The organism is Listeria grayi DSM 20601 (assembly GCF_000148995.1).
Classification (GTDB): Bacteria; Bacillota; Bacilli; order Lactobacillales; family Listeriaceae; genus Listeria; species Listeria grayi.
In genome coordinates this window covers 1190849-1248001 of sequence record NZ_GL538352.1, presented here as the reverse complement: position 1 = coordinate 1248001, position 57153 = coordinate 1190849, and the positions used below count along the sequence as shown (strand labels likewise).

The 57153-nt window shown below is 41.2% G+C and carries 59 protein-coding genes and 2 pseudogenes (1 of these 61 running past the window's edge); 34 read left to right on the top strand and 27 right to left on the bottom strand.

The genetic code is table 11. The features are described 5' to 3' along the window. Positions 1–66 precede the first annotated feature (66 nt). The 6 genes and pseudogenes from arsC to istA form a co-directional block, all read right to left on the bottom strand. Positions 67–462 carry an arsenate reductase (thioredoxin) gene (gene arsC / locus HMPREF0556_RS06260; RefSeq protein ID WP_003756625.1) on the bottom strand — a complete coding sequence of 132 codons (396 nt, stop codon included), beginning with the start codon at positions 460–462 and terminating at the stop codon, positions 67–69. Between the two features lie 17 nt (positions 463–479). Then, entirely contained in the window at positions 480–1769 is a 1290-nt protein-coding gene (gene arsB, locus HMPREF0556_RS06255) for an arsenite efflux transporter membrane subunit ArsB (RefSeq protein ID WP_000153629.1), read from the bottom strand. Further along, the gene (arsR, locus tag HMPREF0556_RS06250; RefSeq protein ID WP_000120603.1) at positions 1769–2083 is read right to left on the bottom strand and encodes an As(III)-sensing metalloregulatory transcriptional repressor ArsR; all 315 of its coding nucleotides are present in this window, start codon (positions 2081–2083) and stop codon (positions 1769–1771) included. Before arsR ends, arsB begins: the two co-directional genes overlap by 1 nt. Before the next feature lie 60 nt (positions 2084–2143). Then, complete coding sequence (locus HMPREF0556_RS06245; RefSeq protein ID WP_031588332.1) at positions 2144–2743, bottom strand: recombinase family protein; 600 nt, start codon at positions 2741–2743, stop codon at positions 2144–2146. A 104-nt stretch (positions 2744–2847) separates the two neighbouring features. Further along, positions 2848–3603, bottom strand: coding sequence for an IS21-like element helper ATPase IstB (istB, locus tag HMPREF0556_RS06240; RefSeq protein ID WP_013315180.1), 756 nt, complete (start codon positions 3601–3603; stop codon positions 2848–2850). A 10-nt stretch (positions 3604–3613) separates the two neighbouring features. Further along, positions 3614–4839 (bottom strand): annotated as a pseudogene (gene istA / locus HMPREF0556_RS06235) (IS21 family transposase). A gap of 100 nt (positions 4840–4939) precedes the next feature. Between istA and HMPREF0556_RS06230 the strand changes: the two are divergent. Together HMPREF0556_RS06230 and HMPREF0556_RS13830 are read left to right on the top strand one after the other, a co-directional pair. Then, a pseudogene (locus tag HMPREF0556_RS06230) lies at positions 4940–5779 on the top strand (MucBP domain-containing protein); the annotation flags it as partial. A 117-nt stretch (positions 5780–5896) separates the two neighbouring features. Beyond that, positions 5897–6010 (top strand): LPXTG cell wall anchor domain-containing protein, encoded by a 114-nt coding sequence (locus HMPREF0556_RS13830; protein WP_440589913.1) that lies wholly within the window; start codon positions 5897–5899, stop codon positions 6008–6010. A 47-nt stretch (positions 6011–6057) separates the two neighbouring features. Here HMPREF0556_RS13830 and HMPREF0556_RS06225 read toward each other — a convergent pair whose 3' ends face one another. Together HMPREF0556_RS06225 and HMPREF0556_RS06220 are read right to left on the bottom strand one after the other, a co-directional pair. Further along, positions 6058–6420, bottom strand: a complete 363-nt coding sequence (locus HMPREF0556_RS06225) for a DUF1634 domain-containing protein (RefSeq protein ID WP_003756584.1) — start codon at positions 6418–6420, stop codon at positions 6058–6060. Then, on the bottom strand, positions 6420–7259 hold the full coding sequence (locus HMPREF0556_RS06220) for a sulfite exporter TauE/SafE family protein (protein WP_003756581.1): 840 nt from the start codon (positions 7257–7259) through the stop codon (positions 6420–6422). The genes HMPREF0556_RS06225 and HMPREF0556_RS06220 overlap by 1 nt, the downstream gene beginning before the upstream one ends. Positions 7260–7384: 125 nt before the next feature. On the opposite strand from HMPREF0556_RS06220, the gene HMPREF0556_RS06215 reads away from it, so the two are divergent. The 4 genes from HMPREF0556_RS06215 to HMPREF0556_RS06200 all read left to right on the top strand — a co-directional run bounded on the left by HMPREF0556_RS06215 (position 7385) and on the right by HMPREF0556_RS06200 (position 10823). Beyond that, complete coding sequence (locus tag HMPREF0556_RS06215; RefSeq protein WP_003756579.1) at positions 7385–8245, top strand: LysR family transcriptional regulator; 861 nt, start codon at positions 7385–7387, stop codon at positions 8243–8245. Between the two features lie 161 nt (positions 8246–8406). Continuing rightward, entirely contained in the window at positions 8407–9327 is a 921-nt protein-coding gene (locus HMPREF0556_RS06210) for a metal ABC transporter substrate-binding protein (protein ID WP_003756578.1), read from the top strand. 15 nt (positions 9328–9342) lie between these two features. Next, positions 9343–10047: a metal ABC transporter ATP-binding protein gene (locus tag HMPREF0556_RS06205; protein ID WP_003756576.1), complete on the top strand. Its 705-nt coding sequence runs from the start codon at positions 9343–9345 to the stop codon at positions 10045–10047. Further along, positions 9996–10823: a metal ABC transporter permease gene (locus tag HMPREF0556_RS06200; RefSeq protein WP_003756574.1), complete on the top strand. Its 828-nt coding sequence runs from the start codon at positions 9996–9998 to the stop codon at positions 10821–10823. The genes HMPREF0556_RS06205 and HMPREF0556_RS06200 overlap by 52 nt, the downstream gene beginning before the upstream one ends. Before the next feature lie 61 nt (positions 10824–10884). On the opposite strand, the gene HMPREF0556_RS06195 is transcribed toward HMPREF0556_RS06200, so the two are convergent. Then, on the bottom strand, positions 10885–11421 hold the full coding sequence (locus HMPREF0556_RS06195; protein ID WP_003756571.1) for a hypothetical protein: 537 nt from the start codon (positions 11419–11421) through the stop codon (positions 10885–10887). 195 nt (positions 11422–11616) lie between these two features. Between HMPREF0556_RS06195 and HMPREF0556_RS06190 the strand changes: the two genes are divergently transcribed. From HMPREF0556_RS06190 to HMPREF0556_RS06160, 7 genes are all read left to right on the top strand, one after another. After that, positions 11617–12435: a Cof-type HAD-IIB family hydrolase gene (locus HMPREF0556_RS06190; RefSeq protein ID WP_003756569.1), complete on the top strand. Its 819-nt coding sequence runs from the start codon at positions 11617–11619 to the stop codon at positions 12433–12435. Positions 12436–12505: 70 nt separating this feature from the next. Next, positions 12506–13387, top strand: a complete 882-nt coding sequence (locus HMPREF0556_RS06185) for a C40 family peptidase (protein WP_126320253.1) — start codon at positions 12506–12508, stop codon at positions 13385–13387. Between the two features lie 12 nt (positions 13388–13399). Beyond that, positions 13400–14164: a serine hydrolase gene (locus HMPREF0556_RS06180; RefSeq protein ID WP_003756566.1), complete on the top strand. Its 765-nt coding sequence runs from the start codon at positions 13400–13402 to the stop codon at positions 14162–14164. 18 nt (positions 14165–14182) lie between these two features. After that, the gene (locus HMPREF0556_RS06175; RefSeq protein WP_003756564.1) at positions 14183–15826 is read left to right on the top strand and encodes a peptide ABC transporter substrate-binding protein; all 1644 of its coding nucleotides are present in this window, start codon (positions 14183–14185) and stop codon (positions 15824–15826) included. Between the two features lie 13 nt (positions 15827–15839). Beyond that, positions 15840–16661, top strand: a complete 822-nt coding sequence (locus HMPREF0556_RS06170; RefSeq protein WP_040486524.1) for a M55 family metallopeptidase — start codon at positions 15840–15842, stop codon at positions 16659–16661. Positions 16662–16782: 121 nt separating this feature from the next. Continuing rightward, positions 16783–17142 carry a MerR family transcriptional regulator gene (locus tag HMPREF0556_RS06165; protein ID WP_003756560.1) on the top strand — a complete coding sequence of 120 codons (360 nt, stop codon included), beginning with the start codon at positions 16783–16785 and terminating at the stop codon, positions 17140–17142. Further along, entirely contained in the window at positions 17142–17876 is a 735-nt protein-coding gene (locus HMPREF0556_RS06160) for an SDR family NAD(P)-dependent oxidoreductase (RefSeq protein WP_003756557.1), read from the top strand. Before HMPREF0556_RS06165 ends, HMPREF0556_RS06160 begins: the two co-directional genes overlap by 1 nt. A 997-nt stretch (positions 17877–18873) precedes the next feature. Here HMPREF0556_RS06160 and HMPREF0556_RS06155 read toward each other — a convergent pair. Both HMPREF0556_RS06155 and HMPREF0556_RS06150 read right to left on the bottom strand, forming a co-directional pair. Then, complete coding sequence (locus HMPREF0556_RS06155; protein WP_003756554.1) at positions 18874–19122, bottom strand: hypothetical protein; 249 nt, start codon at positions 19120–19122, stop codon at positions 18874–18876. Between the two features lie 14 nt (positions 19123–19136). After that, a complete protein-coding gene (locus HMPREF0556_RS06150) occupies positions 19137–20321 on the bottom strand; it encodes an MFS transporter (RefSeq protein WP_003756552.1) in 1185 nt (394 codons plus the stop codon). A gap of 271 nt (positions 20322–20592) precedes the next feature. On the opposite strand from HMPREF0556_RS06150, the gene HMPREF0556_RS06145 reads away from it, so the two are divergent. Next, complete coding sequence (locus HMPREF0556_RS06145) at positions 20593–21252, top strand: Crp/Fnr family transcriptional regulator (protein WP_003756551.1); 660 nt, start codon at positions 20593–20595, stop codon at positions 21250–21252. A gap of 64 nt (positions 21253–21316) precedes the next feature. Here HMPREF0556_RS06145 and HMPREF0556_RS06140 read toward each other — a convergent pair whose 3' ends face one another. Both HMPREF0556_RS06140 and HMPREF0556_RS06135 read right to left on the bottom strand, forming a co-directional pair. Further along, the gene (locus tag HMPREF0556_RS06140) at positions 21317–21808 is read right to left on the bottom strand and encodes a hypothetical protein (protein WP_003756549.1); all 492 of its coding nucleotides are present in this window, start codon (positions 21806–21808) and stop codon (positions 21317–21319) included. Positions 21809–21947: 139 nt separating this feature from the next. After that, complete coding sequence (locus HMPREF0556_RS06135; protein ID WP_040486523.1) at positions 21948–22778, bottom strand: STAS domain-containing protein; 831 nt, start codon at positions 22776–22778, stop codon at positions 21948–21950. A gap of 185 nt (positions 22779–22963) precedes the next feature. Between HMPREF0556_RS06135 and holB the strand changes: the two genes are divergently transcribed. From holB to HMPREF0556_RS06095, 8 genes are all read left to right on the top strand, one after another. Then, a complete protein-coding gene (holB, locus tag HMPREF0556_RS06130; protein WP_003756545.1) occupies positions 22964–23956 on the top strand; it encodes a DNA polymerase III subunit delta' in 993 nt (330 codons plus the stop codon). A 5-nt stretch (positions 23957–23961) separates the two neighbouring features. Then, positions 23962–24795 (top strand): PSP1 domain-containing protein, encoded by an 834-nt coding sequence (locus tag HMPREF0556_RS06125; protein WP_003756543.1) that lies wholly within the window; start codon positions 23962–23964, stop codon positions 24793–24795. 10 nt (positions 24796–24805) lie between these two features. Next, a complete protein-coding gene (gene yabA / locus HMPREF0556_RS06120) occupies positions 24806–25180 on the top strand; it encodes a DNA replication initiation control protein YabA (protein WP_036106825.1) in 375 nt (124 codons plus the stop codon). A gap of 60 nt (positions 25181–25240) precedes the next feature. Further along, on the top strand, positions 25241–25990 hold the full coding sequence (locus HMPREF0556_RS06115) for a tRNA1(Val) (adenine(37)-N6)-methyltransferase (RefSeq protein WP_036106823.1): 750 nt from the start codon (positions 25241–25243) through the stop codon (positions 25988–25990). After that, positions 25974–26252: a GIY-YIG nuclease family protein gene (locus HMPREF0556_RS06110; protein WP_003756537.1), complete on the top strand. Its 279-nt coding sequence runs from the start codon at positions 25974–25976 to the stop codon at positions 26250–26252. Before HMPREF0556_RS06115 ends, HMPREF0556_RS06110 begins: the two co-directional genes overlap by 17 nt. Next, on the top strand, positions 26249–27133 hold the full coding sequence (gene rsmI / locus HMPREF0556_RS06105) for a 16S rRNA (cytidine(1402)-2'-O)-methyltransferase (protein ID WP_003756534.1): 885 nt from the start codon (positions 26249–26251) through the stop codon (positions 27131–27133). Before HMPREF0556_RS06110 ends, rsmI begins: the two co-directional genes overlap by 4 nt. Positions 27134–27215: 82 nt before the next feature. Further along, positions 27216–27803: a TetR/AcrR family transcriptional regulator gene (locus HMPREF0556_RS06100; RefSeq protein WP_036106819.1), complete on the top strand. Its 588-nt coding sequence runs from the start codon at positions 27216–27218 to the stop codon at positions 27801–27803. 89 nt (positions 27804–27892) lie between these two features. After that, positions 27893–28636: an SDR family NAD(P)-dependent oxidoreductase gene (locus tag HMPREF0556_RS06095; protein WP_003756530.1), complete on the top strand. Its 744-nt coding sequence runs from the start codon at positions 27893–27895 to the stop codon at positions 28634–28636. Positions 28637–28707: 71 nt separating this feature from the next. Here the strand turns inward: HMPREF0556_RS06095 and HMPREF0556_RS06090 are convergent, their stop codons facing one another. The 10 genes from HMPREF0556_RS06090 to HMPREF0556_RS06045 form a co-directional block, all read right to left on the bottom strand. After that, positions 28708–29772, bottom strand: coding sequence for a chitinase (locus HMPREF0556_RS06090; RefSeq protein WP_003756528.1), 1065 nt, complete (start codon positions 29770–29772; stop codon positions 28708–28710). A gap of 249 nt (positions 29773–30021) precedes the next feature. Next, positions 30022–30294: a YiaA/YiaB family inner membrane protein gene (locus HMPREF0556_RS06085; protein WP_003756524.1), complete on the bottom strand. Its 273-nt coding sequence runs from the start codon at positions 30292–30294 to the stop codon at positions 30022–30024. Between the two features lie 70 nt (positions 30295–30364). Further along, the gene (locus HMPREF0556_RS06080) at positions 30365–31540 is read right to left on the bottom strand and encodes a MalY/PatB family protein (RefSeq protein WP_003756522.1); all 1176 of its coding nucleotides are present in this window, start codon (positions 31538–31540) and stop codon (positions 30365–30367) included. Further along, entirely contained in the window at positions 31537–32598 is a 1062-nt protein-coding gene (locus HMPREF0556_RS06075) for a M42 family metallopeptidase (protein ID WP_040486522.1), read from the bottom strand. Before HMPREF0556_RS06075 ends, HMPREF0556_RS06080 begins: the two co-directional genes overlap by 4 nt. Further along, positions 32598–33668: a M24 family metallopeptidase gene (locus tag HMPREF0556_RS06070; RefSeq protein ID WP_003756519.1), complete on the bottom strand. Its 1071-nt coding sequence runs from the start codon at positions 33666–33668 to the stop codon at positions 32598–32600. Before HMPREF0556_RS06070 ends, HMPREF0556_RS06075 begins: the two co-directional genes overlap by 1 nt. Positions 33669–33689: 21 nt before the next feature. Continuing rightward, entirely contained in the window at positions 33690–35030 is a 1341-nt protein-coding gene (locus HMPREF0556_RS06065) for a PTS sugar transporter subunit IIC (RefSeq protein WP_003756518.1), read from the bottom strand. A gap of 35 nt (positions 35031–35065) precedes the next feature. After that, positions 35066–35392 (bottom strand): PTS sugar transporter subunit IIB, encoded by a 327-nt coding sequence (locus HMPREF0556_RS06060; protein WP_003756516.1) that lies wholly within the window; start codon positions 35390–35392, stop codon positions 35066–35068. Next, complete coding sequence (locus tag HMPREF0556_RS06055) at positions 35389–35718, bottom strand: PTS lactose/cellobiose transporter subunit IIA (RefSeq protein ID WP_003756514.1); 330 nt, start codon at positions 35716–35718, stop codon at positions 35389–35391. Before HMPREF0556_RS06055 ends, HMPREF0556_RS06060 begins: the two co-directional genes overlap by 4 nt. Positions 35719–35730: 12 nt before the next feature. Further along, positions 35731–37638 (bottom strand): BglG family transcription antiterminator, encoded by a 1908-nt coding sequence (locus HMPREF0556_RS06050; protein ID WP_003756512.1) that lies wholly within the window; start codon positions 37636–37638, stop codon positions 35731–35733. Positions 37639–37786: 148 nt separating this feature from the next. After that, positions 37787–38074, bottom strand: a complete 288-nt coding sequence (locus HMPREF0556_RS06045) for an AbrB/MazE/SpoVT family DNA-binding domain-containing protein (protein WP_003756511.1) — start codon at positions 38072–38074, stop codon at positions 37787–37789. Positions 38075–38198: 124 nt separating this feature from the next. On the opposite strand from HMPREF0556_RS06045, the gene HMPREF0556_RS06040 reads away from it, so the two are divergent. After that, positions 38199–39053, top strand: a complete 855-nt coding sequence (locus tag HMPREF0556_RS06040; protein WP_003756510.1) for a GRP family sugar transporter — start codon at positions 38199–38201, stop codon at positions 39051–39053. 29 nt (positions 39054–39082) lie between these two features. Here HMPREF0556_RS06040 and HMPREF0556_RS13010 read toward each other — a convergent pair whose 3' ends face one another. The 4 genes from HMPREF0556_RS13010 to HMPREF0556_RS06020 form a co-directional block, all read right to left on the bottom strand. Beyond that, on the bottom strand, positions 39083–39370 hold the full coding sequence (locus HMPREF0556_RS13010; RefSeq protein WP_003756508.1) for a DUF2087 domain-containing protein: 288 nt from the start codon (positions 39368–39370) through the stop codon (positions 39083–39085). Positions 39371–39389: 19 nt separating this feature from the next. Next, the gene (gene fghA / locus HMPREF0556_RS06030; protein ID WP_040486521.1) at positions 39390–40226 is read right to left on the bottom strand and encodes an S-formylglutathione hydrolase; all 837 of its coding nucleotides are present in this window, start codon (positions 40224–40226) and stop codon (positions 39390–39392) included. A 4-nt stretch (positions 40227–40230) separates the two neighbouring features. Next, positions 40231–41346, bottom strand: coding sequence for an S-(hydroxymethyl)glutathione dehydrogenase/class III alcohol dehydrogenase (locus HMPREF0556_RS06025; protein ID WP_040486520.1), 1116 nt, complete (start codon positions 41344–41346; stop codon positions 40231–40233). Between the two features lie 181 nt (positions 41347–41527). Beyond that, positions 41528–41956 (bottom strand): DUF805 domain-containing protein, encoded by a 429-nt coding sequence (locus tag HMPREF0556_RS06020; protein ID WP_003756502.1) that lies wholly within the window; start codon positions 41954–41956, stop codon positions 41528–41530. Between the two features lie 124 nt (positions 41957–42080). On the opposite strand from HMPREF0556_RS06020, the gene HMPREF0556_RS06015 reads away from it, so the two are divergent. The 11 genes from HMPREF0556_RS06015 to HMPREF0556_RS05965 form a co-directional block, all read left to right on the top strand. Next, positions 42081–42935, top strand: coding sequence for a GRP family sugar transporter (locus HMPREF0556_RS06015; protein ID WP_077904790.1), 855 nt, complete (start codon positions 42081–42083; stop codon positions 42933–42935). A gap of 108 nt (positions 42936–43043) precedes the next feature. Then, positions 43044–45035, top strand: coding sequence for a methionine--tRNA ligase (gene metG, locus HMPREF0556_RS06010; RefSeq protein ID WP_003756497.1), 1992 nt, complete (start codon positions 43044–43046; stop codon positions 45033–45035). 17 nt (positions 45036–45052) lie between these two features. Further along, a complete protein-coding gene (locus tag HMPREF0556_RS06005) occupies positions 45053–45301 on the top strand; it encodes a hypothetical protein (protein ID WP_139028054.1) in 249 nt (82 codons plus the stop codon). 166 nt (positions 45302–45467) lie between these two features. Then, positions 45468–45764 (top strand): WXG100 family type VII secretion target, encoded by a 297-nt coding sequence (locus HMPREF0556_RS06000; protein ID WP_003756494.1) that lies wholly within the window; start codon positions 45468–45470, stop codon positions 45762–45764. Positions 45765–45873: 109 nt separating this feature from the next. Further along, the gene (esaA, locus tag HMPREF0556_RS05995; RefSeq protein WP_003756492.1) at positions 45874–49194 is read left to right on the top strand and encodes a type VII secretion protein EsaA; all 3321 of its coding nucleotides are present in this window, start codon (positions 45874–45876) and stop codon (positions 49192–49194) included. Beyond that, entirely contained in the window at positions 49184–49678 is a 495-nt protein-coding gene (gene essA, locus HMPREF0556_RS05990; RefSeq protein ID WP_040486518.1) for a type VII secretion protein EssA, read from the top strand. The genes esaA and essA overlap by 11 nt, the downstream gene beginning before the upstream one ends. A gap of 17 nt (positions 49679–49695) precedes the next feature. After that, positions 49696–49947, top strand: coding sequence for an EsaB/YukD family protein (locus HMPREF0556_RS05985; protein ID WP_003756488.1), 252 nt, complete (start codon positions 49696–49698; stop codon positions 49945–49947). A gap of 16 nt (positions 49948–49963) precedes the next feature. Then, positions 49964–51133, top strand: a complete 1170-nt coding sequence (gene essB, locus HMPREF0556_RS05980; RefSeq protein WP_003756486.1) for a type VII secretion protein EssB — start codon at positions 49964–49966, stop codon at positions 51131–51133. A gap of 14 nt (positions 51134–51147) precedes the next feature. Further along, positions 51148–55638, top strand: coding sequence for a type VII secretion protein EssC (gene essC, locus HMPREF0556_RS05975; protein ID WP_003756484.1), 4491 nt, complete (start codon positions 51148–51150; stop codon positions 55636–55638). Positions 55639–55732: 94 nt separating this feature from the next. Then, a complete protein-coding gene (locus HMPREF0556_RS05970) occupies positions 55733–56548 on the top strand; it encodes a DUF1672 family protein (RefSeq protein ID WP_050776994.1) in 816 nt (271 codons plus the stop codon). A 71-nt stretch (positions 56549–56619) separates the two neighbouring features. Further along, positions 56620–57153: the beginning of an SA1320 family protein gene (locus HMPREF0556_RS05965; protein WP_003756480.1), read on the top strand. Its footprint extends 1449 nt past the window's final position; the window shows 534 of its 1983 coding nt (coding positions 1–534); the start codon lies at positions 56620–56622; the stop codon falls past the right edge of the window.

The following is a 57153-nucleotide window of genomic DNA, read 5'->3' as shown; positions in this document are numbered from 1 at the left end:
ATGGCACAAATTTTGTTCTTTAAATGGCAAAACACCTCTTATTAACTAAATAAGAGGTGTTTATGATTATCTCAATTTAAACTTTTCTATAGCTAATTTAATCTCGTCTCTAACACGTTGGAATTCTGACCATTCTTTACCTGCTGGATCATCAAAACCCCAATGCTCTTTTTTAACGTTTGGTGGTAAAATAGGACAATTATCGTCTGCATCACTACATAACGTTACGACCAAATCTGATTGTTTTAAAATATCATTATCAATCAAGTCTGACGTATGGTTTGATATATCAATATCTACTTCTTTCATAGCTTCTATTGCTTTAGGATTAACACCATGTGTTTCAATACCAGCAGAATAGACATTCCAACCTTCACCCAATATTTCCTTTCCCCAACCTTCAGCCATTTGGCTACGACAAGAGTTTCCTGTACATATAAAATAAATTGTTTTCTTATCCATAATTAAAGCCCCTTTTCTTAAAATATGATTAGTGTAAGGTATAAACCTAAGAGTGTTACAAATAGGACTGGAATAGTGATGATAATTCCAGTTTTAAAGTATGTTCCCCACGAAATCTTCACACCTTTTTGTGTTAAGACATGTAGCCACAATAATGTTGCTAAAGAACCAATTGGCGTAATTTTAGGTCCTAAATCAGAACCTATGACATTCGCATAAACCATGCCTTCTTTTAATATTCCTGTAGCACTGGATTGGCCAATCGCTATTGCATCTATTAAAACAGTTGGCATGTTGTTCATAATCGAAGATAAGAAAGCAGCTATAAAGCCCATACCCATGATGCTGCTAAATAACCCATAATTTGAAATGTTTGTTAAAACATCCCCAAGGATCGTTGTAATACCTACATTTTTTAGTCCAAACACAACAAGATACATACCAATAGAGAATACAACGATATTCCATGGTGCACCTTTAATCACTTGTTTTGTATGAACTGCTTTAGATTTACGAGCTAATATTACAAAGATAAAAGCAATAATACCAGCAATAATTGATACAGGAATTTGGATAAACTCGCTAACAAGATATCCAACGAGTAGTACTGCTAATACTATCCATGAAAGCTTAAATAACTTAGAATCTTTAATTGCACTTTTAGGATCTGATAGATTTTCTGTATCGAACGTTTTAGGTATGGATTTTCTGAAATATAACCATAAAACGAGAATACTAGCAATCAGAGAGAATATATTAGGAATGATCATTCGGCTAAAATATTCAATAAATCCAATATCGAAGTAATCTGCAGAAACGATATTAACTAAGTTACTTACAATTAAGGGAAGTGATGTAGTATCAGCAATAAAACCACTGGCAATAATAAAGGGGAAAATCACTTTTTGATTAAATCCTAGATTCCTTACCATCGCTAATACAATAGGCGTTAAGATTAAAGCTGCACCATCATTTGCGAAAAATGCTGCTACAATTGCCCCAAGTAACATAATAAAAACAAACATTTTTAAGCCATTACCGTTTGAAGCCTTGACCATATGTATCGCAGACCATTCAAAAAAACCAATTTCATCTAATATTAATGAAATAAGAATAACAGCCACAAAAGTTAAAGTTGCATTCCAAACAATACCTGTTACTTCTAATACATCAGAAAGACTTACGACTCCTGTAATGATAGCAACAACAGCTCCAATTAAAGCTGTAATACCAATATCTAAACCTTTTGGTTGCCAAATCACAAAGGTTAAAGTTAAAAGAAAAATTACAATTGCTAAAATAGTCATCAACAGTCACCTGATTTCACATTTTTACATACACATCTTTGATTAGATGTATTAATGATGTTCAAGTTTTGGATAATATCATCTAAAATAGCATGATTAAGTTGATACCAATGTTTATTGCCGTCTTTTCGTGTTGTAACTAATTCATTATCTACTAATGACTTCATATGATGACTTAGTGTAGGTTGTGAGAATTGAAAGTGTTCTAATAAGTCACAAGCGCATAGCTCACCACAAGAAAGTAAATCTAATATTTCTAACCTACTTGGATCTGATAAAATTTTTAATATTGTTGATAGTTCTTTATAAGACATGAATAAACCTCCTAGACATTAAATAGATTAACATCTATATAGATTGTTGTCTATGTTATTTTATTTACTATTTTTTATTCTATATATAGTTTGACGTGTAATACCAACTTCTTTAGCTATAGTACTTATAGATTTACCCTGTTCAAGTAATTCAACAACTCGGTAATAAACTAAACGCTTTTGTGGGTCTTTAGCATTGGGAGAATACAGAACAGGTCTCCCTTTATATATACCTTTTTCTTTGGCGACTTGAATCCCTTGAGCTTGTCGACGTTTACTTTCATTTCTTTCTTGTTCTGAAATCATTGCTAAAATTTGAATAATTAAATCTTTCATAAATTTATCTAGTAGTGGATTTCCAATGACTTCATTCATCATAGGTAAACTCGTTATCATGAGCTGAACTTCTTTATCTTTTAAGTAATTAACTGTTTGAATTATTTCCTCGTAATTTCTTCCTAGTCTATCAATAGATTCAACAATTAAACGATCTCCCATTCTTAAAAAATTTAATACTTCTTGAAAAACAGGTCTGTTTTCTATAGATTTACCTGATTGTTTTTCTGTGAAAATTTTCTCAGCACCAAAAGATTGCAAATTTTCAATTTGCCTATCTAAATTTTGATCAATGGTCGAAACTCTTGCATAACCAACTATCATTTTTAGCACCCCTTTTTCATACACCCTAATAATACTGTCAAGGGCCATATTAAAATGTTGGTTTTAGGCCACTGAAAATGTAGGTGAAAATCGTTTAAACGTTTTTACGATTTCACCTCTTTGTTTTCGCTATAACTCTTCATTCTATAAGAGGGCCCCGTAATTTGGATCAATTTAGAGTGATGGACCAACCGGTCCAGTAGCGCGTTGGTAAGCTTCTTGTTTCCAAATATTTCGGACCACTGGGATAGTGGGATATTGGTTGTAACAATCGTAGATTTTCTTTCATACCGCATATTAATCAGCTGAAAAAGTAAGTTGGAACCTTCTTTGGAGAAAGGTAAATAGCCGACTTCGTCGATAATCAACACCGAATAACCCGAATATTTTTTTAGCATCGTTTCGCTAGTTCCGCGCTTGTGAGCGCGGATCAAACGATTCACTAATTCAGTGCTCGTAATGAACAAACAACTTAAACCACGATCGATACATTCTAATCCAATTGAAACGGCTAAATGGGTCTTTCCAACACCACTATTTCCAATAAAGAGAATATTGTCATATGTGTCTAAAAAGCGTAATGTTAATAAATCCTGCATTTCCTTCTTTTTTATCCTTGGTTGAAAATCAAAATTGAAATCATGGAGTCGTTTGTGGTAGGGGAACATTGCACGCTTTAATACCTTTTTTTGACTTTCTTTTTTACGATAACTAATTTCTTGTTGGGTGAGCTCGAATAAAGAGTCTACAAGCGATTTATCACTTTTGGCAACCTCATCTAAATGGGCAGGTAGATTTTCTTTCATGCAAGATAAATTCAATTCGTTTAGTTGATTTAACAATTGATGGTAATGGGACATCATTTCCTCCTTATAGATCGTCATATGCATGTAAATTATCATCGACAAATCGCTCTAATTCTTCATCTTCTAAATATTTAAATACATCGGAACGCAAAATTTCAAGCGAGTCTTCGCGTTGATAATTAAGCGCTTTTTCACTTATAGGATGGGTTCGAATACATTTATCCCCATACCAAACAAATAGATTGTCCCTACGAATATCTAACGTCACTTCTTTCCCAATATATTTAACAGGAACAGAATATTTAGCATTTTGATATTGAACCATGGACTCCATCGATACCTTTCTCAGTAGACGTTTATTTCTAGAAACATAGCTGAGCAATTCTAAACGATGGATGGGAGCTAGTATGGGAAGCTCTTCCTTTAGTAAAACCGTCGGTTTGTTGTGGATGGCTTGTGAGACGGAGCCATTCAGATCTGCATCAATTCATATATGATCTGTTTTAACTCTTGTACATCTGTAAATTCATAATTAAAGACCATTAAACGCTCAACTGTTCGGGCTAATGCTTCCACTTTCCCTTTTGTTTGGGGTCTAAAAGGACGACAAGCAATCGGATGGAATCCAGCATCTTTCGCAAATTGCCGGAATTTTTCATTGAAAACAGTTTGTGTGAATTGACTCTTACTACGGTCGACAACGGTTTTCATATTGTCAAACCAAATTTCTTGAGGAATACCGTTTCCGCAATATTCAAAGGCATTGACTAAACACTGAAAAACCGTCGGTTGTGTTCGATCAAAAGTGAGCTCTAAGTACTTCATTCTTGAGTAACCAAGAATATAGAGAAAAATATTGAAATAAAACACTTCACCGTCTCGGCTAACCATTTTAACGTTTTCTTTCCAATCTACTTGAGCAGAAAGACCGGGTGTGGTCTCAATACGAATCGTTGCTTTTTGTACTTTTTCTTCCCGGTATTTACGACAATAACGTTTAATCGTTGTATAACTCCCTTTATAACCTTTTTTACCTAAGAAATAAAAGATAGAAGCTGCCGAACAATTTAATTCTAATTTATCACGAATAATTTCTTCAAAACCATGAAGCAAAGGAGGGACCGAAGGTTTTCTCTCTCTAAGCTTATCTAAATCCCCCGTCAATCCAGCTTCATAATAGCGTTTAACCGTTCGATAATCACAATTATATTGTTTGGCAAGGGCTGCGAAATTAGGATGAATTTCATTCATAATGTGTAGTAACACTCCTTCTAAGACATCTTTTCTCATGATTCACTCTCCTTGGATAGTTTCATGAAAAAGAATATCAGATTTGTCATGTACCTACATTTTCGATGGCCCTTTTCCTACATTTTAATATGGCCCTTTACAAAAAGCAGACGGAGCGTCAGTAACAGTGAAATATGAAGACGAAAAAGGTAATGAGCTAGCACCGAGTGAGAAACTGAGCGGAAAACTAGACGCTCCATACGAAACAACAGCGAAAAACATTGCCGGTTGGACAGTGAAAACGACTCCAAACAATGCACAAGGTACTTTCACGGATAAAGAACAGACTGTGACATACGTTTACGAAAAAGCAGATGGCGCGTCAGTAACAGTGAAATACGAAGACGACAAAGGTAACGAGCTGGCACCGAGCGAAAAACGGAGCGGAAAACTAGATGCTCCATACGAAACAACGGCGAAAAATATCGCCGGTTGGACAGTGAAAACGACTCCAAACAATGCACAAGGTGTTTTCACGGATAAAGAACAGACCGTAACGTATGTTTACGAAAAAGCAGACGGCGCGTCAGTAACAGTGAAATACGAAGACGACAAAGGTAACGAGCTGGCACCGAACGAAAAATTGAGCGGAAAATTAGATGCTCCATATGAAACAACGGCGAAAAACATCGTCGGTTGGACGGTGAAAACGACTCCAAGCAATGCGCAAGGTACTTTCACGGATAAAGAACAGACCGTGACATACGTTTACGAAAAAGCAAACGGAGCGGCAGTAACAGTAAAATATGAAGACGAAAAAGGTAACGAGTTAGCACCAAGCAAAAAATTAAGCGGAAAATTAGACACTCCATATGAAACAACGGCGAAAAACATTGCTGGTTGGAAACTTGTGGCTGCTCCAAGCAATGCCGAAGGGAAATTCACTGCAAAAGAACAAACTGTCGTTTATGTATATAAGAAAGCAAGTGATAAGAATAAACCTTCTGTACCTAAGAAACCAGATAAACAAGGGGATAAGAAGGCAAAGCCAACCAAGAAAACGCCAAAGAAAAATTATAAAAATACGCCTAAGAATCAAAAAAATGATCCGGAAAAAATCCATTTACCTTCCACAGGAGATGTATGGATGGATTCAGCCATCTATATACTGGCAGGTCTAAGCGCACTGATTGCAGGTGCGGTTCTGATCCGAAGAAGAAAACATGTATAAAATAAAGAAAAGCACTTTGTCGAAATAATGACAAAGTGCTTTTCTTATCAGTGATGACCGATAAAGAAACTAATGATCAAAATAATCAGTACGATAACGGTAATAATCACATATAGCCAGTCTTTTTCTTTATAAAACGAATAAATCGACACGACAACACGCAAGACAGGCGTCAAAATCAAGACGAACAAACCAAGCATGATGATCGCAAAAGCTTTTCCGGCAAAAATACCGCTGAAAATAGTCTGGAAAGTAACCGGATAATGACCGGCAGCATAGCCGGATTCGCCTGTGATCAGATAGAGGAGCAAGCCGAGCAAGATGATCACAGCTGCTGTCACAACCCCAATACGAAGGACTTTCCCGATAACGAGTTCGATTTTCTTTAATTCATCGTCAAGCGCAGTCATTAGAATTTCACCCCAAATCCGTTTAGAATCATTTGGATACCAATGTAGAATAGAATCGGAATGAAGATCATACGAATCCATTTAGCTGGCAAAATCTGCATGATGCGAGAGCCGAGCGTTGCACCGATCAAGACTCCTAATGCCACTGGTGCAGCTATTTCCGGACGAATCGAGCCGTTGAAAAAATAAACGGTCGCGCTGGCTGCTGCTGTGACACCCATCATCAAGTTGCTGGTCGCGCTAGAAGGTTTGAGCGGCATTTTCATAAAAGTATCTAATGCCATCACTTTAAAAGCGCCACTGCCGATTCCAAGTAGCCCGCTAGCAAGGCCGGCTCCGAACATCACGCTGAATCCGGAGGGCACGTGTTCGACGCGATAATCGACGTCTTTGCGAAGTGCTTTATCATAATAAGTGCTGTCGAGCTTTAGTTTTTCTGCGATCTTATCTGGCTCCTTATTGAGTTGCTCGGTTTTTTTGGAACGCAGTTTGATAATCATGTTGGTTGCGGAATAAACAAGTAAAAGTCCAAATAAAATATACATAAAAGTAGCGTTCAGCACGCCTGTCAAAACGGCACCGAGAATCGCACCAATTGTTGTCGCGATCTCTAGAAACATTGCGACGCGCAAATTGAGCATTCGATCTCGCAAATAAGCAATCGTCGAGCCAGAGCTGGTGGCGATAACTGAAATGATGCTGGCGCCGATCGCATATTTGATGTCTAGCCCGAAAACAAGCGTCAATACAGGAGTCAAGATGATCCCGCCGCCTAATCCCAATATGGAGCCCAAAATACCCGCAAGAATACTGAACCCGAATATCCCTAGTGTAACCATGTTTACATTTCCCCATTTCTGCTTCTTGTAGCTTTATTTTAGCATAATCGTTATAATATAAAAAATACATATTTCAATGAGCTTTCATATTTTTTTCGTATGGCAATTTATAAGGGGGAAGCAGAATGAACCTCAAACAGCTGGAATATTTTTTAGCAATCGTGGAAGAAGGACAAATCACTGCGGCAGCGCAAAAACTTCATATCAGTCAGCCACCGCTCAGTTATCAGATTCATTTGTTAGAAAAAGAACTAGGTGCTAAAGTCTTTGTTCGTGGCAGCAAGGGAATCACGCTGACGGAATCAGGCAAACAATTGAAGCAACGGGCCGAGCAGATCTTATCTTTAGCAGAATTGACAAAAAACGAGATCGGAAAATATCAGCAGGGGAAATCAGGGACGTTGCGGATCGGGACAGTTTCTACTTCGGCAGGATTGCTGCCAAATAAAGAAATGCAGCAGTTGACCGCGGATTATCCGCATATCCATTTCGAGATATATGAGGATAATACATTCAATATCTTGGACAAGCTTAAAAACGGCATGATCGAACTGGGCGTGGTAAGAACGCCATTTAACAATCAAAATATCGAGGGCAAGTATTTCAATACTGAACCAATGATCGCCGTCTTTAGCGAGCTTCCGCAATCATGGTCCAAAAAAGAAACGGTTGCTCTAGCAGATTTGAGCGAACAGCCATTAGTTATCTATAGACGATTTGAACAGTTGATCCATGCTACATTTGCTGATCAACAGCTCCATACCTTTATAAGCTGTACTTGTGATGATGGCCGTACAGCGATCACATGGGCAAAGTCAGGCATGGGAATTGCGATCGTGCCGGCGTCGATCGGTAAAATGATGAAAGTCGATAAAGCGAATTATAAAACCATTGATTATCCCGAATGGTGGACAAAGCTAGCGATCATCTGGTTGGCAGAAGCGGAACTTTCCCCACTTGCAAAGCGTCTGACCGAACTTTTTTAAAATAATGCTTGACCAGCTTTTTAACGCGTGGTAAACTTTAAATCGAAATGATTACGATTTGAGCGGTTAATAAATATAACAAAGGATTTCGCTTATACATAAAGTTATATCTTCTTTTTTGCTCCTTAAATCGTAATAATTCCGAATAAGGAGTGTGGAAAATGAAAAAATTAAGTCTTATTATCAGTGTTTTAACCATTCTGCTCGTTTTAGCAGCGTGCGGCAATTCTGGGTCAAGTTCGAGCAAAAAACTGCAAGTAGTGACGACTTTTTATCCGATGTATGATTTTACAAAGAATATAACAGGCAATAACGCCGACATCCATATGTTGATCGAAGCCGGTACAGAACCGCATGATTATGAACCAAGTGCGAAAGACATCGCGAAAATTGAAGAAGCGGACGTCTTCGTATATAATAGTAATGATATGGAGACTTGGGTTCCGAAAGTGCTGAAAAATATCGATAGAAAGAAAACAACGGTCATCGAGGCAAGTAAAGGAATCAAACTTTTGGAAGGTGTGGAAGAAGAGGAAGAGCATGGCGACGACCACGGTCATGCACATGATCCACATGTTTGGTTGAGTCCTGCATTAGCGCAAAAAGAAGTTGCCACTATCGAAGCGGGCCTTAAAAAAGCAGATAAAAAACGTACTAGCACATATGAAAAAAATGCAAAAACGTACACAGCGAAATTGGAAAAACTGGATAATGACTTCAAAGACGGTTTGAAAGGCGCAAAAAACCGTGATTTTGTAACTCAGCACGCTGCCTTCCAATATTTAGCAAAAGAATATGATCTACACCAAATTGCGATCGCAGGTCTATCACCTGACCAAGAGCCTAGTCCGAAACGTTTAGCTGAATTGCAAAAGTTCGTGAAAAAGCATGACACTAAGATCATTTATTTTGAAGAAGTAGCATCACCGAAGATCGCGCAGACACTTGCAGATGAAACAGGTGCGAAAATGGAAGTACTGAGCCCGATCGAGGGAATCACTGCAAAAGAACAAAAACAAGGAATCGATTATATTTCTTATATGGAAGATAATTTAAAAGCATTACAAAAAACCATCAAATAAAAGGATCGAGCGAATTTGAATTATATTGAAGTAGACGACGTGACATTCAAATACGAAGAAGAACCTGTGCTAGAGAACATTTCCTTTCAAGTGAAGGCAGGCGAATTTGTTATCCTGACAGGCGAAAATGGAGCAGCGAAAACGACGTTGCTCCGTCTTGTTTTGGGATTGTTGAAGCCAGATAACGGCGCGGTAAAACTAGCTAAAAAAAATACAGAAGGAGGCAGACTGCTTACCGGATATGTTCCGCAGCAGATCGCTTCTTTCAATGTGGGTTTTCCCAGCACGGTCTTGGAATTGGTAACATCAGGCAGATATCCAAACGGAAAGTGGTTCAAGCGGTTACGAGAAGAGGATAAAATGCATGTTGAAAAGGCGTTAAAGTCTGTCAACATGTGGGATTATCGTCATAAGCGGATCGGAGAGCTATCTGGCGGACAAAAGCAGCGAATCTGCTTAGCACGAATGTTTGCGACGGACCCGGATCTGCTTCTGCTTGACGAGCCGTCGACGGCTATGGATAAAGAAAGTAAGGCGAGGTTTTATGATCTCTTGAAGCACGAATCTTCTAAGCATGGCAAGTCGATCTTGATGATCACCCACGACAGCGACGATATGATCGATTATGCAGACCGGCATATTCGCTTGGTTCGAAAGGAGGATGTCCCTTGGAGATGTTTCTCTATGGATTCATGCAGCGCGCATTCCAAGCCTCAATGATCATTGCGATCATTGCACCGCTGCTTGGAGTGTTCTTGATCTTGCGTAGACAATCTTTGCTGGCGGATACGTTATCCCATGTCTCGCTGGCAGGGGTAGCACTCGGATTGATCATCAATGTAAATCCGACATTCACGACGTTGCTCGTTGTCGTGATCGCAGCACTTGGAATCGAATATCTGCGAATGATCTACCAAAGCTATTCCGAGATCTCTATTGCGATCTTAATGGCAGGAGGTCTTGCTGTCGCGCTTGTTTTGATGAGCCTGAACGAAGGAGGCATAACAACGAGTGTCCAGCAATATTTGTTTGGATCGATCGTCACGATCACCGCGCAGCAGGTAAAGATCCTCGCTGTCTTAGGGATCGCGATCGTCATCTTATTCCTTGTTTTCCGTAGGATCATGTACGTCTTGACGTTCAACGAAGACATTGCGCAGGCAGACGGATTGCCTGTTAAACTGATCTCCCTGTTATTCAGTGTCATCACCGGGATTTCGATCTCTGTTATCATGCCGATTGCAGGAGCACTGCTTGTTTCAGCGCTGATGGTACTTCCGGCAGCGATCGGGATGCGGCTATCACGAAGCTTTATCTTCTGTGTCATCAGTGCGATCATTGTTGGTGTGATCGGGATGTTCACTGGATTGGTATCCTCATATGAATTGGGAACACCGCCGGGAGCTTCTATAACGCTGATGTTTATTGTATTATTTATATTGATCGCGATTTGGAAGCGAGTATCGCTATTTATTCGGAAAAGGAAAAATAATTAAACATTAAAAAAGCCCGTATGTAGACCATTTTGAATGGGTTCTGCTTCGGGTCTTTTTTTCGTCAAAGAAGCCGGACGAATCGGCGATGCAGATAATAACTCACACCTAAACAAGCCAGCTCCGTGAGTAGCAGTATGTAGATCAAGCTTTGCCAAGAAGTTTGAATGATCTCATGCTGGTCATTTACTTTCTGAAGTAAAGCGACTTTGATGCTTACCATCTTACCGTTTGCTTGCTTATAGGGCGTATTGATGAGCGTACCGCGAAAAAAATCTTTGCCTACTCGGATCGTTGAAGGATGATTCAACTTCAAAGAACCCTCAGAAAGAGTAGCGAAATTCGTTTTTGTATCATCTGCCAGTTCGATCTTTTTGCTGCTGTCAGTGAAGTAGATCTTCGTGATCCGATCTTGTTTCTGCTCATGCAAAAAATTCGTTTTCTTTAAACGCAATGTCAAACTGTTTTTGCTGAATTCAAGATGGTTATCGATTTTACTATAAACGACATGCTTTATTTGAAAGGCCAAGACAGTTCCGAGGATGAGAAAGATAAAAGTGATGCTTATTAGAAAAAGAATAGATAATTTCCATTTTTTCATGAATGAACGCCTACTTCCGTATTTGATTCTGTTTTTTTAGTATACCTAATTACGGGGGATTTAAAAAGAATCAAACCTTTTATGGGCCGGGAAATGACAGTTTCGTTGTGAGAATGAAAATAGATACGACCCGCTAAATTTTGATGAACATGTTATATTAGATAGTGAGAAGAAACAACAGAAGGAGAGAGATACATGTATAAACTGGTAGCAATCGATATTGATGGAACGTTATTAAATGGAGCGCACGAGTTGGTAGAAGAAGTCAAACAGGCGATCATAGAGGCTGGACGCATGGGTGTGAAGATCGTTTTGTGTACGGGCAGACCGCTTTCAGGGATCAGACGCTATCTGGGAGAACTGGATCTACTGCATGTAGGTGATTACGCAGTGACTTTTAATGGCGGTATGGTACTGGAAACGGAGACGGAGAAAGTACTGAAGTCATTTGCACTGGAACTTCCAGAAGTGAAAGAGATCTTTGACTTCTGCTTAGCGAATGATGCGAATATCACGTATTTCGATGCTAATCATATGTATACCCCACATCGCCATATTGCACCGATTACTTGCGAGGATGCATTACTGCTGCAAACGCCGCTATACTATCAGCCTGCAGAGGAAATAACTGCGGAGATGGATATCGCGAAAATCATGGTATTGAATGATCCGATTCAGATCAATCAATTGATTGCTTCTTTAACAGATGAACTCAAGGAAAAATATTATATCGTCAACAGCGTACCCTACAATTTGGAATTTCTGAAAAAAGGTGTCAATAAGGGGACGGCTTTACAAGCGCTCGCGGAATCATTAGGAATCGAACGCAGCGAAGTAATGGCGATCGGGGATGCTGTCAATGACCTTGAGATGCTGCGCTATGCGGGGCTGGGCGTTGTGATGGGAAATGCTTCAGCAGACATCAAAGCAGTAGCTGACTTTGAGACAAAAACCAATAACGAAGCTGGTGTTGCTTATGCGATCCGTCATTTCATCGAGGGAATCGCCAAGTAAGAAGGACTTGGTTTGCAACCGCTATTTCTATCGCCTATAATAAAAGTAAGCGTTACAAAGGGGGATGCACATGGAAAAAAGAGTTATTATCAAAAGCAAAGCGTTCTTATGGTCCACTAACAAAGAGAATGAGATCGCAAAGCGTATCACCATGGAAAATCCGCTTTTGCTTGGACACATTACGAAACAAGAAGCAATGGAGCTTTACGAAAATCGCTTGGTTGTTTCCGAACTACTTTATGGCGATGTCGTGGAAGTGATCAGCACAGATAAGAAATTTGCGAAAGTAGTGGTGCCGGAGCAAAAATCTTTCCAAGATGAAAAAGGCTATCCCGGTTATATCGCTTTGGCAGATCTTGGACCGATCCCAGAAAACTATCCGGAAACTCGCAAAGCAGGGGTTATTTCCAAGACAGCTGAGTTAGCATTTGAAGCTGGTATCAGCCAAGAGATCTCGTTCGGAACGATATTGCGTGTGGGTAAAGAGAATCCGTATACATATACCGTATTCACACCGCATGGCAAAGCCGAGATCCCGAAAATATCGGTAATGCTACATGAAGAAGTAAGTAGAGAAGCAATCGTGCGAAATGTGATCCATTCAGCACGGAAGTTTTTGGAACTGCCTTATGTCTGGGCAGGCACGAGCGCGGCGGGATTTGACTGTTCCGGCTTTGTATATGCCTTATTTCGGACATATGGGATCTGGATCAGCCGTGATGCAGAAGAACAATCCCATGAAGGGAAACATGTCGATTATGCGGATGCAAAACCAGGCGATCTGCTGTTCTTTGCTTATGAAGAAGGCAAAGGCGCTGTTCATCATGTCGGTTTGTATTTAGGCAGTGACCAAATGATCCATTCGCAGACACCAGGTTCCAAGGTCATCATCACGAAACTCAGCGGAACCAATTACGAAACGGAATTATGCACAGTAGCTCGTCATTTTTAAGGAGGCGGCGGTATGGATTTAGCCGACATGAAGCAGCCGCCTTTTGAATATGGGCTGCTGATCGCAAATGAAGAGAAGATTCTTTATGCTGAAAAGAGCGAGAAACTATTTCCGTCAGCAAGTCTGATAAAACTCGCTGTATACGCGTATTATTATGAACTTATCTGCGAAGGGAAAATAACAGCGGCCAAAATAGTTGTTGTTTCGCCAGAAGCTTATCCAGGCGGGGCAGGTATTCTCGCGCTGCTTCCACAAAAAGACCGCTGGACGATCGAGGAATTATTAACACTGATGATCGCCGTTTCAGACAATGCAGCTACCAATCTGCTCATCGAAGAAGTGGGAATGTCGACAATCCAAAAATGGCTGCAGTTAAAAGGCTGGGATTCTGATGTCCAACTCAATAGATTGATGATGGCAAAGACGAAGCCGGATAATTATGTGAATGCCTCCGGAGCACTGGCATTACTGCGATTTATTTTTTCACTAGGTAGGGGACAAAACGAACTAAAGCACGCGATCCAACGTCCCTTTTTTAACCAGCAACACCGTAGTAACTTACCGGGGGGACTGGACGAATATGGGATATCAGAACTACGAATCGGCAACAAGACGGGAGAACTGGCAGCTGTAAAGCATGATGTAGCTGTTTTTTGTTATCAAGAAAAAACGATCTGGGCAGCGGCTCTTACGAAACACGATCATCAAGAAAACTGCGTTATTGAGTGGATGCAACATATCGGCAAGCAGATTTTCACTGTATTACAGGAAAGATGATGAGGAGGAGGAGCAAGGATGAAAAAGAAAATGACAAGCTTGTTAGTTCTAACAGTAGTATTGGCTGTGTTTATGGTAGGCTGTGGGAGCGGCAATAAGAGCGGCGCTGATGACAGCTCGAAAACATTAAAATTAATGGAAAATTCAGAAGTATCTTCAATGGATTCAGTACTTTCTCAAGATGTTCCCAGCTTCAATGCTCAGGGGCAAGTTTTTGAAGGTTTATATACATTAAATAAAAAAGATCAAGCTGTCCCAGCGGTAGCCAAAGAAATGCCGAAACTTAGCAAAGATAAGAAAACCTATACCATTCATTTGCGAAATAATGCAAAGTGGTCGAATGGAACCGCAGTAACGGCAAAAGACTTTGTATTTGCATGGCGCAAACTCGCGAATCCCGATACAGCAGCGCAATATGCCTTTTTACTAGATGGCACGATCGAGAATGGCACGGCGATCATCAATAATAAAAAGGACCCTAAGACATTAGGCGTCAAAGCGGTGGATGATCATACACTAGAAATAAAATTAGAAAGACCGGTTCCCTATTTCACTTCTTTACTGGCATTTAATGTGTTCTATCCGCAAAATGAAGCATATGTGAAAAAACAAGGCGACAAATACGCCCAAAGCAGTGAACGAATGATCTATAACGGTCCATTCACATTAAGCAAATGGACAAATACTGCTAAAAAATGGACAATGACTAAAAACCCTAAGTATTGGGATAAAAAACACGTGAAATCAGAGCATTTAGAATTTAACGCGGTCAAAGCACCAAACACCGCTGTTAATCTATACGATACCAATAAATTAGATGTGGCAACGCTATCCGGTGATTATGCCGCACAAAAACAAAACAACAAAGATTATCATTCCATGGTCGATGCTTACGTGACGCATTTGAAACTCAATCAAGAGCGAGACGGCAAAAAAACTCCGTTGGCGAATGAAAATTTGCGTAAAGCAATAGCTCTGGCGGTCGATAAGGAAACACTCATCAAAAAAGTGCTGGCTGATGGGTCCAAAGCAATCTATGGCTATGTACCAGAAAAATTCGTTACCAACCCGAAAACGGGAGAAGATTTCCGTAAAGAAAGCGGGAATTATATGGAACACAATGAAAAAGAAGCCAAGACCTATTTAGATAAAGCCAAACAAGAACTAGGCAAATCCATTCAATTGGAGATCTTGAACTCTGACTTGGAATCTAGTAAAAAAGTGGCTGAGTACCTACAAGGTCAACTGGAAAAATCCTTGCCGGGCGTGACGATCAAACTAAAAACAGTTCCGAAGAAGAACCTGCTGCAACAAACGCGTGATCAGGATTATGAGATCGCCCTTTCCAATTGGGGACCAGATTTCCAAGATCCGCTAACTTTCTTGGGCAACTATACGACTGGAAATACGTATAATGCGACAGGTTATTCCAATAAGGACTATGATAAGAAAATAAAAGATGCGTCCACCACACTAACGGTCGATCCTGAAAAACGCTGGGAAACTTTTATTGGCGCAGAAAAACAACTGATCGAAACAGATGCTGTGATCGTACCGCTTTATCAAACCGCGATCACGAACTTGCAGAAAAATAATGTAAGAGGAATCGTCCACCATAATTTCGGCACGACTTTTTCCTACAAAGAAGCGTATTTAAAATAAGGAGATGCAAAAAATGAAATTATGGGTTTCAGTAGATATGGAAGGCATAAACGGTTTGCCAGATGATACATTTGTCGACTCGAGCAAATACAACTACACGCGCGGACAGCGGATCATGACCCAAGAAGCAAACTGGGTCGTAGAAGAAGCATTTCGAGCAGGCTATGACGAAGTGATTCTCAATGACAGCCATTCTAAAATGAACAATTTGCTGGTTGAGGATATTCACCCGCAGGCAAAACTGATCAGCGGGGATGTGAAACCAATGTCGATGGTACAAGGTTTAGATGAAAGTGCCGATGCAGCTGTCTTTCTGGGGTATCATTCGCGAGCAGGTCAGCCGGGTGTGATGAGCCATTCCATGACGGCCGGTGTGCGCCATTTCAAAATCAATGACCAGATCATCGGCGAGTTTGGTTTCAATGCTTATGTAGCAGGCTATTACGGTGTTCCAGTCATTTTAGTTAGTGGGGATGATCAGATCGCTGCCGAAGCAGCACAGCTGATCGATGGCATCGAAACTGCGATCGTAAAAGAAGCAGTTTCCAGATCCTCCGCTATCGTGTATTCACTGGCCGAAAGCGAACGAATCGTCCGGGAAGCAGCCGAAAAAGCCTTTTCCGGTAATAAAGCGGTACTATTGACGCCACCAGAAAAGCCTGTGCTGAAAATCGAGTTTTGTAATTACGGGCAAGCCGAATGGGCATCTATGATCCCGAAATCCAAGATCGTGGAGGAAACGACAGTGGAATTTCAAGCAGACACGATCGTGGAAGCGTATCAAGCAATGATCGCAATGACAGAATTAGCGATGAAATGTGCGTTTTCTTCCTAAAATAAGCAATAGTCGCGTGAAAACTTTTAGCGGTTTTCACGCGCTTTTTTGAAAAGAAAAGTTTTTCTTGTTGACATAAAGTCAACTTTACCTTGTATAGTCATAAAGTGAGGTGAGAACGATGTACCAAATATCAGAAGCAGCAAGGCAGGTAGGCATCTCGATCCCAACGATCCGCTACTATGAAAAACTCGGTCTGATCGATGAAGCACCTAAGAATGAACGGGGCTATAAACTTTACAGCCAAACCGCGATCCACTATCTCGGCTTTATTGTGAACTTGCGGGAAACGGATATGTCGCTGGAGAAAATCAAACGTTATGTCGATGCATATAAAGCAGGCGATAATGCAGAATGCTATGCGATCTTGCAAGCACATGCTCTAGAGGTCGAATCAGAACTGCAAAAGCGGCAGCAGATCCTGACAAAGATCCATTACAAAGTCTCTCACTTTAATAAACTTAAAGGTGGCGGAAAATAATGCAAAATCCATTAAATAATGGTGGAAGTGCAAGAACAACAACGACTGATGTGATCAAAGGTATCGATTTAAAAGGAAAAATCGTTGTTGTAACAGGCGGGACAGCAGGTCTAGGACTAGAAACAGTCAGGACTCTTGCCAGCGCGAACGCTGAAGTAGTGGTGTTTGCAAGAAATCTATCCAAAGCAAAACAAGCATTAATAGACCTGCCACAAGTAACACTATATCAAACTCCTGTAGATCTCAGCGACAGAAAGACGATTGCTGGATTTACGGATTGGTTCCAAGCCAACTATCAGCAGCTAGATATCTTGATCAACTGTGCCGGCGTCATGGCTATCCCCTTTGCAAGAGATCCCCTCGGCAATGAACTGCAGATCTCAAGTAACTACTTAGGTCATTATTATTTGACGAAAGCATTGCTCCCATTGCTGAAAAAAACTGGCAATGCTCGGATAGTCAATCTATCTTCCCGCGCACATTGGCGTGCGCCATTTGATTTTGAAGACCCTAACTTCTTGGAAAAGCCTTATGATAAGTGGAAAGCATACGCGCAAGCAAAAACGGCAGTCGTCCTCTTCACGATTGCACTGGATAAACTTTACAAAGAATCAGGTATCCGCGCCTTTGCCGTGCATCCCGGCGGCATCGTGACAGGACTTTCTTCCAGCCTTACCGATGAAGAAATGTCAGCCATGGGAACGGCTAGGCGGTGTTTATTGCGAGAATGCTGATATTTCCCCCCTTTATACACCGGGAAATGAAGTTACTGGTGTGAAGGAGTATGCGATCGATAAGGAATTGGCGTTGGAGTTGTGGGAGAATACGGAAGGGTTGTTTCGTTAAGTAGGAGAAAAGCCAAGCTTCATAGAGCTTGGCTTTTTTTGTAGAATAGATAAAAATTGCGCATTGAAGAGCATGATTTTCTAGACGTAATGAAAAGCTGAAATGTTATCCAAGCGATAAAAGTTGGATTTTTGTCTATAAAAGAAACACTTTTTTGGGAAAACGTCACAGAATCTCCACAGCTTTTTTATCTTAACTGTGCTAAAATGGAAAAGATAATATTTGTAATTATCTGAATATTTATGCAGGAATTTAGAAAATAGACGGAGGTGGAAAAAATATTTAATTCAGATACAATAGGAATTCAGAATGAAAAAAAGGTAATAGGAAAAGGTAGTTTTTCTTTTTTGTATTTGATTCTAGGAATATTGTGGGCATTTACTTGGAAAGATAAACGATTGGAGATAAAGTATTAGCATATGTAAATCTTCCGGCGTGGTCACATGGAGATGCTGGAAATCATTATACAATGTTTTATGCACTACCGCTATTTGTAATAGCACTATTCTTATCACTAAGATACCCAAATCATTTTTTGGCAGTATCAAGTAAATATATTACATGTATAATTCTGTATTTGTATGTTTTATTTTTCCTCTCTGGAATGTTATAAAATCAATTTAAACTCGTCAGAGATTTAAAGGTGAAAAACTTAATTCTAATAACACCAGTAATAATTTTAATATATCAGATTTTGTACAGGCATAAGAAATAAAGCGAGCCTATCGAATTGAAATTTACATAAAAGTGACGTTGGGATGTTCTTGCATGGAGTATATACGAGTCAATGCCCAATGTGATCACAATGGCAAAATCAAGTAAAAGCATATACAAACAAAAAACTCCGCCATCACTAGGCAGAGTTTTTTGTTCGCCTTTCAACCATCAAGAAGTTGTAAAATAGTTCGCTTGCCATCTTGCGAGTAGTTTTTGTGTATCTGCCGCAGACAAAGATTTATATCCGATGATCTGCTCTCTTGCGACTTTCAAACTTTCAAAATGATCGATGAGCTGTTGTGCGGCGTTGTTGATGTAAACGTCCTTTAGCGTAACTAGTTTTCTTTCTTCGTCATCTGTGGATGCAATACCGACGATATAGCCGGCGGATGTGATCAATAGCATGTTGGGATTCATAACATACACTCCTTTTAAAGTTGATTTTGATTAATTGCAAAATATTTTTTATATAAAACCATATAGATAAAGATACAAGCTGCGGCAATGATTGCTGCAATAATATATAGACCTTGGAATGACATAATGCTATGGATTTCTCCCATGATGTAAGGGCCAACTCCTAAGCCTAGGTCAAGTCCGATAAAGTAGGTGGAGAGGCCAATACCGATCCGGTGTGGTTCGCAGACTTTCAAAGAGACTGCTTGCCCATTCGACATAAATGTTCCATAACCTAACCCGATCAAACCGCCGGAAAGCAGTAATACAAAGCTGTTGGAAGCGATACTTAGTACGAATAATCCGATAGCTAGAAAAATATAGCTGGGATACATGACATACCGTTCCCCTTTAAGGTCAAAAATTTTACCTGATAGTGGCCGGGTCGCAGTGATGACTAAAGCGTAAACGACGAAGAAGAAGGAACTTGCGCCAACAAGGTTGATCACTCTGGCGTAAGAAGCCAAGAATGTGAGTACCGTAGAATACGAGATCCCCATTAAAAAGGCAACAAAAGCGATTGGCAGCACTTTGTATTCGATAAAACTGGAAATGCTCCATTTTTGCAATGCTTTGCGGTGTTCTGCTGTTAAAACGATATTTTTTACTGGAAGATAGAAGCAGAGGACTGCGGTCAAGAAAATAATAATGGTGGAAAAGACAATAATCGTGTAAAAACTTGTTTTGCTGAGCAGGATCATGCCGATGAATGGACCGATCGCTGCTGCTAAACTGGTGCTCAACCCATAATAATTGATTCCTTCACCGTTTCTGGATTTAGGAATATAGGCTGTTACAATCGCATTGGTCGCGGTGGAAGTCGTACCATAAGCAAAACCGTTTAAAAAGCGTATCAGAAACATGACGAAAATCGAAGGCATATAAACATAAGCGATCGTGGTTACAAGGTAAAATAAGATGCCATATCGCAAGACTTGTTTTCGTCCGAATACTTCTAGTTTTTTCCCCATATAAAGCCGAGCCAGTAATGTACCAATAATATAAATGCCGGAAGCAAAGCCCGCTTGCCCTAGGGAGGCGTTTAGTTTTTCTTGGGCGATCACAGCGATGATGACCATCATCAAGTAATACACAAGATAAACAATAAAATTAATTAATGTGATTAAAATAAATCCTTTGTTGAATAATTTTTCTTTCATATAGTTGAATTTCCTTCCCTTATATAATTTATAATTGCTACAGAATTGTATGGAAAATTTGTTCGCAGGGAGATGATTTGCCTCTGCTGACAAGCATTATTATAGGGGGGATTTGTTTTTCTGACATTCCAGTTTGATATTCAACTACGATAAACACGAAAATGTATAACAAATGTTAAAAAAGAATCGTATGTATTTTTGTATGATAGGGTATAAATAATAAAAGGAAATGCGTAAAGGCAGGCGTTGAATAAAAAAAGGAGGTTAAGGGATGGATCATGAGATTCTTAGTAAATATGTAAGTTCAAATGATTTCCTTGTAACTACAAGAGGGAAACGTAAATATTTAACGTATGAAGGATTAGAAGATTCGTATGTATATATATTAAAAAAAGGGATTATCAAAACGAGTATTATTTCACGAGATGGCCGGGAGTTCAATTTGGAATATATCAATAAGCTGGATATCGTATCGCTCCTACGAGATGAGTATTCCCAATTCACTAATGCGCCTTTCAATATTCGTGTGGAATCGGATAGTGCGGAATTGTATCAAGTCGATCGAGTCCAGTTTTGGAAAGATGTCAATCAGGATGTGGAATTGCAGATCTATGTCAAAGATTATTACCGCACACGGCTGCTGCGCTCTATCAAAAAAATGCAGCAAATGCTGATGAATGGGAAATTGGGGGCAGTATGTACACAATTGTATGAACTATATAATTTATTCGGAGTGGAGATAGCAGAAGGAGAATACTTGATTGATTTCATGGTAAGCAATGAGGAGATCGGTCATTTTTGCGGAATCAACTCCGCCAGCAGTGTAAATCGGATCTTTCAGCAGTTGAAATCAGCGGGTGTTATCACAACGCGGAACCGGTGTATTATTATTAAAAAGCTGGAAGTTATTCAGGAACATGTGATTTTTTAGGCGGGTGCTTATATAAAAAACAGAGCTGCAATAATGCTCTGTTTTTTTGACCAAATTATTCGTATCAATACCAAAACCACTCTACTGGGAAATAAAAGAAATAGGGTGCGGTAAGTACAGCTAGAAGAATAGATAGACGTCGCGCGGTTTTAGGCGCTTCGTTTTTAAACACAAATTTACGATTAAAGTAATAGATCAGCCAGCCAACAAACGCGACAATGACTGTCATAAAGATTACAGTATCTACTCGCCAAAACACATTATACGCAATCGCATCAATAAAAGTTTTTTCTGAACCGTCATCATTCAGATAAAGGATAACAAGCGGTATCGCACCAATAATATCTGCTAGATAACCTAACAAAAACACTTTTAAGATATATTTTTTGTATTTCTTCCAAACTTGATCCGAAAAAATCCATAATCCTAACAAACAAACGATACTGTCGAAGATAAAGTTGGCGGGCAGCGTAAAGATAAGTATGGGTGGAAAAACAACGATCGCCCAGATAGGGAAAATCAAATTGTAAGCAACTACATCTTTATTTCGTTTCATTTATGACGCTTCCTTTCTGCTGGAAAAGCGGATACGTTTGAAGATCCCCTTTATTATAGCAGAGAACTAATAAGATAAAAAACACTTTCGTAACCAGCTAAAGGTTTTGAAAGTGTTTTTAGGCATTTCTATATTTTGATCAATGATGATTCTTTTCTCGCAATACTTCTTTCAGTGAAGGATAAACATTCAGTGATAAAGGCAGATCCATTCGTGCGATCTGTTTTGCCATTCTCGATTGGATCCCCGACACGATGATCGATACACCGAGCAGGTTCAAGACGTTGACGAGGTTGGCAAGCATTTCGCCTAGTCCGTCATCGAAAGCAGAGACCCCTGAAAAATCGATGCAAAGTTCTTCTGCTTGGATCGACACGCATTTGCTTGCTGCTATTTCGATGATCGTCCGCGCTCGATCGGGATTGATCTCGCCCATCAGTGGCAGGATCGCCAAACTATCCGTCAGTGCGATCACAGGCGTGCTGATCTCTTCCAATAATTTAGATTGGGTTTCCATATCTTGCTTGATCGCTTGGTAGTAAAGATTGCTGAATGCTTCGTTGATACGGTCGAAAGCTTTGTTTACGCTCTCCATATAATGTGCAAAAGCCTGTTTGGAAACTTCGGTATCAGCTACACAGTAATCGGTTATTTTTTTGATGAATTGCCGTCTCAATTTATCTAAGGTCATGATAACTTCGGGAAGCGGGACCTCGTTTTCCATCCGACGCTTGTACATGTGCGCCAGCCAGCTATCTAAGGAATGATAAAAAGTGCCTTTATCCGCGAAATAATCTAAAATAAGGCTGGCGGTCTGCTCGCTGTCCGCTTTGAGCTCGTCTTTAAATTGCGGGGAGTATACAAAACTTGTGTAGTTGTTCTCTGCATAAATGCCAGTCAACCAGTCTTCGATAATTTCCGCAGTGCTTGCGTCTAAAAATGTGATCATATTTTTTTGTGATTGTTCCATGAAATTCTTTCCCCCCATTTCTAGCATATACAATTCATCCCTCTCTTATTTTATGCTTAAAAAAGTTTACTGTCTATTTAAATTTTCGAAATCAGAATAAAAATGGAAATTCATTAAATTCCAAAGCTATTTAAACGGTGTCATGTTATAATAATAAGGAATGAATTGTAGAGAGGAAGTTTCTTGTGGGAAGACAAACAGAATGGATGGATAAACAGCCGATCGCAATGAAGTTGTTTTCTCAAAGCATTCAAGAAAACAGACTTTCGCATGGCTACTTACTCGAAGGACCATCTGGAACCGGCAAAAAAGAGATCGCATTATGGCTTTCACAGGCTATTTTTTGTCTGCAGCCGAAACCGGAGGAACTTGCCTGCGGCGAATGTGAAAACTGCATCCGCATCAAAAGCGGCAATCATCCTGACATCCATACGATCGTTCCAGACGGCGCAAGCATCAAGATCGAACAAGTTCGGCAGCTGAAACAGGAACTCAGTCGCAGAGGTATGGAATCCAATCAAAAAATAGTAATCATTGAGCAGGCTGACAAAATGACAGTTCAATCTGCCAATAGTTTATTAAAATTTATAGAAGAACCGGATGGTGGCATGCTACTGTTGTTTTTAACAGACAGACCGCAGCAGATCCTGCCGACGATCGCATCGCGGCTCCAGCCGGTAAGCTTTAAAGCACTTAAACATCAAGATCTGGTCGCTCAGATGACTGCGAGTGGCATTCCACAGCAGAAAGCACGTATCTACGCGAGTCTCACTGGCAGTACCGAGCAAGCGCAAGAATGGGAAGCAGAGGATTGGTTTGCAGAAGCACGGAATGTGGTGGTAAAATTATACGAAGGAATACATCATCAAGGTGTTTCCCCACTCATTCTCATCCAAGAGACTTGGATGACGACGCTTAAAGATAAAGAAAAAACAGCTCTAGGATTAGAGCTGCTCATTCTTTTGTATCGCGATAGATTGCATTTGGCGTTGCAGGAAGACTATGAACCAGTCTGCATCGCACAAATCGACATGTTGAAAAAAGATGCAATGCAGCATTCGCTGTCAGAAACATCAACGGATATTCAATTGATTTTAACACAAAAGTCAAAATTAGATTCCAATATGAATGTCCAATTATTAATGGAGCAACTTGTCTTGGAATTACAAGGGAGGTAAGCGATTTGGTCAAAGTTGTGGGCGTACGTTTCAAAAACGTCGGTAAAATATATTATTTTTCACCCGGAGAGTTGGAAATCGAACAAAATGATGGCGTTATTGTGGAAAATGCACAAGGCATCGAATTCGGTAAGGCAGTGATCCCTCCGCGTGATGTAGAAGAAGAGGATGTCGTTCTTCCTCTGAAAAACGTGATCCGCATTGCTACTAAAGCGGACTATCGTGTAATGGAAGAGAATATGGAGTCGCGAAAGAAAGCATTCGCGCTGTGTGATAAAAAAATCCATGAACGCAAATTGGATATGCGTTTAGTGGATGTGGACTTCACATTCGACCGTAATAAGATCATTTTTTATTTTACGGCAGAAGGACGAGTGGATTTCCGAGAATTAGTCAAAGACTTGGCGTCGGTCTTCCGCACGCGCATCGAGTTGAGACAGATCGGTGTCCGCGATGAAGCAAAACTGCTCGGCGGCATCGGTCCCTGTGGCAGAATGCTTTGTTGTTCCACTTTCTTAGGAGATTTTGAGCCTGTTTCCATCAAAATGGCAAAAGATCAAAATCTATCCTTGAACCCTACCAAGATCTCAGGTTTATGCGGTAGATTGATGTGCTGTTTGAAATATGAAAACGATGAATATGAACAGGCAAAACGAGAAATGCCAGATGTAGGAACCAAGATCAAGACACCAGAAGGCATCAAAGCACAAGTATACGGAATCAATTTGCTGAATCGCGTATTGCAAGTCCGTATTCCGGAAGAAGAAGCAGTTGTGGAATATGAGCTAGAAGAATTATTGCCATACAATGATTTTCGAAAACAACCTGTAAAGTCTTGAGGTGAAGAGATTGGATAAAAAAGCCATTTTTGATTCAGTCAGCAATATGGAAGAACAAATTGGAGAACTTTACCAACAACTTGGGGATTTGAAACAGACGCTAGGTGAAATGCTGGAAGAAAATAATCGCTTGACGATCGAAAACGAACACCTGCGCCGCCATTTTGATTTAGATGGCGAGCATAAAGAAAGCGCAGATTCCGACAGCGTTCTGGAGCCGAAACGCAAAGAAGAAATGGCACAGATCATCGAACTTGGTGAAGGCTATGACAATCTAGTCCAACTTTATAAGGAAGGTTTCCATGTGTGCAATGTCCATTTTGGAAGCCCCAGAGGGAACGATGAAGATTGTTTATTTTGCTTATCCTTGCTGAACAAAAAATAAATGCATCCCTCTCTTTCATTGCTAAAGAGAGGGATTTTTAAATAAATGGAGGAGTGCGGAATGGAAGAAGTGCTTTTAGAAGATGAACGACTTGATTTTTTATTAGCGGAGGATCTGCGGATCATCCAAAGTCCCAGCGTGTTTTCTTTTTCCTTAGATGCTGTTTTGTTGGCAAATTTTAGCCGTATCCCTAAGAAAAAAGGGAAGATCATTGATTTGTGCAGCGGAAATGGTATTATTCCTTTGCTACTCAGTACACGGACAAACGCATCGATCATTGGTGTTGAGCTGCAGCAGCGGCTTGCGGATATGGCGAAGCGGAGTATCCGCTATAATAAGCTGACGGAGCAGATCGAGATCTATGAACATGACCTGCGGACGATCACTTCCGTTCTTCCGAAAGAGCGGGCGGATGTCGTGACCTGTAATCCACCTTATTTCGCCACTCCGCCTACAAGTCTGAAAAACGGCAATCCGCATTTGGCGATTGCCAGACATGAGATCATGTGCACACTAGATGATGTGATAAAAACGTCTTCCGAATTAGTGAAACAAGGCGGAAAGGTATTTCTTGTCCATCGTCCGGAACGTCTGATCGATATGATCGACATCATGAGAAAATATCGCTTAGAACCGAAACGCGTTCAAATGGTACATCCGCAAATTCATAAAGATGCCAATACGGTACTGATCGAAGGGATAAAAGACGGCAAACCGGGTGTGAAATATCTGCCACCGATTATTGTCCACGATGCAGAACACGCGTACACCGATGAAGTGAGGGAGATGCTTTATGGCAGCCGCAGCTGATCATTATTTTTACGTCCTGCATTGCAGTGACAATACGTATTACGGTGGCTATACCACAGATGTGGAGCGGAGAGAAGCCGAGCACAATGCTGGGATCCGTTGTAAATATACGAAAACAAGACGACCGGTAAAGGTCATCCATTATGAACGATTTGCCAGCCGAAGTGAAGCAATGCAGGCCGAAGCGGCTTTTAAAAAACAAACACGCAAGCAAAAAGACGCTTATTTATCAGCAGCCAAGGAGAAGGAGAATTTACAATGAAAATCCAGCAAAGTTTTGGAGCGGATCAGTCTTACGGTAAGTTATATCTTGTACCAACGCCAATCGGAAATTTAGAAGATATGACATTTCGAGCAATTCGAGTGTTAAAAGAAGTGGCGGTGATCGCGGCCGAGGATACACGGAATACGATCAAACTGCTTAATCATTTTGAAATCCAGACACATATGATCAGCTACCATCAATTCAGCAATAAAAACCGCGAAGCAGAGATTCGTGAATATCTTTTGGCGGGCAAAGATGTCGCGCTTGTCAGTGATGCAGGGATGCCATGTATTTCCGATCCAGGATATGAGCTAGTCCAACAGTTGGTTGCCGAAGAAATCGCTGTTGTTCCGCTTCCGGGAGCAAATGCAGCATTGACTTCATTGATTGCGTCAGGGCTAGTGCCGCAACCATTTTACTTTCACGGCTTTTTACCGCGCGGATCGAAAGAAAAGCTAGCGGTACTAGAACAGTTGGGAAAACGAACTGCAACTTGGATTATTTACGAATCTCCACATCGGCTGAAAGATACACTCAAGGCCATGCAAAAAACGCTTGGCGATGATCGCCAGATTGTGATCAGCCGGGAACTGACGAAACGTTATGAAGAATTCGTGCGTGGAACGATTGCGGAAGTCCTGACTTGGAGTAGTGAAACAGAAATCCGTGGGGAGTTTTGTTTGATCGTAGAAGGTAGTAATCAAGAGGAAGTGCTTGAGGAGACTGCGTGGTGGAGCGATCTTAGTATAAAAGCGCATGTCGAGCAAGTGATGGCAGAACAAGCTATCAGCTCTAAAGAAGCGATCAAACAAGTCATGAAAGAGCGTAAATTGCCGAAGCGGGAAGTATATGCTGCGTATCATGGATTAGAAAGCTAAAGCGCTAAATTTGACAGTTCAAAAGAGAAGGCTTAATATTAGAATGAACGTTCGATTTAATCTGATGCCTAGGAGGATCATTATGTTTGAAGAATATAATAAGGCGCAAAAAGCAGTGTTTGAAACGACATTGCGACTGATCAATGAAAAAGAACTTCAAGCGACTTCTATGTCGCTGATCTCAAAAGAATCAGGTGTTTCCACTGGTGCGATCTACCATTATTTTGACAGCAAGGAAGCGATCATCAATGAACTTTACATTGCACTCATCAAAGCTTCCACAAAAGCGGTCTTAAAAAACTTTGATGTAGATGAGACCTTGCAGATCCGCTTTGGGAATGCTTGGCGCAATTTGATCGAATTTGCGATTCAGCAGCCAGACGCATTTCGTTTTATGGAGCAGTATTCGTTCTCTCCTTATATCGAAAAGACGACTAAAGTAAAGGCTGAAGAAATCAATTGGTGCCGAACACTTGCTACACTTTACGAGTCGGCAGTCAAAGCAGACTTATTTATCGATTGGAATCCGCAGCTTATGGTACAGATGCACTATGGGTCTGTTGTTTATCTACTAAAAGCTTATTTTCAAGACAATATGCAGATAACGGAGAAAGAAGTTAACAAGATGATCGATTATTGTTGGAACTCTGTGCATAAAGCTTCTGCTTAAATAAGAGAAGCTTTATGCTATTTGATTCTCTGTAAAGAAATACATTCAAATTAGAACGAACGTTCAATTTATAAATTGGAGGGAACAAAATGAAGGACAAAGTAGTATTGGTAACTGGCGCAACAAGCGGAATCGGAAGAGCAACAGCAGTATTATTGGCAAAAAAAGGAGCGCAAGTCATTATTGGAGCACGAAGAGAAGAATTAGGACAGAAGCTAGCAGCAGAAATCATTGCTGATGGTGGGAAAGCTGTATTCAAACCGTTGGATGTAACAAATGAAGCAAACATTGCGCAAGTTGTTGAAGAGATCGTAACGACTTACGGAAAATTGGATATGGCCGTCAATAATGCTGGAACTGCTCAGCCGTTGGTGCCGATCACACAAATCGAGAAAGCAGATTTTGAGGCATTGTTCCATATCAATGTCACTGGCGTGCTACTTAGCATGAAACACGAAATGCTGGCGATGCAAAAACATGGTGCCGGTTCGATCGTCAACACCTCTTCTATCAATGGATTGAAAGCAAATAACGGCTCAGCGACCTACAGTGCTAGTAAATTTGCAGTTCAGGCATTGACACAATCAGCGGCTTTAGAAGGTGCCGGACAAAATATCCGTGTCAATGCAGTGGCGCCAGGACCAACTCATTCTGAGATCACCGATCAGATCCCGGCAGAACATCGAGGATCGCTGATCGATTCTATTCCTTTGAAGCGCATGGGAGAAGCAGAAGAAGTAGCTAATGGGATCGCTTGGTTGCTTTCAGACGAATCTTCTTTTGTTACAGGAGCGACTTTAGTAATGGATGGCGGCCGAATCATTAACGATTAACAGATTATAAAAATAGCGGTGCAATCAGTGCTTAAACTTCAGCACCGGCTGCACCGCTGATTAATTTTGATTTATTTTGTTCCTAAGAATGGTCCATACGTATTCGCAAAGGCATTATTGTAAGAAACACCATTCTTGTTTTTACCAGCATCCCAGTTCGCAGACCAAGTCATAAAGCCGCGGATCGGTGTGCCTTTAGCTTTCAGCTGATTGAAGGCATCGAACGCATTTTGCGGGTTCGCAACGTACCCAGTTGCCGCTGCGTCATTGTTACTTGGCAGACCAAGCACTAATTTATCCGCTGGAATCTGCAAGAAACCGCGTGTTCCATGGATAAAGGAGTCAGCCATATAGTAAAGAAAATCTTTTTTCAGTGCATCGTTGTTTTGCGCGATCCATTGGTTGGTTTCATCTACCCAGATCCCATCGCCACCTTGATTATAAAGCTGAGGTGCGATGTAGTCGTAGTAGCCGTTCAAGGAAGAGATATAGGTGGCATATGCAGCACCCGGTTTCAAGTAAGGAAATTCAGGTGCCATCGTGATGAGAAAGTTTTTGTTTTCCGCACGATAGTGATTTTTAACGATTTTAAGTGCAGCGGGAATGACCGTTTGATTATTGCCGGCAGTGATCGCACTTTGTTCTAAGTCGATATCCAGTCCATCAAATCCGTAAGTATCTACTTGGCGGATGATCTCATTGGCAAAAGCCTGCTCATCGCCTGTTTGTAATTGAACGTGCCCATCAGCTCCACCAAGTGCTAGGATAACGCTGCGTCCTTGGCTGTTCAATTCTGCTACTTGCGCGCGAAAAGCACTGTCGCTGATTCCGACTGGCTTGAATGTCGGGATGCGATTGATACCATCACCTTTCATGAAAGCGACCGGCACGACATTATAGGCTTTGTTGACATCTTTTAAAGCGATATCTGCAGATGTGCCTTGCTTGTAACCGTCGTTGCCACTTGATTTCCAGCTATGCCAATAGCCGACTAAAACCTTTTTACCAGTCATATCCGGCATTTGCGAAGCGGCATCTGTTGCAGCAAGTGCTTGTCCACTAAATGAAAAACTGAAAAGTACCGCTGCTCCCGTTAAGATACTGCCTGCTAACCATTTCTTTGTTTTTTTCAACATACAAAAAATCCTCCTCTTCCTTGAATGTTTGCGCTTACATTTCGAAATAACAAAATATAGTCGCTGTATGCTAATACCCCGAACGCTGCAAAATGAAACACAAATAAAAAAGCGAGCTTGAAATGTCCTTCCATCTAATCACAGCCACCAGTGGATGAATTACCATGGCTGTAATTAGAGAGGCAGACATTTGTCGTCTCGCTGAAGATTTTTAGATAGTATTATCTATGTAATGGAAAATTAAAAAGTTCAAGCTTCTTCTGATTTGCGTGCTGTTTCAATATCGATTGCCCGGAACATTTGGTTGTAGCGTTCTTCATCTTCTTGATTATCCCGAATTACTTTTGCCAATGTAAAAGCGGTGGATATCAGACCGATCGCCCCCATAAAATAGTAACCTTTTACCATTAATGGTTCTTTTAAGGTAATCAAGCCAATGATAACTAAGGCTAAAAAGATCAAAAATGAACCCCACGCTAACATCACAAAAGCGGGTGAATTGCGGTATGCTTTTTTCTTCATGTGTCAATCTCCTTCGTTGTTTTTGTAAATTGCTTCATAAGTATAGCATAGGGAAAATGTTTTTATCAACTTAGTTAGAGCCGATAGCTTGTCTTATCCGCGCGATGCCATCTGCGATTTTCGCATGATTCGTACCGATATTCATCCGTAAATAAGCAGCTCCGTCTGCACCGTAAGTATCGCCGCGCATAATGGCTACTTTTCCAATGTTGATCAGCTGTTCTTGCAGGGAGGTCATCGGGTAAAGCTGCGGATCAGCATGGATCCAAGCCAGATAGGAAGCCTCAGGAATAATGAAAGAAAAGCCATCTAACGCATTGATTTCCTGCTTTAAATAAAGCATTTCCTGATCCATATGCTTACATAGGTCATCTAACCAGGCTGCTTGGTTCTGATAGCAGTCGATCTGAGCCAGCATTCCTAAATAAGAAATCGAAGAAAGACCGTTTTTCTGCTTCAATGTCTGCAGAAAAGCGTCTCGGACAGTTTCATCTGGAATGAGTGCATAAGAACAGATCAGTGCCGGGGTGTTGAATGTCTTGGAAGAGGAAGAGAGCAGAGCAATGTTGGCATGCATTTCCTCGCAGAACTCAGTGATTGGGATATGCTTCTGTCCGGCGCGCACAATGTCCATATGGATCTCATCGCTGATCAGGAAAACTTGGTATTCCGCACATAACGCAGTCAGTTTCGTCAACTCCGCTTGCGTCCATACTCTGCCAGTTGGATTGTGTGGGCTGCATAATAGGAATATCGTGATTCTTTCGCTTTGAAAGGCTTTTTCCAATTTTTCAAAATCGATCGTATACCGATGATTGGTATCGGTAAGCGGGAATTCTACCAATTCGCGGTCATTATCCCGAATTGTTGCGAAAAAAGCATCGTAGCAAGGGGTAAATGTCATAACCTTATCCTGTGGGCTAGAAACGATAGGCAGTAAAGCGGATAAACTATAGATCACACTTGGGCTGTAAACGACCCAGTCTTCCTGAGTGGCTGCCTTGAAGCGAGTTTGGAACCAATGGGTGACACTGCTTTTGAAAGCGTGATGGTTCCAGCGTGTGTAGCCGAACACACCTTTATGGACAGCCTTTTCTAAAACAGTGATCGTTTCGGCGGGGAGCTTGAAATCAGTGTCGGAAATCGTAAAAGGAAGCAAGCCGGCCACGCCGAAGCGGTCCTGAACATAATCCCATTGGGTAGAAAATGTTCCGGTACGGTCGATGATCTCATTGAAATCGGTCATATGAGCTGACCTCCATTTGCCTCTAGATCTTCTAAGAAAAGCAGCAGCCAATCGACGAGCGAGTCGATGTCTCGGCTGTGGACGATGGATGAACTGGTATGACAGTAGCGGACGCCCAGGCTGAGGGTGATAGTTTGAACACCGTTTCCTGATAATTGCACAGATCCGGCGTCTGTCCCGCCACCGGCAAGCATATCGTGTTGATAGGGAAGCTGATGTGCTTCGGCTAAGTCGATAAATTTCGAGGCTAGTGCGACATCGCCTATTGCGGTTTTATCGTACCAGACAACGCCTGGACCAGCGCCGAGAATACGGTTTTGGTAGTTATCGGCACGCGGTGTATCTTTCGCAGTGGCGACATCTAGAATGATCGCGATATCGGGCTTGATCGTCTCAGCAGCAATTTTTGAGCCTCTTGTTCCTACTTCTTCTTGGCTGGAACCGACACCGATGATGTCGATTTCCTGCCAAGTCTTAGAAGCGACTTGTTCCAGCACGCGAGCCATGACAGCGCAGCCAGCCCGGTCATCCCAAGCTTTGCCGAGTAGCAGTTCTGGATTTGCCGCTAAGGGCTCGAATACCGTATAAGGCGTGACCATATCACCAGGACTAATACCTAGCGCCGCTACCTCTTCTTTAGAAGCTGCACCAATATCGATGTATAAGTCGCCGATAGGAATCGTGCGGCTGGAATCATGATTTTTGGGAGGTGTTGCACCAATGATCCCACGGAATTTTTTACCATTTTTTTGGGAGGTGATCGTTACTTTTTCGGCTAATAAATGGTGACTCCACCAGCCGCCAAGTGGCTGGAAGTAAAGGAATCCATCTGCGGTGATACGTTTCACGAGAAAGCCGACTTCATCGGTGTGAGCGACGATCATGACTTTCCGCGCATTCCCGTTTTGTTTTTTTGCATAAAAATTGCCAAAGAAATCTTCGTCAAGTTCCAGTGTGTGCGGTTGTAAATATTGCTTGAGCACATCGCGAACTTCTTTTTCGCGTCCGGCTACACCATCTGCCATGGAAAGTGCTTGGTATAATTCTTGTTTTCCCATTATAGTTCCACCCATTCCGTGTTGGATTTTGTTAAAGAAGCCACTGTACCATCGGCAAGCACACGGACATCGTCTTCAATGCGGACGCCGCCCTTGTTCGGCAGGTAGATACCAGGTTCAACTGTGAAGAACATATTTGGCTGCAAGCAAATCTCGGCTTGCTGGTTGATTGACGGATATTCATGGCAGCTGAGGCCGATCCCGTGACCTGTTCCGTGACCGAAAGAGCTTCCATAACCATTCTTTGTGATATGGTCGCGGCATAAGACATCGACTTCTTTGCCGGTCATCCCAGAGTGAGCCTGAGAGATCCCGATGTCATGCGCTTCTTTAACTAGCTGATAAATATGCTGCAGTTCGGCGTCCACAGTTCCTAATGAAATGGTGCGGGTCATATCTGAATAATAGCGCTGATAAACGATCCCGAAGTCGAGTGTGATCAGTTCATGTTCTTGGATGACTTTATCACTGGCATGTCCATGAGGAAGTGCCGAGCGCCAACCGGAAGCGACGATCGTTTCAAAGGCGCTGGCAGAACCGCCGATCTCACGCATGTAGTGATCTACTTTCGCAGCGGCTGCCTGTTCAGTCATGCCGGGCTGAATAAAGGAAAGAAAATAATCAAATGTCTGATCGGTCAGCTGAGCAGCTTTTTCCATAATCGCAAGTTCTTGCTCGTCTTTGATCATCCGCAGGCTTTCAATCAAGTTGCTCGTAGGAACTAAGCTAGTATCCGGGATCAGTTTACGCAAAGCAAGGTAATCGCCGGCGTTTAAATAGGATTGTTCAAAACCTACTTGCTGAAGACCGAGTTCTTGGATCGCTCTCGCCAGCGCCAGCAGGCTCTCTCCATGATGATCAATGACTTCAAAATCAGGTGCTTCTGTTTTCAATTGTTCAAAATAACGGAAATCTGTGATAATCCATTTTTTAGTCGGTGTTATTAGGAATACAGCGGAAGAACCGGTGAAACCTGATAGATAAAAGCGATTTTCTTTATTGGAGATCAGCAGACCATCCAGGTTTTCTGCTTGTAAATTCGCGCGCAAATCAGCAAGACGTTGTTCCATTGCAGTACCACTTCTTTCTTTTTAAAAATCTAAGTCTTCGAGAAGTTTCTCATCTTCTTTGGAAATCACTTTTTCACGTTCAGCAGCAATGGAATTTTCACGGTCGAGTTCTTGTTTTTCCAATACTTTAAAGAACGGCATGTAAAGTAGGAAGGAGAGAATAATCTGGACGACTTGGACAATGATCGAGCGCCAGTCGAATCCAACTAAGAAACCTTCCATGAAAACAGGGACGAACGGCGGATCGAATATCGGATAATTGAGCAGGCCGAAATGCATCAGTAGCATTGGTAGCAAGCCGACAAATGCGCCTCCGAAGATAAACGGCAACATCAAGATCGGATTTAAGATGATCGGTACTCCAAAGAGAACGGGTTCATTGATACCGAATAATGAAGGAAACAGGGCGACGGCACCGACCTTTTTGTATCGCTTCGAACGGCTGATCAACATGGCGATGACGAGTCCGATCGTGACGCCGGAACCGGTAAAGTTGGCGTAAGCGGATAGTGTTCCGTTTGTAAGCACGTGTGTCAATGGTTCGCCGGCTGATTTGGCTGCGATATTTTCCGATAAATATTGTACCGCGATCGGTGCGATGATTGGCGATAATACAGCGGAATGGATCCCGAAGAACCAGAATACTAAACGTAAAACGAGTACGATATAAATAACGATAAAGGAGTCCATGCCTCCGATTGCTGGTGCAAGCGCATCCATAATGATCTGTGGAACAAGCACGCCGCCGGATAAGTTGTCGGCGATCGCTCTGATTATAACGAAGAGTACGCCGATCGTAGCTGTAGGAGTGATCAATTCAAACGAGCTGGAAACAAAATCCGGAACTCCTTCCGGCATTTTAATGACGAGTTTGTGTTTCGTGAAAAAGCGGTAGATCTCGACAGATATAAGAGCGACGAATATCCCGGTGAATAATCCCTTTGAATCGAGATAGGTCGGAATAATATTTCCATTTTTGTCTACATCTAGAGCTAGCAACAGGAAAGCAATGGCAGATAACAGCATGGAGCCGACTGTATATAATTTATAATGCTCGCTTAGGAAAAAAGAGATTCCTAAAACAGCATATAAACCGATCATGCCAAGTGATAATTTGGAGATCAAATCAAAAATATAGCCATAATGCGCAAACCAGTTCTCAACACCAACCGTTTTGATAAATTCTGGTATCGATGGGAAAATAGCAGCCATTGAACCGAGTAATAATACCGGGGTCAGCACGACCATCCCTTTTTTGATCGCTGTTAAGTGCGGCTGTTTATCCACTTTGTTGGCGATCGGGACTAATGTCTTTTGGATCACCGCTTCAAACTTTGCAAAAGCACCATTTTTTTCGGACATTCTAATCACTCCTCTTTTTAAATTGGGGATGAGACTTAGTTATTTTGTTTACGATAAGCAAGAATGGCTTGTTTGACAACTGTACCGCCATCCATTGCGCCATAGATCTCAGAAGTAAGCAAGACAGATGGTTTATTGCGTTTTTCTGCTTCTTCGCGGATATAATCGTATTTATGACTCAATTGCGGTCCCACAAGGATCACATCATAAGCATCGATCGTTTGTTCTAAGCGATCCACTCCGATCGCTTCCATCGGAAAATCAGCGATATCCAGTTTTTCCGAGTTATTGATTACTTTTTTCATTGATTCCATCATCATGGTGGTCGAGAATCCACCTGCGCAAACTAATAAGATTTTCATTTTTCATCGTCTCCTTTAGTTCTTAATTCTTCCAACATACCAATCATTTCTTCGATTAGATCTCTGGCAAGCAGGGTAGTCATTAGATGGTCTTGAGCGTGGACCATCAAAAGACTCACTTCGTTTTTTTCGCCTTGCGTTTCGGCGGTGATCAATTTGGTTTGGATCTCGTGAGCCGCATTTCCTTTTTCTTTTGCTTCGGTCAATTTTTCTTTTGCAGCAGAAAATTGTTGTTTTCTGGCTAAACGCAATGCTTCAAAGGCGGCACCTCTGCTATCGCCTGAAGAGGCGATCAATTTAAAAATGTCTAGTTCGATTCCATCCATCTAAATCACATCCTATAATATACTTTTTAAAATCGAGATAAATTCTGCATAGTTCTTACATGCTAATAATTGCTTTCGGACTGTATCGTTTTCCATGATTCGAATCATCAGCCGGCTTACTTCTTTATGAATGAACAGGTGTCCTTTATCGAGATTCAGTAAGAAGATCAGCCGTACTTTTTTATCCATGTAGTAAGCTGGCTGCTTCAAAATAATGACATCGATACATTCTTTGCGTGCACCCATTTGGATCGGATGCGGGCCAGCAATACTGTTTTGATAGATCGTCGTCATTTTGTTTTCGCGCTCCAACACATCATCTAGAAATGTCGGCGGGGCATAACCGGCTTCCATCAGAAAGTGGCAACGTGTCTTTAAGATATCTAAATAATTATTTGCTTCTGTTATCGTGAAACATTCTTCCGCGAAATAAGATAGCAATGGTTCGGCATCGGTAGCGGGAGAGGTTTGAGTTTCTGCGGAAAATGCCAATGTGTCTTTCAAACGAGCCAGCTCCTGGTCACCAGGAAGTAAGGCAGTCTCGATCACCGGAATATCCAGATCGTCGATTGTAAGGGGGAAAGTCGTTATCACGACATCACAATCTGAGTTACGCAGTTTGTCCAACTCATACATGGAAAATGTCACGATCTCAGCGTTCGTAAATGCCGATTCAAGCTTCATTTTCAAGAGATAGGCAGCACCCGCACCACTTGAACACAAAACACCGATTTTTTTATACATTCTGAATTTTTGATTGCGTTCTTTTTCTAAACTTGCTGCAAAATACATGGCAACGTACCCAATCTCATCTTTTGTGATGATGAAATCCTCATTATCTTGCAAATATTGGACAAATGAAATGCTGATATTAAAGACATTGGCATAGCGCGTGTATAGGTCTTCGATAATCGGATTATCCAATTGCAAGTTATAATGCAGGCGCAGCATTAGCGGATAAATATGGAGCAAAAGCGCATTCTGAAGTTCTTCATCCGGTTGAAAAGCAGTGCCGTACTGCTGGTCAATGGCAGTCATCGCGTCATTGATCTTTGCCTGGAGGCGCATTTTTTCTTCTTTTGAAATTGTGTCGACGGTAACTTTGCCAATCAGATGCTCTGCTAAAAAATCCTGTTCGGCTTCCGGGACATCCAAGTGATACTGCGCTTCGATAAAAGCGGCAATATCCTTGCTCAATGCGGTATAGATCGGATTTTTTTCGAGTGGCCCGGTCATCCGAATGTAATTTTTTTGCGAAACGCGGAATGCGAGGATACAGACGTGATCCACCATATTTCTGAGAGCGACATCACTGATGTAGATTTGATAATGGGTAACGCGCTCTTTAATGAATAGCGTCAATGCTTGGATGTCGAGCGTTTTTCGGAAACTGCGGTAAGCCTCCGTTTGGGAAAGCTGTTCGGAAGAGGTGTTGAGCAGCTTCGCTAATGCGGCTCGGTGTTTCTTTTCCGGTCCAACGATCTGGACGCCATAATGTGCCTTGCGCTTTAATAGCAGTCCGTATGTATGTAAAAAGGTGTCGACCCGCTTCAAATCTTGCTGAATGGTCGAGCGACTTACTTGAAGCTGGCTAGCAAGTTGATCGATCGTGATGAAATCCTGCTGTTGGAATAATAATAATTCTAAGTAGAGCAGGCGCTGCGAAACGCTTTGCGTATCGAAGCTGGCGGTTTGTTTTTTGAGATAATCTGTGAATAATGGTTTGTTTTCTATCTGTAATTGATATCCCTGTCCGCGCAGTGTTTGGATGCGAAAGCCATTTTTTATGCCATCTTCATTTAGATATTTTACTTCATTACGGATTGTTCGTTCTGAGACTTGGAAAGACTCCGTTAAATCGGCGAGGCTGATATGGACCTCTTTATTTAACAAATGATTTAAGATCATTTCACGCCTCATAAGTACTGCCCCCTTTAATTGGTATTGTATCGCTAGTCTGTCAAAATGAAAAAAGCTATTTTTGCCAATTGTTTTGGCAATTTCTCTATCATTCTGCGAAAAATAAAAAACCTAAGTGAAGAATGCTTCACTTAGGCCAGAAACTAAATTATTGAGAAGGATCGGCGAATTTGTTTTGGATCTCTTTTTTTAGTATTTCAGCACCTGCTTTGCTAAGTGTTAATTTACCATCTAAAAATTTCTGATTATCAAGTGAAAATTCGCCAGTCACGTCGCAAACATAATTTTCGGTATATTTTTTTAAAATGATTTTATCGTCATCAATAAAGATTTCGAGAGGATCTTTTACTTCTAAGTGGAGCGAACGTCTGATTTCGATAGGAATAACAACGCGTCCTAGTTCATCGATTTTCCGAACCATACCAGTAGACTTCATGGATAACTCCTCCTTCTCATTTTCTCTATTTTACAAAAAAAACCACCAAAAAGCGAATGATGCGTGAAAATAATCGAGATGGGGTATAGTAGATGGAAAACAACTTAGGAGGAGAGACAAACGAATGAATATTCTTGTTGCACTTATTCCCGCATTAATGTGGGGGCTTATGCCCTTAGTAGTATCTAAAATAGGCGGAGGACCACGCCAGCAGATCTTAGGGACGACAATGGGCGCCCTTGTCTTTGCAGTGGGAATGTTTTTATTTACAGACCCGCATTATACAACTACTATCCTGATTGCCAGCTTTGTTTCTGGTGCTTTTTGGAGTTTAGGACAAATGAACCAGTTCCGAGCTTTTACACAAGTCGGAGTTTCCAAGACGATGCCGCTTTCCACAGGAATGCAGCTAGTCGGAACTTCTTTATTTGGCGTATTTGCCTTTCATGAGTGGGGAACGACGACAAAATTAGTACTTGGTTTTTCAGCATTAGCAGTCATTATTATTGGTATATTCTTAACGAGCTATCAGCAGCATAAAGAAGATGGCGATCAAAATCTTAAAGCAGGAATTTTAACTTTATTAGTTTCTACAGTTGGCTATGTCGGCTATGTCGTCGTAACACGCTGGTTCAATATCGATGGTTGGGATGCGATCTTGCCCCAAGCAGTCGGAATGGTGATCGCAGCTTTATTATTCTCGATTAAAAGTGAGGATCGCCGCTTTACCAAACAAACGTGGCTAAATATGTTTCCGGGTATCATGTGGGCTACCGGTAATCTAGCACTGCTGTTCTCCAACAAGCTAGTCGGCGTGGCAACAGGTTTCTCTTTATCGCAAATGGGCGTCGTACTTTCTACAATCGGCGGGATTTTATTCCTTGGCGAGAAGAAAACAAAGAAAGAGCTTGTCGCCGTATCGATTGGAGTACTGTTGGTTATTGTCGGTGGTGTGATGATCGGGTTTGCGAAACAGTAAAAATGAAAAGAAGCCTAGAACGTAAAGTTCTAGGCTTCTTTATATAGGTCGAGGTTAACAACATAGCTTGATCCATCATCCTCACGATTCAAAAGCTTAGCGTCGACTAAAGATCTTCTCAAAATCACATAATCATCATACCAGCGCATCAATACGCTATTTACTTCTTGTTCATTGTAGACTTTACCGTTTTCAAAGTCGCGAATAATGATTTGTAGTAATATTTTTTGCTTGCTTGGTTTGCGAGGTAGCGTTTGAATCCGACCGTTTTTCGTGTGCCTTTTTAAAAGTTCTGCTTCTGCTTCGGTATATTTCATTTTGCACGCTCCTTTTTGATTATTCCTCCCCCAAATACGCCTGATGAAACGCCAAATGTGCGCCAATAAAGGTACTTATTGTAAAGTAACTATGATCGTAGCCAAGAACTTTTTGATAATTTACCTCATGATCCGCGGCGTTTTTAAGGAAAAGGGAGGCATCCAGTTGTTCGCCGTAAAATTCATCTGCAGTTCCTTGAGTAATATAGATGGGAGGCGCTGTATCAAGGGCTTGTATCAATTCAGCTGCATCCCAGTCTTTCCATATTTCCTTGTTTTCTCCCAAATATGCGGTAAAGGCTTTTTTTCCCCAAGGCACATTTATGGGATTTGAAATTGGAGCAAACGCAGATATGGAACGGAAACGCTGCGGATTTTTCAGCCCGATGACTAGTGCGCCATGCCCGCCCATAGAATGACCCATGATGCTTTCTGCTCCGGAAAAGTTTGGAATAAGAGGATGGATCAGATCTGTTAATTCTTTTGTTATATAATCATACATTTGATAGTTTTCTTTCCAAGGAGATTGTGTGGCGTTTAGGTAAAAACTTGCCCCTTGACCAAGATCCCAGCTATTGTGATCGTGAACGGTCTCGCCTCTTGGAGAAGTGTCAGGAATAGCGATAGCGATTTGATTACGGTTCGCATATTCTTGAAACGCTCCTTTTTGACTGAAGTTATCGTCTGTACAAGTTAGGCCAGATAGCCACCAGACAAGTGCTGTTTTTTTTGCAGGATCGTCTTGTGGCAGAAATAAACTGAAAACCATTTCGCAGTTTAGGGTCTCAGAAAAGTGACGGTATTTTCTCTGATGTCCGCCAAAGGATAAATGCGTTTCTATGCAGGTAAGTTTCATGAGATCATCCCCCGTAACTCAAAATCGTTCGAATGGATTCGCCTTTATGGAGCAGATCGAACGCAGTATTGATATCGGTAAAATCTAAGCGTCCGGTAATAAAAGAATCCAGATCGATTTTGCCATTCATAAAATCTTCTACCATTTTAGGAAGCTGGGAGCGTCCTTTTACTCCGCCGAATGCAGAACCCCGCCATACGCGTCCTGTCACTAGCTGGAATGGGCGGGTGTGGATTTCTTTTCCTGCACCGGCTACCCCGATTATAACGCTCTCCCCCCAGCCTTTATGACATGCCTCAAGAGCAGATTTCATTACTTCCACATTTCCGATACATTCGAAACTGTAGTCTACGCCGCCGTTTGTCATGTCAATCAACACATCCTGGATAGGACGGTCATAGTCACTTGGATTCACAAAATCAGTTGCCCCCATTTTTTTGGCGAGTTCCCATTTGTCTGCATTAAGGTCAATCGCGATGATCCGTTTCGCGCCTGCTTTTTTCAAGCCTTGAATAACCGCTAATCCAATCGCACCTAGTCCGAAAACGGCATTCACTGTACCTTCTTCCACTTTAGCCGTATTTTCTACTGCACCTAAGCCAGTAGTAACGCCGCAGCCGAATAAAGCAACTTTGTCTAACGGAGCGCTCTCATCGATTTTTACTAAATTGATCTCGTTGACCACGGTATATTCACTGAATGTACTCGTTCCCATGTAGTGATAGATCGGTTCACCATTATAAGAAAATCTCGTCGTTCCATCAGGCATTAGACCTTGCCCCTGCGTTTCTCGCACAGCGGAGCATAAATTTGTTTTTCCAGATAAACAAAACTCACATTCCCCGCATTCCGGTGTATATAAAGGAATCACATGGTCGCCTGGCTTCACTGAAGTGACATCGCTTCCCGTTGAAACGACGACACCAGCTCCTTCATGACCTAAAACTGCTGGAAAGACGCCTTCAGGGTCATCGCCGGAGAGTGTGAACGCATCCGTATGGCAAACAGAAGTATATAAGATTTTCACTAAAACCTCTTTCTCTTTTGGTTCAGCCACATCTATCTCCACGATTTCCAATGGTTTTCCCGCTTCAAATGCAACAGCTGCTCTGCTTTTCATAAAAATCCCTTCTTTCATCTTTGTATTTAGACCTATCAGTTATAGCATACACTATTAAAAGTTAATCTTACCATATTTAACATTATAGAGGATGTCGATCATAGGCTTTTAAAATAAGCATATCAAAAAAGAATAAAAACTTTTTCTGGCTTTATACCAAAAAGGTTTTTATTCTTGTTGCTCAAATATCAAACTCATTATCTTGATGCGTATACACACGTCCATTTTCACTAGGAAGACACATAAATACAATAAGAATGATCCCGCCGACCATTGGTATCAAACCAAGCAAGATCATCCAGCCACTTTTGTTTGAATCGTGCAAGCGACGGATCGTTAAGCTGAGTGATGGAATGATACAGGCAAGGCTGTACAATGTCGTGACTAATGAAAGCAACATCAGTGGAATGGCGCCGATAAAGGACGCTTGATCATTGATGGCAGCCACGCTAGCAAAAGTAAAGACAGAAACAATGGTAATGATTGTATATAAAACGCCTAAAATCAATATATTCCATAGTGCGGCAAACCAATATTCGGATACAGATGCACGTCCGGAAAAGTTCACGTAATTTTTCCAATACGCTTTATAAGCTTCTAAAAATCCCATTTTTAATCCCCTTTCTAATTTTATTTCATTTTACTATAAAAGTAGTTCTTTTTACTATCTCTTTTTTCAGAAAATAATTTAAGTTATAATGAACGAAGCAACTAAAACTGGAGGAGGAAATATGTTGACAATCATGATTGCGCTTATACCAGCTTTATTATGGGGCTGTATGCCGATCGTCATCACTAAGATAGGCGGGACGACAAGGCAGCAGACGATGGGAATAACGATGGGTGCGCTGCTTTTTGCGCTGATAGCACTGGGATTTACTGCGCCGTCTTTTTCTGTAGGGACATTGGTGATCGGTTTTTTAACAGGGTGTTTTTGGGCTGTGGGGCAGTTATTTCAACTGCAGTCATTCAAATTGATCGGCGTTTCCAAAGCAATGCCGATCTCGACGGGGATGCAGTTAGTAGGAACAACGTTATGCGGAGTCATTCTTTTCCATGAATGGAGCGAGACCATGCAAGTCGTGCTTGGTTTTACAGCATTAGCACTGCTTATCATCGGCATATTTTTGACCTCTTATGCGGAGAAAAAAGAGGATGGCGCTGATCAGCTAAGCAAAGGGCTCTTCGTACTTGCGATTTCGTCGCTTGGCTATATCAGTTATGTCGTGATTATCCAAGGCTTTCATATCAATGGCTGGGATGCGATTTTGCCACAAGCAGTCGGAATGGTGATCGGTGCGCTTTTGATGACGCAAAAAGGAGTAGAAAAGCGCTTTACAGGAAAAACAGCGTGGCTGATGCTTCCCGGGTTTATCTGGGCAGCCGGTAATGCCGCGATGCTCTATGCAAATCGATTGGTCGGTGTAGCGACTGGATTCTCGCTTTCGCAGCTTGGTGTCGTTATCTCTACATTAGGTGGAATTATTCTGCTTGGCGAAAAGAAAACGAAAAAAGAGATCTCCTTTGTGATTTTCGGCGTTATTTTAGTGGTCGCCGGCGGAATCATGATTGGAATAACCAAACAATAGTCAAATTTAATCGATTTTTTTGGGCGGGACTTATTTCGTTCTGATAGAAAAATGATATAATAGAAGACAAATGCTAACAAACAGCGTGATAACGAGGAGGGAAAGGGATTGCCAAAAGAGAAAAACACGTTTTATATAACGACACCTATTTATTATCCTAGCGGAAAAGCACACATCGGACATGCCTATACGACTGTAGCAGGAGACGCAATGGCACGTTACAAGCGTTTAAAAGGATATGATGTATTTTATTTAACTGGTACAGACGAGCATGGGCAGAAGATCCAAGCGAAAGCGAAGGAACAAGGGATCTCGGAACAGCAATATGTGGATGAGGTGGCAGAGGGATTCCAAGAACTTTGGAAAAAGCTGGAAATCTCGAACACGGATTTTATCCGCACTACCCAAGAACGTCATAAGACTGGTGTACAAGCGATCTTTGAACGTCTTGTCGAACAAGGCGATATTTATTTAGGCGAATATGAGGGCTGGTATTCTGTTTCTGACGAAGAATACTTCACAGAAACACAGCTTGCAGAAGTATATCGCGATGAAGCTGGCAAAGTGATCGGCGGGAAAGCGCCTAGCGGGAATGAAGTGGAATTGGTAAAAGAAGAATCCTATTTCTTCCGTATGAGTAAATATGCCGATCGATTGGTCGAATACTATAACTCCCATCCTGAATTCATCTTGCCGGAATCGCGCAAAAACGAAATGATCAATAATTTCATCAAACCAGGATTAGAAGATCTTGCCGTTTCCAGAACAACTTTTGACTGGGGCATCAAGGTTCCCGGTAACCCAAAACACGTTGTCTACGTATGGATCGATGCGCTATCCAACTATATTACGGCATTGGGCTATAATACGGACAATGATACGAAATTCCAAAAATATTGGCCTGCAGACGTACATATCGTCGGAAAAGAGATCATTCGCTTCCATACGATCTATTGGCCGATCATTTTAATGGCACTTGATCTACCACTTCCGAAGATGATCTTCGGTCATGGCTGGATCTTGATGAAAGACGGTAAAATGTCGAAATCAAAAGGCAATGTCGTGGATCCTTATATGCTGATCGACCGTTATGGCCTAGACGCATTGCGCTATTACTTGCTACGCGAAGTGCCGTTCGGTTCAGATGGCTTGTTCACGCCGGAGGACTTTGTAGATCGAGTAAATTATGATTTGGCAAATGACTTAGGAAATCTGTTAAATCGTACGGTCGCAATGATCAATAAATATTTTGATGGTGAGATCCCGGCATATCAAGGCGATGTAACGCCATTTGACGATGCATTGCGGACTTTTAAAGACGATGTGGCGAAAGAATACGAGAAAAACATGGAACACATGCAATTTTCCGTAGCGCTTACGAAGTTATGGTCATTGATCTCCCGCACCAATAAATATATCGATGAAACAGAACCTTGGGCGCTTGCCAAAGACGAAAGCCGCAAGAAAGAGCTGGCTAGCGTGATGACGCACTTGGCAGAAAGCTTGCGCACAATTGCGATTCTCTTGCAACCGTTCTTGACAAGAGCACCGGGTGAGATCTTCATGCAGCTTGGCTTACAAGCTGAGAACTTGAAGAAATGGGACAGCATCTACACGTTTGGTGCGATCCCTGACGGCACCAAAGTAGTAAAAAAAGGTACACCGATCTTCCCGCGCCTAGAAGCAAAAGAAGAAGTTGCCTATATCCAAGATCAAATGAAAGCAACTGCAACGGTCAAAGAGCCTGAGGCAGAAGCAGAAGCAATCGAAACTCCGCAAATCGGCATCGAAGACTTCGACAAGATCGATTTGCGTGTTGCGGAAGTAAAAGAAGTAGAAAAAGTGAAAAAAGCAGATAAACTTCTGTGTTTCCAATTAGATCTAGGCGAAGGTAAGCTACGCCAAGTTCTTTCCGGCATCGCAGAATTCTATGAGCCAGAAGAGTTGATAGGCAAGAAAGTGATCGTAGTTGCGAACTTGAAGCCTGTCAAATTACGCGGCTTGCTGAGTGAAGGCATGATTTTGTCGGGTGAAAAAGACGGCGAATTACGCGTGATCGAAGCGAATAGTGCCTTGCCGAATGGTGCGAAGGTGAAATAAAAAGAAGAAACTTGATCTTGCGGACATTATCCAGAAGATCAAGTTTTTTTGTTGTTTTGATGCAATTCGAAGAGGTGGTTTGGGACAGCAACCGGCTGGGTGAGTCACGCTGTAGTGATGAAACCATGATCAATGCCGGAGACTGGCGTACGGTCGTTTTGCAGGCATTATTGATTTTCATGGGTGCGTTCATTTATCTACCATTTATGAAAATAAGCGAACGAGTGAATGCTCAGATGGCGGAACAAGAGAAAAAAGAGGCGTAGCATTTGCTGCGCCTCTTTTTAATAAATACGACATTTCGTGTCAATATCGCCATAAAACGTTCGTAAAATGTTCGGAATTTGTTCGTATTATCAGAAAAGTGGGTATGCTAAAATGGACTTGTGTCACTAAACACAAATATATCTACATACTAAGGAGAGATACGAGATGGCTGGACAAATCAGAATGACGCCTGCAGAGTTGCGTGACCGCGCTAAAAAATACGGGCACAGTGCACGTGAGATCGATCAAATCTTAAACAATTTGAAGAATTTGCAAGAGCAACTACGCAGTGAATGGGAAGGGCAAGCATTTGCTCGTTTCGATGATCAATTTAATCAACTAAAACCAAAAGTAGTTCAATTTTCCGATTTATTGGATGCTATTCAAAATCAATTAGAAAAAACAGCGACTTCTGTCGAAAATCACGACAGAGAATTATCGCAAAATTTTGGCCTTAACTAATAAATCGATTTTGAAAAAATGTCGTAGAGCCGTGCAGTTGTCTGCATGGCTTTTTCTGAAAAAAGAAATCACACAGCATGCGCAAAACTAACGGGAGTGGATTTAATCAATGAAAAAAATTAACTGGCGTATTTTACTGTTCATTCTATTGGCAGTTCTACTTGCGATTGGAGTGTCTTATCTAGGGTTCAATCAAAAAGTGACCAAGAAGGATACTCCGGAAGACAAACAAAAAAATGTACATAAAATGACGATTGCGCTTGTAAATGAAGACCAAGGAAGCAACTTCAATGGGAAAAACCTGAATTTCGGTGAAAAATTCGTTAAAAGTATTGAGAAAGATACGGAGCACGAATGGTTTGTTGTTAGCCGAGGTGTCGGTGAAAGTGGATTGAAGCGGAATATTTATAATATGGAAATCGTGATTCCGAATGATTTTTCTAAAAAAGCGATTTCGCTGACTTCAAAAGACCCAGAGAAAATAACCGTCAATTACAAGGTGAACGATTTCGGGAACAATGATTTAAAGATCGAAGCGGAAAAAACAGCCAGCGGTATTCTGGAAGACATGAATAAGCGCGTGATCGATGTTTATTTTGCCAGCATTTTAACAAATTTACAAGAGGCGCAAGATAATATCAAAGAAGTGGTTGCGAAAGAAAAGGAATATAATAACCACTTCCAAAATAATGTCAATGCACCTATTTCCAACTATACAAAACAATTCAAAACCGTCCAAGATTATACCGGGACATCAAAAGAGAGTTTCAAAGGGTTTCAAGAACTGTTGACCGGTTATCAAAAAACGCTGCAAGAAGGAAGCAAGGCAAACAGCGTATATAATGATCAGCTACAGTCAGCTGCCGATCTACAGGTGAAAAATATGCCTTCCAGTGATCTATTGACCAAGAGTTTGGACACTTTTGATCAGTCTCTTTCTGCGGATTCAATAATAAACGAAACAGCGGCTTTAAAGCAGGCAAATCAATATCTATATACAGAATTTCAGATCATTGGTAGCAATAACTCGCTATTGTCGCAAACGCAATCATTGCAAAACTACATCAAAGATACAAACGGCCGCATCACGGCATTGGATAAGGAACTGCTCGCTACGCTCGATAGTGATCTGAATAAAGCAGTCAGCGAAGATCTAAAGCGCATTCTGCAAGGGGAAGGAGCGGAACCGCAGCAGTATCACTTGAATGAATTGACCAAGGGAGACATCAATGAAGGCTTTAAAAAGAAAATGGCCAGCCTTATCCAACGGCTGCCGACATTTAAACCAGAAGACCTGCAGGATCTGGGACTAAATGAAAGCAAATATGAAAATATCATATTGCTTTCCAAGCGGTTTTACAATGAAAATCACAGTATGTTCCCAGACGATTTCTATCCCAACGCATCACAATTACCTCTTCAAGAAGCAATAGACAAAGTGGCTGCCGAGTGGAGAAGTGGAAAAGAAGTAAAAAGTAGCAGGACAACGATACCAGCTAGTGAATTTGAGACGACTTTTTATCTGACGCTTGCTGATGGTTTTCAGTTTGATCAGATTACGCTAGTAGATGATAATAATGATCCGATTGCTGTTTCGGAACCTGAATCCTATGACTATGGTTCAGCGAGGACAAATGGAATGAAATTTACACTTCCTGCCCATTCAGAGCCTATAAAAGTAGCAATAAAGGCGAATGTGCATCTTCAGGGTGAGGATAGCAAAGCACCGCTTTTAGGCGCTTTAGATTGGAATGTCATGTATCAGCAAAAAGCAGAAGTCCAACAGCCGGAACCTGATCCCGATCCTGACCCCGATCCGTCTACTCCTGAAAATGAGAAACAGACTGATGATCAAAAAAACGATAATCCAGACAATAACGGTGAAGAGCAACCTGCCCCAGATGAAAATGGCGAGGAAGGCGATACACCTGACCCTACGCCACCAGCACCGATCGTAGCAGAGATTCCAGCTGTCCCCATCGATACGGAGGCTATACCGTTTGCAAGTACACAAGTTATAGGCAAAGCATTTTACAAAACGTTGCGGGATTATGAACAGCTGAATGTTCTTTACCAGCTTTACTACGGTTTGAACCCAGCTGATAATTCTACATTACCCGATCTGAACGATTATCACTGGCGTTTAGATGAAGTGGCCAAATCAGGTTCTTATGATTATATATTCAATAATGAAGATGTGATCGACAAATTGATTTACGTTTCTTCCGATAAAATCACAAAAGAATATGCGGCGCGCGTCCAAGTATTTGAGAATCGAATCAAGGATTATCAGAGCGCTATGCTCGATGCCGACAACCGGTCAGCAGATCTGACGCCGAGATTAAAACAAGCAGTCAATGAAGCAGGAGCGCAAAATGATAATTTAGCAAAAATGTTGGCAGAATTGGAAGCATGGCGTGAAAAGAGTATGGAACTCGTGGATCATAATGCTACAGTAGTAAAGCATTCCGGAGAAGAAAAACAAGCAGTTATGGAGCTGGGCACCAATTTCAGCGACTTGCTCATGCGCAGTGAATTACTGGCAGAAGGCGCTAAAGGAAGTATGGATTCGGCAGACGGTGTTTATAAAACTTTCGATGCGATCGATAAAGAAGCAAAAGCGATCCAATCCAGTGGTAAGGCGTTGATTGGGGAAGCAGCGGGCCTAAACAAAAAACTAGGCGAAAAACTACAATCTGACCAGACGTTTCAAAAGAACTTCTCTAATGTGATGAGCAATAGTCGAGTGGGGGAACGCCAGAATGAGAAGTTATATGACTTTTTAAGCAATCCGGTAAAAAAAGTAAATGCCGGTACCATTCTAGCAGGCGATAAAACGACGCCTTATTATACGGTAGTCATCTTTATCATCATCGCACTTTTTACCAGCTATGTCATTGCCTATCAAGAGAAGCAACGTTTGGGACAAGATATTTTCTTGGCAGAAATCTCACTCGCCATGCGGAACTTGCCAATCACATTCATGGCAGTGGGGATCGCAATTGCTGAGGGACTGACAGTTGGTTTGATCACAGGTAAATTATTTCATATTGAAGAAATAGGGATATTCTTATGGTTAGGGATCTCCATATTGATCATGCTGACACTGGTGACTGTATTCACGTATTTATTGCGGCAGCTGCAAATGCTCGGGATGTTCATTATTTTGGCAGTCATCAGCAGCTATTTGTTCTTGACGGACGCTGTCGGCATGAAAGTAGATCCTGAATCTATCTTTGCCAAAATAAGAAACCTCTCGCCACTTCAATATGTGGAAAAACTCTTGGGAGACGTCTTTGGCGCGCAGCCGAATTTCACAGTGCTTATTTATGCACTTATTGGAGTGACAGCCGTCTTTACCACATTGAATCTGTTTGTATGGCGAAAAGGGATCAAACAGGAAACCGAGGTGTTAGATGATGATCTCTAAACTAGCAGCAGTACTGGCTGTTTTCTGGTTGAGTCTGTCTATTCCGAGCATCGCCTTCGCACAGACGGACGGATACTTGGATAACGATGGACAAATGGATATCAAAACGGACCGTTTGCAAATGAGCGAGACAGAGAAAAAAAAGAAAAAAGAAGAACAATCAGAAACAGTGTTAGACGAAACAGGCATTCCACTATTTACAGCGAAAATGAATAAGCAGCTTGCAGCAGAGCGGAAAGCAGAAAGGGAAAGATTGGAAAAGTGGCAGAAAACACTTTTTACAGGAACATCCAAGACAGAAAATACTGCAGCTGCCTACAAAACACAAGTATTCAACCACAAACAAACGATGCCAACAGAAGATGAGGCGCACAGTGATGAATTGAAAAACGAAAAAAATAAAACAGTCGGTGGAATCGTCATTGGGACGCTTGTTGCCATAATCGCCGGTATTTATGCCGCTTGCCGTAATGTTTTTGAATAGAAAGAGGAGGAAATGACATGGCAGCCCAGACTCATATTAATGTAACGATCGATTTCAGCCGTTGGGGAGCCGGGAATCATGATCTGCGTATCCCGGTTCATCAACCTGTTAAAGCATTGATCGTTAATTTAGCAGACACGCTCAAACTAGACTATCAAGATATCTCCAAATGCAGTATCAAAGTAACAAATAAAGCCATTTTGTTAAGTGATAATGATAAATTAACGGATTATCCGATTGCGAATGGCGACATCTTAGAAATTTTATAAAAAGGGGTCTAACAAAATGACACGAACAATTGAGATGGATGGAACAGGTTATGAATTTACGTATGAAGACACGCAATGGTCTGTGACCTTTGCGGAGTCACGAACAAAGGTCAAAGCGATGGATGAACTGGAACTACTGAAACAACCAAACGAAAAGATGGCGCCAGTGGAAATCTTGCACGAGAACGACAGTTATATATTTCACTATGAAATCGACAAAAATACGTATTCATTCGCTGAAATCGAACGAATGGAACGAAAAGACAAATTACGGGCGCTACATAATGTAGGGAGTTTAGCCGCTTTTCTAAGCACACGTTACACTTTTTTCTTACATCCGGATAATATCGTTTTTGATTTGAATTTAAATCCACTGATCGTGCATCGTGGTATCAAGCGGATTCTACCACCTTATGAAATGAATGAAGAAACCTTATTTAAGCAATATCGTTGTTTGGTTATCGCGATGTTCTCGAAGAAATATAGTTTTGAAAACCTCTATTCCGGGTCGCTGCATAATGCCCGGGCAACAAGTTTTGAAAAAAAGGTCACTGAAACGAAGAGCATCCGAGAATTGATGACACTTTTGGAAGAACTTTACCAAGCTGAGTTGAAAACAGTGGCTAAAAATATGTTGCTTGTTCCCAAGAAGAATTTCAAAACCTTCAAGGGCTTGGCGATCGGTTTCATTATCGCAGCAGTCCTGCTTGCGGTGCCACTGCTTTATTTTGCTTTTGTGAAGATCCCTTATCAAACAACGCTGCTTACTGCCAATGAAAATTTCTTAAAGACAGATTATGATAAAGTGATTTCCGACTTAGAAAAAGTAAATCCGGAAAAAATGCCGAAAACAACACAATATGAATTAGCTTATGCCTATCTACAAGGTGAAAAGTTGGATGATAAACGAAAAGAAAATATCATGCGCAGCATCAGTCTGAAATCTGATCCACAAACGCTACTTTATTGGATCTATAATGGACGCGGTGATTTTGCTAAGTCCAATGATATTGCTAAATTACTGGATCAAAAAGACTTACGGATGTACAGCTTGATCAAACAACTCGAACAAGTGAAAAATAACAGTAAATTGAGCGGGAATGAAAAATTAAGTAAACAAAAAGCGATCGAAGAAGAATTAAAGACATTGGACGAAGAAACAACAAAAAAAGATGAAAACAAATAAGGGAGACCAGAAAAATGACACAAACAGCCTTACTGCTTATCAGCAATGGAACGACTTGTCATAAACAGCAATTACATCAAGAAGATGTCATTACAATTGGAAGCAAACCTACGGACAGCATTACTTACCCAGAACTAACGGAAGCACTGGAAGTTAGTTGGAAAGAAAATCAATGGCAGGTAGGTGAACAGCCGCTGCCAGTTGGGCGAGATGTCAAGATAGCGCCCGGCCTAACTTTTCACCTATTGGAAGAATTAGAAACGAAACACTATGATATTTCGGCAGAGCTTGGCGTCACCATAGGCTCCGATAAAGCGAGTGATATCGTCTTATCAGATGTGGACGCTGATTTTGTCCTACTGCGCGATCAAAAAACGACTGATTTTACATTAACTTTATATGAAGGAGAAGTTTATCATAACTTTGAACGCGTCACGCAAAAAAAAGTTTTGCAAGCAGGCGATCAATTATATGTTGGTGGTATCCATTTTCAAATCGAAAAAGAGGCGATCACTATCATTGCTGCTAGCGGTCAAACGACAAGCAGGTTAGCTCCTTTATTTGCAGCAGACAATGCTTTGCCAGAGGATTACCCGGACTACCACCGCTCGCCGCGGATCATTTACCGCGCTCCAGAAAACAAATTGACGATTGCAAAACCTGCCAGCAAGCCGACCAAACCAACAGAAGGTCTGCTTAAAGTTATTTTGCCGCCGCTTGTGATGATCGCGATCACATTATTAGTATCGATTTTCCAGCCACGCGGCATCTATATTTTGATGACCTTAGGCATGACCAGCATGACTGTTATCATGTCACTCACCACATTTATTAAAAATAGCAAACAATATAAAGTCGATACAAAAGAACGAGAAGAAAAGTATCAAGCTTATCTCAAAACGAAGACAAAAGAACTGCATGAAATCAGCGAGAAACAAAACTATGCGTTGAATTACCATTATCCGAGCATTGAAGAAATCCAAACAAAAGCTGTTCAGATCGACCCGCGCATCTATGAAAAAACAATGTTTCATCATGATTTCCTTACATTTCGCGTAGGACTAGGAACAGAAGACAGCAGTTTTAAAATCGATTTTAAAGAAGAACAATTCTCGCAGGAAAAAGATGCCCTTATTGATGACGCGAGAAGATTGAAAGAACAATATCATTTTGTGCCAAATGTTCCCGTCGCAACAGACTTGATGAATGGACCAGTCGGCTATATCGGACCTAGACGCCTTGTGATCGAACAACTACAAATGCTCGTTATGCAGACAGCGTTTTTCCATAGCTATTATGATGTCCAGTTTATCACGATCTTTCCAGAAGAAGAAAAACAGGATTGGGAATGGATGCGCTGGCTTCCGCATGCGGATCTTAGAGATGTCAACGTACGCGGGTTTGTTTATCATGAGCGTTCCCGCGATCAAGTGCTGAATTCGCTATACCAGATTTTGAAAGAACGCAAGCAAGCACTTACAGAAAATCCAAATAAAAATGAAAAAATGTATTTCACACCGCATTTTGTCGTGTTGATCACCGATGAAAAAATGATTTTGGATCACACAGTCATGGAATTTTTCAACGAAGATCCTAGCGAACTAGGGGTCTCTTTGGTATTTGTACAGGATGTGATGCAAAGCCTTCCAGAGCACGTCAAAACAGTTGTGGACATCCGCGATTCTAAGAACGGAAACATTATTTTGGAGCAAGGCGAACTGGTAAACCGCGCCTTCCACCCCGATCATCTGCCGAAAGATTTCGATAAAGAAGTGTTGAGCCGAGCATTAGCGCCACTCAATCACCTTCAAAATCTCAAGAACTCGATACCCGAAACAGTTACATTTTTGGAAATGTATGGTGTCGATCACGTCGAAGATCTAAATATTGCGATGCGCTGGCAAACAAATGAAACCTACAAAAGCCTAGCAGTTCCACTTGGATTACGAGGAAAGGACGACCTTGTCCAGCTGAATCTGCACGAAAAAGCACATGGACCACACGGATTAGTAGCAGGAACGACCGGTTCAGGGAAATCTGAGATCATTCAATCCTACATCATTTCCCTAGGTGTAAATTTCCACCCATACGAAGTAGCCTTCCTGCTGATCGACTATAAAGGCGGTGGTATGGCTAATTTATTCCGCAATATGCCGCATTTGCTTGGTACGATCACAAACCTTGACGGTGCACAATCCATGCGGGCACTCGCTTCGATCAAAGCAGAACTGCAAAAACGCCAGCGCTTGTTCGGCGAGTATGATGTCAACCATATCAACCAATATCAAAAATTATATAAACAAGGAAAAGCAAAAGAAGCAATGCCGCATCTTTTCTTGATCTCCGATGAATTTGCCGAATTAAAATCCGAACAACCAGAATTTATGAAAGAACTCGTTTCCACCGCCCGAATCGGCCGGTCACTAGGCATCCACTTGATCCTAGCCACCCAAAAACCAAGCGGCGTTGTTGATGATCAAATCTGGTCCAACTCCAAATTCAAACTAGCACTAAAAGTCCAAAACGCCAGTGATTCCAGCGAGATCTTAAAAACACCAGATGCAGCAGACATCACCCTCCCAGGCCGTGCATACTTACAAGTCGGCAATAACGAGATCTACGAACTATTCCAAAGCGCTTGGAGCGGTGCAGATTATATTCCAGATAAAGAAGATGAAAGCTACATGGATACCACAGTGTACGCGATCAATGACCTGGGACAGTATGATATTTTAACAGAAGACTTAAGCGGGCTGGATAAGAAAGATGAATTGACTAAACTACCATCAGAATTGGATGCAGTGATCGATCATATTCATGCGTATACAGAAGCGGAGGGGATCGAGGCACTGGCGAGACCTTGGTTGCCACCGCTTGAGGAGCGGATTTATTTGCCAGAGCTTGAGCGGGTTGTGTATGAGGAGAGTTGGAAAGAAAATAAATCCATGCGAATTACTGTGGGAATATTGGATGAACCTCAGTTACAAGCGCAATCAAACTTGGAACTGGACTTTAATGAAGACGGACATGTTGCTATTTTTTCTAGCTCAGGTTATGGGAAGTCTACATTTATGCAGAGTATTTTATTTGCTTTAGCAAGGAAAAATTCACCTTGTCAGCTGCATGCCTACCTATTAGATTTTGGCACAAATGGATTACTATCACTCAAAAATTTGCCACATGTAGCAGACACGATGTCTCTTGATGATGTAGAGAAATGTATGAAATTTATGAGGCGAATAAGCGAGGAAATAAAAACACGAAAAAAATTATTGAGTCATTATAGCGTTGCTAACTTGAAAATGTATGAAGAGATAAGCGGCGAACAAAAAGAAGTAATTTTAATTATGATCGATAATTATGACGCAATAAAAGAAGTGAATGAATTTACAACGGAATTAGAGCCGCTAATAATTCAAATAGCTCGTGAAGGAGCGAACTTGGGTATTCATTTAGTAATGTCAGCAGGAGGGCAAAATGCAATAAGACTGCAACTATTATCCAGTATTAAAAGACAAATTGCTTTTTATCTGATTGAAAAAGGTGATATAAGCGGCATTGTTGGAAGAACAGAGTTAACCTTAGAAGAAATTCCTGGTAGAGGATTAATTAAAATGGATGAACCGACACTTTTTCAAGCCGCATTGCCAAACGATGGGGAAGATGGGATTAGTATCATTAATAAAAATCAAAAAGAAGCACAGGAAATGTGTGACTATTGGGAAGGAGACTTGCCTGCTAAAATACCAATGGTTCCAGATGAGCTAGTATTAGAAGAATTTTTCGCATATCCAAAAACAAAAACATATTTAGCAGCAAAGAATATACTGCCTCTTGGATTGGAATTTGAATATGCAGATACAGTAGGAACCTCAATAGGGCAACATAACCTAGCGGTGGTAATGGGTACGATAGATTCGGTTACAAAAATGATGATGATCTTAGGGAAAATAACAATCCATAAATCGTATGAAGAAGTTGTTGTATTAGATACCCCATCTCTAGAATTAGTCCAGTTAAAAGAATTTCAGATAACTTATATTTCGAATATAGAAAATATGCAGGCAAAGATAGGTCTATTGCATGAGAATCTTCAAAATAGAGAATCAGCCTACTTAAAGGCTCTCCAAAATGAAGATGCTACATTAACAAAAGAAAAATTCTTCGAGGAATATCCACGTATAATTGTTTTGCTGGGATCAACGATTGCTTTATTCAAACAGTTGAACCTAGAGAGTCAAAATCAGTTAATCAAATTGTTGAAATCCGAAGGGAAAAACGGCATCTCATTTATCGCCGGGAATGATTTAGCTACTTTATCCAAAGATTATGAGGATGCAGGAGAATATCTTAAGTCAGCCAAAGCAGTTATGTTAGGGGTGAGATTTGGGGATCAAATTATTTATACGCCGTCAGTCAGAATAATACAAGAACAATCATTGGCGCAAAACGAAGTCTATCTTTTAGAGGAAGGCCATGCAGAAAAAATAAGAATACCAAAGTAAATTAGTCTGCTTGACTACAAAGGAGTATAGGATGAAAAAACACCTTATTATCAGCGTAACCATTGTGATATTAATTCTAGGAGGCTGTTCCAAAATGGATGAAAAAGAAAAATTGAAACAAGGAACGACACCAGTACAAGACTATGTAGGACAAGGATTTTCCTTTGTAGATGGAGAGAAGACAGAAGGGATCGTAGAAAAATATGAAAAAGAAATTGCCGCACAAGCGAAAGCGTATGTGAAAAAGAACTATCATACCGAAGTGAAAGTAAATAATGTTGTCCCAGCAAGAAATGCAGCGGTGGTAATGGTGGAAGCGGAAGAGCCAATTTCATTTCACAGTTCAGTGATTGTGAGTTTGGATATGCGGGGGAAGAAGCCATATCCAGCGGAGGATGGGATGGTGAGGTCGGAGGAAGGGGAGTTGGAGAATGCGATTGTAAGCGGGTTATTTCATAAACTATATAGGAATGAGTTTGAAAAATTAACAGCTAATATTGAGAGATGTTCAAAAAAAATAGGATTAGTTCCACGCACGGAAGAGGTTATTGAAAAAACGGGAACAAATGGCTATCAAAACCAATATTTTTTTATCACGGTATTCTTTGATGATAGTGAAATACTTAATATATATAAGGAAGAAAAAAATGTTTCTAATAATAAATTACGGCAACTGTTTGAAAGTAAAGCTGCTAAAGAAAACATATCAATCGTTATCAATCTTTTTATGCCGAACATAAACGATAAACCGGATAAAAAGAAAATATATGCTTTAGCAAATGATATAAAAAATTTAAAAGGTATTCCTAAAGCACAGTATTCTTTTACGGTCTTTGGAAATGAAATCATTAATCAACATGCATTAACTGACGGAGAAAACGAATCAATAGAGGTGTATATCAATAACTAAGCAACTACTTGTTAAATTCATAAATCAACATAATATACATTAGACAATCAACAAGAGGAGCTGATAGCAAAATGTCAAAAATAAAGAATACTTCTGACATGGATCTTATTGAATTAAGTGGGAAGTGGGTATACCATAAGCCAGAACGGTGGACTAGACTTATAGTAAATAAATCCATTTATAAAGTGAAAAAAAGTGAATTTAAAAAGTCACCCACCGGCCTTGACTACATGATCGTCCAAAACATCAAAACCGGAGAAATCAGCATGATCTTCGAAGGTACACAAGGAACACAAGACATGATAACAGACGCTACGCTACCCGGATTCGTCCCAGATACCCAGCTAAAAGCCGCGATGAAAGCGTATGAGAAAGAAAAGAAAACATACGCTATTCGAAATGTGGCAGGCAACTCTCTCGCAGGGGCATTATCTAATTACGTTGCCAGTAAATACCCAGTTAATAGTGTGACCTACAACCCGGCAATTCTAATCCAAGGAACGTATAATAAAAAAAATGGTAGAATTACTAATTATATGAGCGAATACGATCCTTTGACACTAGGAGAACGTGCGGCTGGCTATGAATCTCGTTTTCCAGGCTCC

What these genes read in the sequence shown, in the direction of transcription:
- arsC (WP_003756625.1), bottom strand. Translation starts at nt 462, where the DNA reads ATGGATAAGAAAACAATTTATTTTATATGTACAGGAAACTCTTGTCGT.
- arsB (WP_000153629.1), bottom strand. Translation starts at nt 1,769, where the DNA reads ATGACTATTTTAGCAATTGTAATTTTTCTTTTAACTTTAACCTTTGTG.
- arsR (WP_000120603.1), bottom strand. Translation starts at nt 2,083, where the DNA reads ATGTCTTATAAAGAACTATCAACAATATTAAAAATTTTATCAGATCCA.
- HMPREF0556_RS06245 (WP_031588332.1), bottom strand. Translation starts at nt 2,743, where the DNA reads ATGATAGTTGGTTATGCAAGAGTTTCGACCATTGATCAAAATTTAGAT.
- istB (WP_013315180.1), bottom strand. Translation starts at nt 3,603, where the DNA reads ATGTCCCATTACCATCAATTGTTAAATCAACTAAACGAATTGAATTTA.
- HMPREF0556_RS06225 (WP_003756584.1), bottom strand. Translation starts at nt 6,420, where the DNA reads ATGACTGCGCTTGACGATGAATTAAAGAAAATCGAACTCGTTATCGGG.
- HMPREF0556_RS06220 (WP_003756581.1), bottom strand. Translation starts at nt 7,259, where the DNA reads ATGGTTACACTAGGGATATTCGGGTTCAGTATTCTTGCGGGTATTTTG.
- HMPREF0556_RS06215 (WP_003756579.1), top strand. Translation starts at nt 7,385, where the DNA reads ATGAACCTCAAACAGCTGGAATATTTTTTAGCAATCGTGGAAGAAGGA.
- HMPREF0556_RS06210 (WP_003756578.1), top strand. Translation starts at nt 8,407, where the DNA reads ATGAAAAAATTAAGTCTTATTATCAGTGTTTTAACCATTCTGCTCGTT.
- HMPREF0556_RS06195 (WP_003756571.1), bottom strand. Translation starts at nt 11,421, where the DNA reads ATGAAAAAATGGAAATTATCTATTCTTTTTCTAATAAGCATCACTTTT.
- HMPREF0556_RS06190 (WP_003756569.1), top strand. Translation starts at nt 11,617, where the DNA reads ATGTATAAACTGGTAGCAATCGATATTGATGGAACGTTATTAAATGGA.
- HMPREF0556_RS06185 (WP_126320253.1), top strand. Translation starts at nt 12,506, where the DNA reads ATGGAAAAAAGAGTTATTATCAAAAGCAAAGCGTTCTTATGGTCCACT.
- HMPREF0556_RS06180 (WP_003756566.1), top strand. Translation starts at nt 13,400, where the DNA reads ATGGATTTAGCCGACATGAAGCAGCCGCCTTTTGAATATGGGCTGCTG.
- HMPREF0556_RS06175 (WP_003756564.1), top strand. Translation starts at nt 14,183, where the DNA reads ATGAAAAAGAAAATGACAAGCTTGTTAGTTCTAACAGTAGTATTGGCT.
- HMPREF0556_RS06170 (WP_040486524.1), top strand. Translation starts at nt 15,840, where the DNA reads ATGAAATTATGGGTTTCAGTAGATATGGAAGGCATAAACGGTTTGCCA.
- HMPREF0556_RS06165 (WP_003756560.1), top strand. Translation starts at nt 16,783, where the DNA reads ATGTACCAAATATCAGAAGCAGCAAGGCAGGTAGGCATCTCGATCCCA.
- HMPREF0556_RS06160 (WP_003756557.1), top strand. Translation starts at nt 17,142, where the DNA reads ATGCAAAATCCATTAAATAATGGTGGAAGTGCAAGAACAACAACGACT.
- HMPREF0556_RS06155 (WP_003756554.1), bottom strand. Translation starts at nt 19,122, where the DNA reads ATGAATCCCAACATGCTATTGATCACATCCGCCGGCTATATCGTCGGT.
- HMPREF0556_RS06150 (WP_003756552.1), bottom strand. Translation starts at nt 20,321, where the DNA reads ATGAAAGAAAAATTATTCAACAAAGGATTTATTTTAATCACATTAATT.
- HMPREF0556_RS06145 (WP_003756551.1), top strand. Translation starts at nt 20,593, where the DNA reads ATGGATCATGAGATTCTTAGTAAATATGTAAGTTCAAATGATTTCCTT.
- HMPREF0556_RS06140 (WP_003756549.1), bottom strand. Translation starts at nt 21,808, where the DNA reads ATGAAACGAAATAAAGATGTAGTTGCTTACAATTTGATTTTCCCTATC.
- HMPREF0556_RS06135 (WP_040486523.1), bottom strand. Translation starts at nt 22,778, where the DNA reads ATGGAACAATCACAAAAAAATATGATCACATTTTTAGACGCAAGCACT.
- HMPREF0556_RS06115 (WP_036106823.1), top strand. Translation starts at nt 25,241, where the DNA reads ATGGAAGAAGTGCTTTTAGAAGATGAACGACTTGATTTTTTATTAGCG.
- HMPREF0556_RS06110 (WP_003756537.1), top strand. Translation starts at nt 25,974, where the DNA reads ATGGCAGCCGCAGCTGATCATTATTTTTACGTCCTGCATTGCAGTGAC.
- rsmI (WP_003756534.1), top strand. Translation starts at nt 26,249, where the DNA reads ATGAAAATCCAGCAAAGTTTTGGAGCGGATCAGTCTTACGGTAAGTTA.
- HMPREF0556_RS06100 (WP_036106819.1), top strand. Translation starts at nt 27,216, where the DNA reads ATGTTTGAAGAATATAATAAGGCGCAAAAAGCAGTGTTTGAAACGACA.
- HMPREF0556_RS06095 (WP_003756530.1), top strand. Translation starts at nt 27,893, where the DNA reads ATGAAGGACAAAGTAGTATTGGTAACTGGCGCAACAAGCGGAATCGGA.
- HMPREF0556_RS06090 (WP_003756528.1), bottom strand. Translation starts at nt 29,772, where the DNA reads ATGTTGAAAAAAACAAAGAAATGGTTAGCAGGCAGTATCTTAACGGGA.
- HMPREF0556_RS06085 (WP_003756524.1), bottom strand. Translation starts at nt 30,294, where the DNA reads ATGAAGAAAAAAGCATACCGCAATTCACCCGCTTTTGTGATGTTAGCG.
- HMPREF0556_RS06080 (WP_003756522.1), bottom strand. Translation starts at nt 31,540, where the DNA reads ATGACCGATTTCAATGAGATCATCGACCGTACCGGAACATTTTCTACC.
- HMPREF0556_RS06075 (WP_040486522.1), bottom strand. Translation starts at nt 32,598, where the DNA reads ATGGGAAAACAAGAATTATACCAAGCACTTTCCATGGCAGATGGTGTA.
- HMPREF0556_RS06070 (WP_003756519.1), bottom strand. Translation starts at nt 33,668, where the DNA reads ATGGAACAACGTCTTGCTGATTTGCGCGCGAATTTACAAGCAGAAAAC.
- HMPREF0556_RS06065 (WP_003756518.1), bottom strand. Translation starts at nt 35,030, where the DNA reads ATGTCCGAAAAAAATGGTGCTTTTGCAAAGTTTGAAGCGGTGATCCAA.
- HMPREF0556_RS06060 (WP_003756516.1), bottom strand. Translation starts at nt 35,392, where the DNA reads ATGAAAATCTTATTAGTTTGCGCAGGTGGATTCTCGACCACCATGATG.
- HMPREF0556_RS06055 (WP_003756514.1), bottom strand. Translation starts at nt 35,718, where the DNA reads ATGGATGGAATCGAACTAGACATTTTTAAATTGATCGCCTCTTCAGGC.
- HMPREF0556_RS06050 (WP_003756512.1), bottom strand. Translation starts at nt 37,638, where the DNA reads ATGAGGCGTGAAATGATCTTAAATCATTTGTTAAATAAAGAGGTCCAT.
- HMPREF0556_RS06045 (WP_003756511.1), bottom strand. Translation starts at nt 38,074, where the DNA reads ATGAAGTCTACTGGTATGGTTCGGAAAATCGATGAACTAGGACGCGTT.
- HMPREF0556_RS06040 (WP_003756510.1), top strand. Translation starts at nt 38,199, where the DNA reads ATGAATATTCTTGTTGCACTTATTCCCGCATTAATGTGGGGGCTTATG.
- HMPREF0556_RS13010 (WP_003756508.1), bottom strand. Translation starts at nt 39,370, where the DNA reads ATGAAATATACCGAAGCAGAAGCAGAACTTTTAAAAAGGCACACGAAA.
- fghA (WP_040486521.1), bottom strand. Translation starts at nt 40,226, where the DNA reads ATGAAACTTACCTGCATAGAAACGCATTTATCCTTTGGCGGACATCAG.
- HMPREF0556_RS06025 (WP_040486520.1), bottom strand. Translation starts at nt 41,346, where the DNA reads ATGAAAAGCAGAGCAGCTGTTGCATTTGAAGCGGGAAAACCATTGGAA.
- HMPREF0556_RS06020 (WP_003756502.1), bottom strand. Translation starts at nt 41,956, where the DNA reads ATGGGATTTTTAGAAGCTTATAAAGCGTATTGGAAAAATTACGTGAAC.
- HMPREF0556_RS06000 (WP_003756494.1), top strand. Translation starts at nt 45,468, where the DNA reads ATGGCTGGACAAATCAGAATGACGCCTGCAGAGTTGCGTGACCGCGCT.
- esaA (WP_003756492.1), top strand. Translation starts at nt 45,874, where the DNA reads ATGAAAAAAATTAACTGGCGTATTTTACTGTTCATTCTATTGGCAGTT.
- essA (WP_040486518.1), top strand. Translation starts at nt 49,184, where the DNA reads ATGATCTCTAAACTAGCAGCAGTACTGGCTGTTTTCTGGTTGAGTCTG.
- HMPREF0556_RS05985 (WP_003756488.1), top strand. Translation starts at nt 49,696, where the DNA reads ATGGCAGCCCAGACTCATATTAATGTAACGATCGATTTCAGCCGTTGG.
- essB (WP_003756486.1), top strand. Translation starts at nt 49,964, where the DNA reads ATGACACGAACAATTGAGATGGATGGAACAGGTTATGAATTTACGTAT.
- essC (WP_003756484.1), top strand. Translation starts at nt 51,148, where the DNA reads ATGACACAAACAGCCTTACTGCTTATCAGCAATGGAACGACTTGTCAT.
- HMPREF0556_RS05970 (WP_050776994.1), top strand. Translation starts at nt 55,733, where the DNA reads ATGGATGAAAAAGAAAAATTGAAACAAGGAACGACACCAGTACAAGAC.